At 67.5% G+C, this 54589-nt stretch carries 56 protein-coding genes and 1 pseudogene (1 of these 57 cut by a window edge); 30 read left to right on the forward strand and 27 right to left on the reverse strand.

Annotated features, from left to right (window positions below; translation table 11 throughout):
• Nucleotides 1-153: 153 nt before the first annotated feature.
• Nucleotides 154-324, forward strand: a pseudogene (locus tag BGO20_RS18585) (JAB domain-containing protein); the annotation flags it as partial.
• Nucleotides 325-339: 15 nt separating this feature from the next.
• Nucleotides 340-705, forward strand: a complete 366-nt coding sequence (locus BGO20_RS18590) for a DUF488 domain-containing protein (RefSeq protein ID WP_291660832.1) — start codon at nt 340-342, stop codon at nt 703-705.
• 23 nt (nt 706-728) lie between these two features.
• Here the strand turns inward: BGO20_RS18590 and BGO20_RS18595 are convergent, their stop codons facing one another.
• Nucleotides 729-1166: a VOC family protein gene (locus tag BGO20_RS18595; protein WP_291660830.1), complete on the reverse strand. Its 438-nt coding sequence runs from the start codon at nt 1164-1166 to the stop codon at nt 729-731.
• A gap of 282 nt (nt 1167-1448) precedes the next feature.
• Here BGO20_RS18595 and BGO20_RS18600 point away from each other — a divergent pair, with 282 nt between their 5' ends.
• From BGO20_RS18600 to BGO20_RS18620, 5 genes are all read left to right on the forward strand, one after another.
• Nucleotides 1449-2864 (forward strand): circularly permuted type 2 ATP-grasp protein, encoded by a 1416-nt coding sequence (locus BGO20_RS18600; RefSeq protein WP_291660829.1) that lies wholly within the window; start codon nt 1449-1451, stop codon nt 2862-2864.
• A gap of 70 nt (nt 2865-2934) precedes the next feature.
• A complete protein-coding gene (locus tag BGO20_RS18605; RefSeq protein ID WP_089174808.1) occupies nt 2935-3876 on the forward strand; it encodes an alpha-E domain-containing protein in 942 nt (313 codons plus the stop codon).
• 70 nt (nt 3877-3946) lie between these two features.
• Nucleotides 3947-4771, forward strand: coding sequence for a transglutaminase family protein (locus BGO20_RS18610; protein ID WP_291660827.1), 825 nt, complete (start codon nt 3947-3949; stop codon nt 4769-4771).
• A gap of 45 nt (nt 4772-4816) precedes the next feature.
• Nucleotides 4817-5566, forward strand: coding sequence for a proteasome-type protease (locus BGO20_RS18615; protein WP_291660825.1), 750 nt, complete (start codon nt 4817-4819; stop codon nt 5564-5566).
• 138 nt (nt 5567-5704) lie between these two features.
• Nucleotides 5705-7864 carry a putative bifunctional diguanylate cyclase/phosphodiesterase gene (locus BGO20_RS18620; protein WP_291660823.1) on the forward strand — a complete coding sequence of 720 codons (2160 nt, stop codon included), beginning with the start codon at nt 5705-5707 and terminating at the stop codon, nt 7862-7864.
• A 15-nt stretch (nt 7865-7879) separates the two neighbouring features.
• On the opposite strand, the gene BGO20_RS18625 is transcribed toward BGO20_RS18620, so the two are convergent.
• Both BGO20_RS18625 and BGO20_RS18630 read right to left on the reverse strand, forming a co-directional pair.
• A complete protein-coding gene (locus tag BGO20_RS18625; protein WP_291660821.1) occupies nt 7880-8479 on the reverse strand; it encodes an exopolysaccharide biosynthesis protein in 600 nt (199 codons plus the stop codon).
• 79 nt (nt 8480-8558) lie between these two features.
• Nucleotides 8559-8828 (reverse strand): usg protein, encoded by a 270-nt coding sequence (locus tag BGO20_RS18630; RefSeq protein WP_291660878.1) that lies wholly within the window; start codon nt 8826-8828, stop codon nt 8559-8561.
• A gap of 200 nt (nt 8829-9028) precedes the next feature.
• Here BGO20_RS18630 and bcsS point away from each other — a divergent pair, with 200 nt between their 5' ends.
• Entirely contained in the window at nt 9029-9724 is a 696-nt protein-coding gene (gene bcsS / locus BGO20_RS18635) for a cellulose biosynthesis protein BcsS (protein WP_291660819.1), read from the forward strand.
• Between the two features lie 18 nt (nt 9725-9742).
• On the opposite strand, the gene BGO20_RS18640 is transcribed toward bcsS, so the two are convergent.
• From BGO20_RS18640 to BGO20_RS18685, 10 genes are all read right to left on the reverse strand, one after another.
• Nucleotides 9743-11344: an NTP transferase domain-containing protein gene (locus BGO20_RS18640; protein ID WP_291660817.1), complete on the reverse strand. Its 1602-nt coding sequence runs from the start codon at nt 11342-11344 to the stop codon at nt 9743-9745.
• A gap of 13 nt (nt 11345-11357) precedes the next feature.
• The gene (locus BGO20_RS18645) at nt 11358-12050 is read right to left on the reverse strand and encodes an XdhC family protein (protein ID WP_291660816.1); all 693 of its coding nucleotides are present in this window, start codon (nt 12048-12050) and stop codon (nt 11358-11360) included.
• A 4-nt stretch (nt 12051-12054) separates the two neighbouring features.
• Nucleotides 12055-12684 (reverse strand): LysE family translocator, encoded by a 630-nt coding sequence (locus BGO20_RS18650; RefSeq protein WP_291660815.1) that lies wholly within the window; start codon nt 12682-12684, stop codon nt 12055-12057.
• Nucleotides 12684-13022, reverse strand: coding sequence for an XdhC family protein (locus BGO20_RS18655; RefSeq protein ID WP_291660814.1), 339 nt, complete (start codon nt 13020-13022; stop codon nt 12684-12686). Before BGO20_RS18655 ends, BGO20_RS18650 begins: the two co-directional genes overlap by 1 nt.
• A 47-nt stretch (nt 13023-13069) precedes the next feature.
• The gene (locus BGO20_RS18660; protein ID WP_291660813.1) at nt 13070-14269 is read right to left on the reverse strand and encodes a vWA domain-containing protein; all 1200 of its coding nucleotides are present in this window, start codon (nt 14267-14269) and stop codon (nt 13070-13072) included.
• The gene (locus BGO20_RS18665) at nt 14266-14646 is read right to left on the reverse strand and encodes a nuclear transport factor 2 family protein (protein WP_291660810.1); all 381 of its coding nucleotides are present in this window, start codon (nt 14644-14646) and stop codon (nt 14266-14268) included. Before BGO20_RS18665 ends, BGO20_RS18660 begins: the two co-directional genes overlap by 4 nt.
• Nucleotides 14647-14691: 45 nt before the next feature.
• Complete coding sequence (locus tag BGO20_RS18670) at nt 14692-15606, reverse strand: AAA family ATPase (protein ID WP_291660808.1); 915 nt, start codon at nt 15604-15606, stop codon at nt 14692-14694.
• Between the two features lie 119 nt (nt 15607-15725).
• The gene (locus tag BGO20_RS18675; protein ID WP_291660806.1) at nt 15726-16529 is read right to left on the reverse strand and encodes an FAD binding domain-containing protein; all 804 of its coding nucleotides are present in this window, start codon (nt 16527-16529) and stop codon (nt 15726-15728) included.
• 17 nt (nt 16530-16546) lie between these two features.
• A complete protein-coding gene (locus tag BGO20_RS18680) occupies nt 16547-18910 on the reverse strand; it encodes a xanthine dehydrogenase family protein molybdopterin-binding subunit (RefSeq protein WP_291660805.1) in 2364 nt (787 codons plus the stop codon).
• A gap of 94 nt (nt 18911-19004) precedes the next feature.
• Nucleotides 19005-19505 carry a (2Fe-2S)-binding protein gene (locus BGO20_RS18685; RefSeq protein ID WP_291660804.1) on the reverse strand — a complete coding sequence of 167 codons (501 nt, stop codon included), beginning with the start codon at nt 19503-19505 and terminating at the stop codon, nt 19005-19007.
• Between the two features lie 326 nt (nt 19506-19831).
• Between BGO20_RS18685 and BGO20_RS18690 the strand changes: the two genes are divergently transcribed.
• Complete coding sequence (locus BGO20_RS18690; protein WP_291660803.1) at nt 19832-21175, forward strand: methyl-accepting chemotaxis protein; 1344 nt, start codon at nt 19832-19834, stop codon at nt 21173-21175.
• Nucleotides 21176-21232: 57 nt separating this feature from the next.
• On the opposite strand, the gene BGO20_RS18695 is transcribed toward BGO20_RS18690, so the two are convergent.
• A complete protein-coding gene (locus tag BGO20_RS18695) occupies nt 21233-21685 on the reverse strand; it encodes a CoxG family protein (protein ID WP_291660801.1) in 453 nt (150 codons plus the stop codon).
• A 136-nt stretch (nt 21686-21821) separates the two neighbouring features.
• Here BGO20_RS18695 and BGO20_RS18700 point away from each other — a divergent pair, with 136 nt between their 5' ends.
• Entirely contained in the window at nt 21822-23081 is a 1260-nt protein-coding gene (locus tag BGO20_RS18700) for an aconitase X (protein WP_291660799.1), read from the forward strand.
• Nucleotides 23072-23506 (forward strand): aconitase X swivel domain-containing protein, encoded by a 435-nt coding sequence (locus tag BGO20_RS18705; protein ID WP_291660797.1) that lies wholly within the window; start codon nt 23072-23074, stop codon nt 23504-23506. Before BGO20_RS18700 ends, BGO20_RS18705 begins: the two co-directional genes overlap by 10 nt.
• A gap of 47 nt (nt 23507-23553) precedes the next feature.
• On the opposite strand, the gene BGO20_RS18710 is transcribed toward BGO20_RS18705, so the two are convergent.
• Nucleotides 23554-24072: a flavin reductase gene (locus BGO20_RS18710; RefSeq protein ID WP_291660796.1), complete on the reverse strand. Its 519-nt coding sequence runs from the start codon at nt 24070-24072 to the stop codon at nt 23554-23556.
• Between the two features lie 578 nt (nt 24073-24650).
• On the opposite strand from BGO20_RS18710, the gene BGO20_RS18715 reads away from it, so the two are divergent.
• From BGO20_RS18715 to BGO20_RS18740, 6 genes are all read left to right on the forward strand, one after another.
• On the forward strand, nt 24651-25574 hold the full coding sequence (locus BGO20_RS18715; RefSeq protein ID WP_291660794.1) for an ABC transporter permease subunit: 924 nt from the start codon (nt 24651-24653) through the stop codon (nt 25572-25574).
• Nucleotides 25575-25578: 4 nt separating this feature from the next.
• On the forward strand, nt 25579-26976 hold the full coding sequence (gene livM / locus BGO20_RS18720; RefSeq protein ID WP_291660792.1) for a high-affinity branched-chain amino acid ABC transporter permease LivM: 1398 nt from the start codon (nt 25579-25581) through the stop codon (nt 26974-26976).
• Entirely contained in the window at nt 26976-27830 is an 855-nt protein-coding gene (locus tag BGO20_RS18725) for an ABC transporter ATP-binding protein (protein ID WP_291660791.1), read from the forward strand. The genes livM and BGO20_RS18725 overlap by 1 nt, the downstream gene beginning before the upstream one ends.
• Nucleotides 27831-27832: 2 nt before the next feature.
• Nucleotides 27833-28558: an ABC transporter ATP-binding protein gene (locus BGO20_RS18730; RefSeq protein ID WP_291660790.1), complete on the forward strand. Its 726-nt coding sequence runs from the start codon at nt 27833-27835 to the stop codon at nt 28556-28558.
• A 121-nt stretch (nt 28559-28679) separates the two neighbouring features.
• Entirely contained in the window at nt 28680-29054 is a 375-nt protein-coding gene (locus BGO20_RS18735; RefSeq protein ID WP_291660789.1) for a DUF6867 family protein, read from the forward strand.
• Between the two features lie 129 nt (nt 29055-29183).
• Nucleotides 29184-30299, forward strand: a complete 1116-nt coding sequence (locus BGO20_RS18740; protein ID WP_291660788.1) for a branched-chain amino acid ABC transporter substrate-binding protein — start codon at nt 29184-29186, stop codon at nt 30297-30299.
• Nucleotides 30300-30463: 164 nt separating this feature from the next.
• Here the strand turns inward: BGO20_RS18740 and BGO20_RS18745 are convergent, their stop codons facing one another.
• The 7 genes from BGO20_RS18745 to BGO20_RS18775 form a co-directional block, all read right to left on the reverse strand.
• A complete protein-coding gene (locus BGO20_RS18745) occupies nt 30464-31324 on the reverse strand; it encodes an alpha/beta fold hydrolase (protein ID WP_291660787.1) in 861 nt (286 codons plus the stop codon).
• Nucleotides 31325-31410: 86 nt separating this feature from the next.
• Nucleotides 31411-31992: an RBBP9/YdeN family alpha/beta hydrolase gene (locus BGO20_RS18750; RefSeq protein WP_291660785.1), complete on the reverse strand. Its 582-nt coding sequence runs from the start codon at nt 31990-31992 to the stop codon at nt 31411-31413.
• Between the two features lie 7 nt (nt 31993-31999).
• Complete coding sequence (locus tag BGO20_RS18755; protein ID WP_291660783.1) at nt 32000-32746, reverse strand: metallophosphoesterase family protein; 747 nt, start codon at nt 32744-32746, stop codon at nt 32000-32002.
• 6 nt (nt 32747-32752) lie between these two features.
• On the reverse strand, nt 32753-34060 hold the full coding sequence (gene purB, locus BGO20_RS18760; RefSeq protein WP_291660781.1) for an adenylosuccinate lyase: 1308 nt from the start codon (nt 34058-34060) through the stop codon (nt 32753-32755).
• Nucleotides 34061-34143: 83 nt separating this feature from the next.
• Nucleotides 34144-34827: a ribulose-phosphate 3-epimerase gene (rpe, locus tag BGO20_RS18765; RefSeq protein ID WP_291660780.1), complete on the reverse strand. Its 684-nt coding sequence runs from the start codon at nt 34825-34827 to the stop codon at nt 34144-34146.
• A gap of 36 nt (nt 34828-34863) precedes the next feature.
• Nucleotides 34864-35547, reverse strand: a complete 684-nt coding sequence (locus tag BGO20_RS18770; protein ID WP_291660778.1) for a glutathione S-transferase family protein — start codon at nt 35545-35547, stop codon at nt 34864-34866.
• Nucleotides 35548-35591: 44 nt separating this feature from the next.
• A complete protein-coding gene (locus BGO20_RS18775) occupies nt 35592-36563 on the reverse strand; it encodes a hypothetical protein (protein ID WP_291660777.1) in 972 nt (323 codons plus the stop codon).
• A gap of 278 nt (nt 36564-36841) precedes the next feature.
• Between BGO20_RS18775 and BGO20_RS18780 the strand changes: the two genes are divergently transcribed.
• Complete coding sequence (locus BGO20_RS18780) at nt 36842-38089, forward strand: NAD(P)/FAD-dependent oxidoreductase (RefSeq protein ID WP_291660776.1); 1248 nt, start codon at nt 36842-36844, stop codon at nt 38087-38089.
• A gap of 110 nt (nt 38090-38199) precedes the next feature.
• Complete coding sequence (locus BGO20_RS18785; protein ID WP_291660775.1) at nt 38200-39339, forward strand: dipeptidase; 1140 nt, start codon at nt 38200-38202, stop codon at nt 39337-39339.
• A gap of 7 nt (nt 39340-39346) precedes the next feature.
• Here the strand turns inward: BGO20_RS18785 and BGO20_RS18790 are convergent, their stop codons facing one another.
• Nucleotides 39347-39499 carry a hypothetical protein gene (locus tag BGO20_RS18790; protein ID WP_291660774.1) on the reverse strand — a complete coding sequence of 51 codons (153 nt, stop codon included), beginning with the start codon at nt 39497-39499 and terminating at the stop codon, nt 39347-39349.
• Between the two features lie 113 nt (nt 39500-39612).
• Here BGO20_RS18790 and BGO20_RS18795 point away from each other — a divergent pair, with 113 nt between their 5' ends.
• Entirely contained in the window at nt 39613-40440 is an 828-nt protein-coding gene (locus BGO20_RS18795) for an RNA methyltransferase (RefSeq protein WP_291660772.1), read from the forward strand.
• A 57-nt stretch (nt 40441-40497) separates the two neighbouring features.
• Here BGO20_RS18795 and BGO20_RS18800 read toward each other — a convergent pair whose 3' ends face one another.
• A complete protein-coding gene (locus BGO20_RS18800; protein WP_291660771.1) occupies nt 40498-42750 on the reverse strand; it encodes a TonB-dependent hemoglobin/transferrin/lactoferrin family receptor in 2253 nt (750 codons plus the stop codon).
• 333 nt (nt 42751-43083) lie between these two features.
• Between BGO20_RS18800 and BGO20_RS18805 the strand changes: the two genes are divergently transcribed.
• Nucleotides 43084-44418, forward strand: a complete 1335-nt coding sequence (locus BGO20_RS18805; RefSeq protein ID WP_291660770.1) for a flavin monoamine oxidase family protein — start codon at nt 43084-43086, stop codon at nt 44416-44418.
• Between the two features lie 3 nt (nt 44419-44421).
• Here BGO20_RS18805 and BGO20_RS18810 read toward each other — a convergent pair whose 3' ends face one another.
• Nucleotides 44422-45348: a bifunctional helix-turn-helix transcriptional regulator/GNAT family N-acetyltransferase gene (locus tag BGO20_RS18810; RefSeq protein ID WP_291660768.1), complete on the reverse strand. Its 927-nt coding sequence runs from the start codon at nt 45346-45348 to the stop codon at nt 44422-44424.
• Nucleotides 45349-45484: 136 nt separating this feature from the next.
• On the opposite strand from BGO20_RS18810, the gene murI reads away from it, so the two are divergent.
• From murI to BGO20_RS18825, 3 genes are all read left to right on the forward strand, one after another.
• Nucleotides 45485-46351, forward strand: a complete 867-nt coding sequence (gene murI / locus BGO20_RS18815) for a glutamate racemase (RefSeq protein ID WP_291660767.1) — start codon at nt 45485-45487, stop codon at nt 46349-46351.
• A 302-nt stretch (nt 46352-46653) separates the two neighbouring features.
• Nucleotides 46654-47271, forward strand: a complete 618-nt coding sequence (gene rpsD / locus BGO20_RS18820) for a 30S ribosomal protein S4 (protein WP_291660766.1) — start codon at nt 46654-46656, stop codon at nt 47269-47271.
• Between the two features lie 214 nt (nt 47272-47485).
• On the forward strand, nt 47486-47737 hold the full coding sequence (locus tag BGO20_RS18825) for a hypothetical protein (protein ID WP_291660764.1): 252 nt from the start codon (nt 47486-47488) through the stop codon (nt 47735-47737).
• Nucleotides 47738-47820: 83 nt separating this feature from the next.
• Here BGO20_RS18825 and BGO20_RS18830 read toward each other — a convergent pair whose 3' ends face one another.
• On the reverse strand, nt 47821-47973 hold the full coding sequence (locus BGO20_RS18830; protein WP_291660763.1) for a hypothetical protein: 153 nt from the start codon (nt 47971-47973) through the stop codon (nt 47821-47823).
• Between the two features lie 210 nt (nt 47974-48183).
• Between BGO20_RS18830 and BGO20_RS18835 the strand changes: the two genes are divergently transcribed.
• Nucleotides 48184-48426: a PsiF family protein gene (locus BGO20_RS18835; protein ID WP_291660761.1), complete on the forward strand. Its 243-nt coding sequence runs from the start codon at nt 48184-48186 to the stop codon at nt 48424-48426.
• Between the two features lie 97 nt (nt 48427-48523).
• Here BGO20_RS18835 and BGO20_RS18840 read toward each other — a convergent pair whose 3' ends face one another.
• Complete coding sequence (locus BGO20_RS18840) at nt 48524-49147, reverse strand: Spy/CpxP family protein refolding chaperone (protein WP_291660760.1); 624 nt, start codon at nt 49145-49147, stop codon at nt 48524-48526.
• A 165-nt stretch (nt 49148-49312) separates the two neighbouring features.
• Here BGO20_RS18840 and BGO20_RS18845 point away from each other — a divergent pair, with 165 nt between their 5' ends.
• The 5 genes from BGO20_RS18845 to BGO20_RS18865 all read left to right on the forward strand — a co-directional run.
• Nucleotides 49313-50311 (forward strand): P1 family peptidase, encoded by a 999-nt coding sequence (locus BGO20_RS18845; protein WP_291660759.1) that lies wholly within the window; start codon nt 49313-49315, stop codon nt 50309-50311.
• Nucleotides 50312-50415: 104 nt separating this feature from the next.
• On the forward strand, nt 50416-50727 hold the full coding sequence (locus BGO20_RS18850) for a hypothetical protein (protein WP_291660757.1): 312 nt from the start codon (nt 50416-50418) through the stop codon (nt 50725-50727).
• The gene (locus BGO20_RS18855; protein ID WP_291660755.1) at nt 50727-52175 is read left to right on the forward strand and encodes a methyl-accepting chemotaxis protein; all 1449 of its coding nucleotides are present in this window, start codon (nt 50727-50729) and stop codon (nt 52173-52175) included. The genes BGO20_RS18850 and BGO20_RS18855 overlap by 1 nt, the downstream gene beginning before the upstream one ends.
• A 131-nt stretch (nt 52176-52306) precedes the next feature.
• Nucleotides 52307-53095 carry an ATP12 family chaperone protein gene (locus BGO20_RS18860; protein WP_291660754.1) on the forward strand — a complete coding sequence of 263 codons (789 nt, stop codon included), beginning with the start codon at nt 52307-52309 and terminating at the stop codon, nt 53093-53095.
• An 89-nt stretch (nt 53096-53184) separates the two neighbouring features.
• Nucleotides 53185-54589, forward strand: the 5' portion of a protein-coding gene (locus tag BGO20_RS18865; protein WP_291660752.1) for an acyl-CoA carboxylase subunit beta. It continues 125 nt past the right edge of the window; the window shows 1405 of its 1530 coding nt (coding positions 1-1405); its start codon is at nt 53185-53187; its stop codon lies off the right edge, out of view.

The raw sequence follows: 54589 nt of genomic DNA on the forward strand, positions 1-54589 counted from the left end.
TGCCGTGCTTCGCATAAACTCATTGAGACAGAGGCTGAACGAAAGTGAATGTCACGCAACTTCACGATCTACCGACCCCAAACTCATACCCCCGCCCCCTCGGGCATTACCAGAAACCATCATTAATTCAATAGGTTACCGCATGCGACGCGGTTGATCCACAATCACCCGTCCGGCGATCCGACTCCGTCAGGCGCCGACATGCGGATGACGCGCGAGCTCGTCGATATCGCGAAGCCGCTCGGCATCGCGATCCACGACCACATCATCGTCGGCCGCGACGGCCACGCCAGCTTCCGCAGCCTCGGCCTGTTCGACGAGTGAAGGGACGGGCGCGGCATGGCGCAGATCGCGATCAAGCGGGTTTACGAGCCGGCCGTTCCACAGGACGGCACCCGCATCCTGGTGGATCGGCTCTGGCCGCGGGGCGTCGCCAAGGACCGGATCGACCTCTGGCTCCGCGATCTCGCGCCGAGCGATGCGCTGCGTCGCGAATTCCACGGCCATCCGGAGCAGTGGGAGACCTTCCGCGCCGCCTATGCGGTCGAGCTCGGCAGCGCCCCGGCCCAGGCCACCCTCGCCATCTTGAGGGACACGATCGCCGCCGGCCCGGTGACGCTGCTCTATGCGGCGAAGGAGGAGGTCCGCAACAACGCCGAGGCCCTGCGACTTTGGCTTGCCGGCCACGGCTTTCCCAAGCCCTGACCGCAAGATTGCTTTCGCGCAGCTCAGCCGAGTTCCTGGGCGAGCCCGATGAGAAGCCCTTCGGGTCCGCGGATGTAGCAGAGCCGATAGGCGCCCTTGTACTCGACGATTTCCCCTACGAGCTTCGCCCCGTGCGGACGGAGCCTTTCAAGCGTTTCGTCGAGGTCGTCCACCGCGAACATGACGCGCAGGTACCCCAGAGCGTTGACGGGCGCGCGTCTATGATCTGCGACGACGGGCGGCCTGATGAAACGGGAGAGCTCAAGCCGGCTGTGGCCGTCCGGCGTGCGCATCATGGCGATCTCGACGTGCTGATCGCCCAGTCTGGTGACGCGCCCGGCCCATTCTCCCTCGACCGTGGCCCGCCCTTCGAGCTCGAGCCCGAGGTCACGAAAGAAATCGATCGTCCCGCCGAGATCTTCGACGACGATTCCGACGTTATCCATTCGCTTGAGCGCCATACTCCAACCTCCAACATGCCGCCTGGTCCAACAACAGAGGCATGAGCTGCCCCGATCTCGGCGGCCATCCAGGCACGATTCCCCCCCGTTCGCATCAGAAGCTTGAGTGATGGGTCATCTCAAACCCTCTCGGCGCTCAGTTGAACCTTGGACCATCCGCCAAGCCTGCAAGCCCTAGGCTGCACAACGAATAGGCAGCCTTGCCCGTTCGGCTGCCCCTTCCCCCTCTTCCCGAACGCCAGCGAATGCGCATAGGCTGACGGAAAGGGAGAAGACAGCCGCATGGTTGCGTTCGATGAGATGACCGGCTCGGGGCATGAGTTGAGGCCGGCCTATGACGCGCTCGACCGCTGGCTGAAGGAAGCCCCACCCGAGATGCTGGCCCTGCGGCGCTCCCAGGCGGAACTGTTCTTCCGGCGCATCGGCATCACCTTCGCGGTCTATGGCGACGAGGAATCCACCGAGCGCCTGATCCCCTTCGACATCATCCCGCGCGTGCTCACCAAGCCGGAATGGACCAAGCTGGAAAAGGGCCTGCGCCAGCGCGTCACTGCGCTCAACATGTTCCTGGCCGACGTCTACGGCCCGAAGGAATGCCTGAAGGCCGGCATCATCCCGCCCGATCTGGTCTACCGCAACGCCTGCTACCAGCTCGAAATGGTCGATTTCAAGGTGCCGCACGGCGTCTATTGCCACATCGCCGGCATCGACGTGGTCCGGGTCGACGCCGACACCTTCTACGTGCTCGAGGACAATGCCCGCACGCCCTCCGGGGTCTCCTACATGATGGAGAACCGCGAGGTGATGCTCAGGCTCTTCCCCGAGCTCTTCGCCATGCACCGCGTGGCGCCGGTCGACAACTATCCCGACCAGCTGCTGGCGACCCTGCGCTCGGTCGCGCCGCGCAGCGCCCCTTCCGACCCCACGATCTGCCTGCTGACGCCCGGCCAGTATAATTCGGCCTTCTACGAGCACTCCTTCCTGGCCGACAAGCTCGGCGTCGAACTGGTCGAGGGTTCCGACCTGCTGGTCAGGGATGACGTCGTCTACATGCGGACCACGCAGGGGCCGAAGCGCGTCGACGTGATCTACCGGCGCATCGATGACGACTACATCGACCCGCTCGTCTTCCGCAGCGATTCCGTGCTCGGCGTCCCCGGCATCATCGGCGCCTACAAGGCCGGCAACGTCACGCTGGCCAACGCGGTCGGCACCGGCGTTGCCGACGACAAGGCGGTCTACAGCTACATGCCGGAGATCGTGAAGTTCTACACCGGCGAGGAGCCGATCCTGAAGAACGTCCCGACCTTCCGCTGCCGCGAGCCCGAGGCCAATGCCTATGTGCTCGACAATCTCGAGAAGCTGGTGGTCAAGGAGGTCAACGGCTCCGGCGGCTACGGCATGCTGGTCGGTCCGCACGCCAACAAGGCGCAGATCGAGACCTTCCGGCGCAAGCTCAAGGCGAGCCCCGAGGGCTTTATCGCGCAGCCGACGCTGGCGCTCTCGACCTGCCCCACCTTCGTCGCCTCCGGCGTCGCGCCACGCCATGTCGACCTGCGCCCCTATGTGCTCTCCGGCGCCAACGGCATCTCCTGCGTGCCGGGCGGGCTGACCCGCGTCGCGCTCAAGGAAGGCTCGCTCGTCGTCAATTCCAGCCAGGGCGGCGGCACCAAGGACACCTGGGTGCTCGACGCATGACGGACACCGGCTGCCGACCCGCCCAGTCCCGCACATCGCCTGCCACGCTGCGGAAAGGCCTTCGCTAACCATGCTCTCGCGCACCGCAGACAGCCTCTACTGGGTCTCCCGCTATGTCGAGCGGGCCGAATACCTCGCCCGGATCCTCGACGCCACGACCCGCCTCACCAACCTGCCCTCGACCTATGGCGGCGCCGGCACCGAATGGCAGAGTGCAGTGTCGACCGCCGGCTGCGAGGATGAATTCGCCGCCGCCTATGGCGAGGCCAACGAGCGCAATGTCTGCGACTTCCTGACCTTTCACCCCGACAACCCGTCCTCGATCCGCAACTGCCTCGCCCAGGCGCGCTCCAACGCCCGTGCCGTGCGCACCGCGCTGACCTCGGAGATGTGGGACGCGCTCAACGGAGCCTGGCTGGAGCTCCAGCGCTTCGAGAAGAAGCGCATGGATCGCGAGGAATTCGCCCGCTTCCTCGACTGGGTGAAGAACGTCTCGCTGGTCTTCGACGGCTCGGCCTACCGGACGATGCTGCGCGACGACGGCTACTGGTTCTCGCGGCTCGGCGTCTATATCGAGCGCGCCGACAACACCGCCCGCATCCTCGACGTGAAGTATCATGTGCTGCTGCCGGCCAACGAGCAGGTCGGCGGCTCGCTCGACTATTTCCAGTGGACCACGGTGCTGCGCGAGGTCTCGGCGCTGACGGCCTATCACTGGGTCTATCGCGAGGCGGTGAAGCCGATCCTGATCGCGGACCTGCTCATCCTGAACCGCCGCATGCCACGTTCGCTGGCCGCCTGCTACGAGAGCATCTCGCGCTTCCTCGACTCCCTCGGTGACGCCTACGGCCGTCAGGGCCCGGCCCAGCGCCAGGCCCGCAAGACGCTGGCGAATCTCAACAACACCCGCATCGAAGGCGTCTTCCAGCACGGGCTGCACGAGTTCATCGAGGATTTCATCACCGAGAACAACGGCCTCAGCAACACCATCTTCGAGCAATATCTGCAGTGACCCGCCCGCCTCGCCCGACGCGGGCAGGCCGACAGAACAACAGCGCCGCGCGCGAAATGGCCGACGACCCATGCGGATCAGGATCTCCCACGCGATCAGCTACGAATATGCCGAGCCGGCGCGCCACATCACGCAGATCCTGCGCCTGACGCCGCGCGACCATGACGGCCAGCATGTCATGTCCTGGCGGATCGAGCCCGGCATCGACGGCCGGCTGCGGGCCGGCCAGGACGCGCATGGCAATATCGTCCACACATTCTATGCCGACGGGCCGATCTCGGCGCTGGCGATCCGGATCGATGGCTTGATCGAGACGACGGACCTTGCCGGCGTCGTCCGCGGCGGGCTGGAGCGCGTGCCGTGCGACGTCTACCGGCGCGACACGCTGCTCACCGCACAGGACGATGCGCTGCGTGCCTTCGCCGAGGAGGCCGCAGCCGGCGCCGGTACGCCGCTCTCGCAGATGCATGCGCTGATGGCGGCGCTCGGCGAGCGCATGACCTGCCTCGACGCCAGCGGGCGCACCGGCGTCGGAGCACCGGCGGCTTTCGCGGCGGGAGATGCGATCGCACAGGACATCGCCCATGTCTTCATGGCCTGCGCCCGCCATCTCGGCCAGCCGGCCCGCTATGTCTCCGGCTACGTCGCGCAGCAGGACGGGCTGACGAGCGGCAGCGGCGCGCACGCCTGGGCCGAGGTCCATCTCGACGACTACGGCTGGATCGGCTTCGACTGCGTCAACGGGCTGTGCCCCATCGACACCCATGTCCGTGTCGCGGTAGGTCTGGACTTTGCCGATGCGGCTCCCGTCAGGGGCTCGCGCCAGGGCGGTGGCGGCGAGAGCCTCAATGTCGTCGTCACGGCACGGGAAGCCGGCCGGCAGGCCAGCCAGTAGCCGAGCCCGCCGGCGCCTCGGCCAGGCGATTGAAGGATCGAGACCTTGACCTATTGCGCCGGAATCCTCGTGCAGGACGGGCTGGTGATGATCGCCGACACCCGGACCAATGCCGGGCTCGACGACATCTCGACCTTCCGCAAGCTCCATGTCTTCTCCTGGCCCGGCGACCGCAGCTTCGGGCTCACCACGGCCGGCAATCTCTCGATCACGCAATCGGTCGTCAGCTTCCTCCACGAGGGCCTCGCGAACCCGGAAACCGGCGAGGTCGAGACGCTGCAGAACGCGACCAGCATGTTCCGGGCCGCGCAGCTCGTCGGCCGCTGCGTCCGCCACGTCCGCGACGTCGACGGGCCGGCGCTCGAGGAAGCCGGCCTGAAATTCGAGATGTCCATGCTGTTCGGCGGGCAGATCAAGGGCCAGCCGATGCGGCTCTTCATGATCTACAGCGCCGGCAACTTCATCGAATGCGGCATCGACGCGCCCTTCCTGCAGATCGGCGAGCACAAATACGGCAAGCCGATCCTCGACCGCGCCGTCACCTTCAAGACCCATCTCTACGATGCGCTCAAGGTCGGCCTGATCTCGATGGATTCGACCATGCGCTCCAATCTCGGCGTCGGCCTGCCGATCGACCTCATCGTCATGCGCCGCGACGCCGACGACTTCGAGCTCAACCATCGCATCGAGGCAGGAGAGCCCTATTTCCACGACCTCCGCGAGCGCTGGTCAGCTGCGCTCAGGGCCGCCCACATGGCCATCCCGCGCCCGCCCTACGGGCAGGGCCCGACATGACATCGCGGGCAAATCGGCGGGCCGAGGCAACGGGATGTCAATCTTTCGGCAGTTAGGTCGCAGGGAAGGACCGAAGCCGGACATCGAATGTCTCAGACTGCCAGCGCGAAGATGACGAATGCGGGTTCATCCGCTCGCATGTTCGCGAGCACCGTGGCGACGCTCGGCTGCGCCTTCCTGCTGCTCATGGCTGCGGGCGCGGCCGTGGTGATCGCGATCACCCGCGAGGCCAACCAGCTCGAGGCCCAGCGCCAGCGCGAGCGCATCGAGGCGGCTTTCAACACCCAGACCCGCTCGAGCGAGCTGCGGCTGGAAAGGCTGGTGATCGCCGGCGATTTCCAGGAGACCCTGCGCGGCCCGGCGCCGCGTGCGGGCCTCCAGCTCGCCTTCGCGCGCCTCCATGCCCAGTTCGCCGAGTTCGACGGAGCCTATGTGGTTTCGCGCCCCGGAACCGTCCTGGCCGGGCTGGAGGGGAACGCGCCCGCCGGCCAGGCAGGCTATGACGGGCTGCGCCACTTCAGCGAGTTCATTCCCGGCGGCGACAGCCAGGCCGCCCTGCTCGATCCGGCGCCGAACCGGAACTCGACCTGGTCCACCATTGCCAGCAACGGCAGCGATACCATCCTGCTCATGGTGATCGATCTCTCGCGGATCGCCACCCCGGTCGTATCCCCGGATCTCGGGCCACTCTCCTTCGTCGCCTATCGGCGCCTGTCCGGCACGATGCTGGCCGAGCTCGCGGACGGCTATCGCGTCGCGGGCATGCGGCTGGTGGAGAAGCCGCCGGCCGACCCGCTGTCGAGCCTGCCCATCCCGGCACCCGACGCGTCGGTCAGCACCTGGCTGACCTGGACGCCGGGCCGGCCCGGCGACATCATGCTGGAGCGGTTTCTCTGGGCGCTGATCGCGGTCGGGTTGCTGTTCTCGGGCATCATTGTCTTCGCCGTGCAGCGCCTGCGCTCGGCAGCAGTGCAGATCACGCTGCGCGAGCAGGAGATCCAGCGTCTGGCGGGACAGGACGAGCTTTCCCGGCTGCCGAACCGCCGCAGCTTCGACCTCACCTTCGACCAGGCCCTGGCGGGGCTTGATCGCGAGCATGGCGGCCTTGCCGTCATCCTGATCGACCTCGACCGCTTCAAGGCCGTCAACGACACCTATGGCCATACGGCGGGCGACGACCTCATCCGTCAGGTCGCCAACAGGCTGCTCGGCGTGGTCCGGGCGAGCGATACCGTGGCCCGCCTCGGCGGCGACGAATTCGGCATCCTCCAGGCGGACGCCTCGCCGGCCGACAGCGCCGCGCTGGGCGAGCGCATCCTGGCGACCCTCACCGCGCCCTTCGCCGTCATGGGCGTCGAAGTGACGATCGGCTGCTCCGTCGGCATCGCCGTGGCGCCGCGCGACGGCACGGACCGCGAGACCCTGCTGCGCCTCGCCGATACCGCCCTCTACGAGGCGAAGAACAGCGGCCGGAACCGCTTCTCCTTCTTCGAGCCGCAGATGAACCGCTCGCTGCAGGTCAAGCGCATGGTCGAGGACGACCTGCGCAACGCCATCGAGCGCGACGAGCTGACGCTGCACTACCAGCCCCAGGTCTCGATCGACGGCGCCACCATTATCGGCGTCGAGGCGCTGGTGCGCTGGCCGCATCCGGTGCACGGCATGATCCCGCCATCGGAGTTCATCACCATCGCCGAGGAGCGCGGCCTCATCGTGCCGCTCAGCGAATGGGTGCTGCGACGGGCCTGCCGCGAGGCGAAGCGCTGGAAGGGCATCCGCCTGGCGGTCAACGTCTCGCCGATCCAGTTCCGGCACAAGGATTTCGTCGCCAACGTCATCCGGATCATCGAGGAGACGAACTTCGATCCGGCCCAGCTCGAGCTCGAGCTGACGGAAGGCGTGCTGATCGAGGACGCCGACGCCGCCGAGACGGCGATGATGGACATCCGTGCCCATGGCGTCGGCCTGGCGCTCGACGATTTCGGCACCGGCTATTCCAGCCTGATCTATCTGCGCCGCTTCGCCTTCGACAAGATCAAGATCGACCGCACCTTCCTGGAATACATGGAGGAGGCCGGCGAATCCGCGATCCTCGTCCACTCCATGGCACATCTGGGCCGCGCGCTCGGCCTGCGCGTCTGCGCCGAAGGTGTCGAGACGGCCGAGCAGCACCGCTTCCTGCAGGCCATCGGCTGCCATGAGTTGCAGGGCTTCCTGTTCTCGAAGGCGGTGCCGGCCGAGGAAATCGACCGCCTGCTGACCGTGAACAACCCTTTTGCTGAGGCTCTGGCTGCCTGACCGCGCCGGCGCGGCTCAGAAGAGCAATTCGTGAATGCCGCTGAAGATGGCATAGGCGAAGCCGGCGCTGAGCAGCAGCCCGATCGCCCCCAGCACCGCCCCGGCGATGATCAGCACCCCGTCACGCTCGACGAGGCCGAGCCCGACGAGGCAGACCGCCAGGCCCAGCGGGATCTGGCCGATGAACGGCGCCGCGACGATCAGCCCGAGCGCCAGGATCAGGATGACGAGGCCGAGCACCGGGACCGCATAGGCGCCGCCGAGCATCGTCAACCGCGGGCGCGAGAAGCGCTCCAGCCAGACCAGCGGCGGCAGGGCGCGCCCGACGGCGCGGCTCAGCTCCGGCTTGCCGATGCTGCGGTTGAGCAGGGCCCGCGGCAGCCAGGGCGTCTTGCGGCCGAGCAGCATCTGCAGCGCGACGAAGGCGAGCACCAGCCCGCAGACCAGCGGGATCGGCGGCGGCATCGGCAGGCAGTTCGGCAGGCCGAGCAGGACCACGAGCAGCGCATAGGCGCGGTCCTGCAGCGCCGCGATGATCGTCTCGACGGCAACGCGCTCGCCGGGCAGGCCAGCCAACGCCTTCAGAAGTCCGGATGTGCGTAAGGGAGATGACAAGAGAGCCAGGCCGTGCCGGTTTGAGCCGCCCGCCTAGCACGCCCGGGCGACCAGCAACAAGCACGCGCCACGCAGCCGTTCAATGCAGCGTCAGCACACCGTTGACCGTGCGGATCTCCGCCGGGCGGATCAGGCGGGCATGCGCGACGGTGACGGAATGCACCGGCCCTTCGAGCTCGCGGCGCCAGAAGTCGAGGAAATCCTTGAGGACGGGAAAGCGCGGCGCGACGTCGTATTGCTGCCAGATAAAGGTCTGCAGCACGCTGCGATGATCCGGCATGCGGTACAGGATCGTCGCGGTCGTCAGCCCGTAGCCTTCCAGCTGCCTGATGAAATCCGCTGAAACCATCGTCACCTCCCCTCCTGCCTCGGAATGAAAGTTAGCCGGCCCCTCCAAGGCTGCGCCCGCTTGGTTAACGAAAGGTTGCAAGTCTCCTGCCAAACTGCTGCTATTGCCGGGCCTGCCGCCAGAGCGGAACCGCCGGAGCGGCAGGGCCGGGGGCGGGCGTGGCGTGTGGCTGGCTTCAGCTGGGGCGGACCGGGGCGGCGTTGCTCGTCGCCGCCCTCCCCCTGTCCGCCGCCCGCGCCGACGAGGAGGAGACGGAGACCGAGCGTTCTCCGGTCTCGATGGTCATCTTCGGATCGATGGAGGCCGGCCCGGGCAAGACCTTCCTGTCTGTCGGCATGAAGCGCGCGCTCGGCGGCGGCCTGGCGCAGAGCGGCTTCCGCCTCTTCGTGAAGGCCGGCGGCTCCCAGGAGGAGACGCGCCGCCGCGTGCCGCACGGCACCACCTACAAGGCCGAGAGCCAGGCCCTGATCGGCTATGAATGGCGCATCGGCGACAGCTTCCTCGCACTCTATGCCGGCTCGGACACCGAGAGCGAGCAGCGCATGGAGCCCTTCGGCCTGGCCTTCGTCGAAACGCGGTACGGCGTCCGGCTGCAGGGCGACCTCTGGTCGACGCCGCTGCCCGGCATGATGCTCCAGGCCAGCGCCTATGTCTCGACGCTGAACGGGCGGCTCTGGGGCCGCATAGCGCCCGGTTGGCGGCTGCCGCTCGGCTTCTACGCCGGACCGGAGCTGGAAGCTTATCGCGAGCGCGGCTACCGGAAGCTGCGCCTTGGCCTGCATCTGACGAGCCTGCGCCTGCTCGGCCTCGAATGGCGGCTCTCCGGCGGCTGGCAACAGACCAGCGACCGCGCAGCCGCCTTCTATACGACGCTCGGCCTGCATTGGCTGCGATAGCGCAGGGCGCGCCCCGCCTCAGCCCTGCAGGGCCTTGAGCGCCTCCGGCGTATCGACGTCGATGGCGATCGCGGGATCCTCGAATGGCACCTCGACCACGCGATTGCCGGCCTCGTCGAGCAGCCGGCGTGCGCCGCGATCCCCGCTCAGCAGCGAGACCGCGGGAAAGATCGCCCGCGCCAGCAGAACCGGGTTGCCGCGGTGGCCGAACAGCGTCGGCACGACGGCGAGCGCGTCCGGTTGCCGGAGATGGCTCTCGGCCAATCGCTCGATCACCTGCGGCGTCACGTTCGGCATGTCGCCGAGCGAGACCACCGCTGCCTCGGCGTCGGGCGGCAGCGCCGCCACGCCGGCCCGCAGCGAACCGGCGAGCCCGGAGGCATAGTCGGGGTTGTGGACGAAGCGAACCGGCAGATCGGCGAGGACAGCCTCGACCTCCTCGCGCTGATGGCCCGTGACCACCAGCACCGGGGCGAGCCTGGCCTCGAGCTGCGCCTCGACCGCGTGCCGTAGGATCGGGCGGCCGCGCAGCTCCTGCAGCAGCTTGTTGTCCGCACCCATCCGGGTGGAACGCCCCGCCGCCAGCACGATTCCCGCCACCGTCCCTGGGCCGTTCTGCCCGGGCGCGCGAGGCTGCGGCCGCGACACGATCTCCATCAGCAGGCCGCCGACGCCCATGCGCTGCACGTCGGCACGGCCCACCGGAATGCCGGCCAGATGGCGCTGCAGAACCCAGTCGAAGCTGTTCTCCTTGGGCGAGCGCGCGCAGCCCGGCGCGCCGATCACCGGCTTGCCGCCGATCTCGCCCAGCATCAGCAGGTTGCCGGGATCGACCGGCATGCCGAGATGCTCGACCCGGCCGCCGGCCTCGACCAGCGCCTGCGGGATCACGTCGCGCCGGTCGGTGATGGCCGAGGCTCCGAAGATGACGACGATGTCGCTCTCGCCCCGGGCCAGTGCCGAGATGCACGCCGCCAGCGGTGCTGCGTCATGCGGCACCCGCTCGTCGGCGGAGAGCACCGCCGCCGACGGCTCGAGACGGTCCCTCATCACGCGCATCGTCTTGTCGATAACGCTCGGCTTGAGGCCCGGCAGCGTAGTCGAGATCACGCCGACCTTCGAGGGCCGATAGGCCGCGACCGCGACGGCAGGCCGCGCCCCGAGCGCGGCGAGCGCCTGCTCCACCCGAGCGTGCGAGACGGCATAGGGAATGATCTTGACCGTGGCGACGAGCTCTCCCGCGACGACGGCCTTCAGCGCCGGCAGCGTCGCCACGGTGATCGCCTCGTCCACCGCATTGAAGCCGTCGATCGACGCGACATCGACCTGCAACACGCCCGCCACGGCGGCGAACAGGTTGACGCGCCCGGTGAACGGGGCCTCGGCGGTGATGTTGCCGCCGGTCAGGCGCGCCGCCAGCCGGGACGCAGCCTCGTTCTCGGCGACGTCACCATCCTCCAGCCGCACCGCGACGATCTCGCGGATGCCCTCCGCCGCGAGCTTCGCGGCAATCTCGTCCGTGATGGAAGCGCCCTTCTTCACCGTCGCGCCGCCGGCCCGGATGGTATGGGCGGCGATGCAGCCGACGGAATCGGCGATGGCGACGGGACCGAACTTCATGGCGGGCTGCCCTTCACGCCGGCTTCCGGCGCGGGCCGCGCAGGCTGCTGACGATCTCGGCCAGGATGGCGAGCGCGATTTCGGCCGGGGAGACGGCGCCGATGTCGAGCCCGATCGGGGCATGGATGCGCCCCGTCGCGGTCGCGTCGAAGCCCGCCGCAGCAAGCCGCTCCAGCCGCTTGCCATGCGTCTTTCGGCTGCCGAGCGCACCGATATAGAAGCAATCCGAGCGCAGCGCCGCGATGAGGCCGGGATCGTCGATCTTCGGATCATGCGTCAGCGCGACGAAGGCGGTGTAGCCGTCGAGCCCGATCCGGGGAAGCGCCTCCTCCGGCCATTCCGGCAGCAGCGTCACGCCCGGGAAGCGCTCCGGGGTGGCGAAGGCGGTACGGGGGTCGATCACGACGAGGTCGAGGTCGAGCGCCTTCGCCATCGGCGCCATGGCCTGCGAGATATGCACCGCGCCCGTTACCACGATGCGCGGGTGCGGCGCCTGGACGGTGAGGAAATAGGAGACGCCTTCCGCCTCCACCGTGCCGCTCTTGCCGGTGCGCAGCTGCTTCTCGATCAGCTCCGCGAGCGGATCGGCCGCAATCTCGCCTTGCCGGACCAGCCGTTGCGCGCCGCTGGCGGATTCGGTGACGAGCACGGCCGCACGTCGCGCCGCGCGTTCGGCATTGAGCGCCGAGAGAATGGCGAGATCCACGCCGTCAGCCCCTGTCGGTCGCGAGCTTGAGGCCGAGCCCGATCATCAGCGAGCCGCCGATCCAGCGCCCGAGGGCGAAGCCGGCCCTGGTCTTCTTCATTGCCCCGACAACGAAAGAGGCGCCGAAGACGGTGACCAGGTCGGCCGACGAAAAGGCGAAATTCACGATGACGCCGAGGATCAGCAACTGTGCCCAGACCGGCAGCGACCCCGCCGGATCGACGAACTGGGGAAGCAGGGCGATGAAGAACAAGGCGACCTTCGGGTTCAGCACCTCGACGATGAAGGAATCGAGCAGCGCCCGTTTCACGGTCTTCGCCGGCGCCAGCGGCTGGTCGGCGGCGCCGAGGCGCGAGCGGATCATGCCGATGCCGATCCAGACCAGATAGAGCGCACCGGCGATCTTCACCGCCATGTAGAGCTCCGGCACGTGCCGGAACACGGCGGAGAGCCCGAATGCCGCGGCGAAGACATGCAGATAGCAGCCGAGATGGATGCCGAGCATGGCCATCAGTCCGGCCTTGCGGCCATGGCTGATCGTCTGCGCGGCCGTATAGAGCAGCGCCGGTCCCGGAAAATAGGCGACGAGGATGGTGACCGTCGCGAAGGCGACGAGGGTTTCCCAGGAAGCCATCAGCGCGCCGCCTCCCCGCGGACCGGCTCGACATAGACCTTGATGCGCCCACCGCAGGAGAGCCCGACCTTCCAGGCCGTCTCGTCGGCGACGCCGAACTCGAGCACCCGCGGCTTGCCGTCGGCGATGACGTCGGCGGCCTCGGCCACCACCGCCCCTTCGACGCAGCCGCCCGAGACGGAGCCGAGGAAATTCCCCTCCCCGTCGATCACGAGATGCGAGCCGACGGGGCGCGGCGCCGAGCCCCAGGTCTCGACCACGGTCGCAATGGCGACGCCGCGGCCGGCAGCGGCCCATTCCTCGGCGGCGCGCAGGATATCGGTTTCGGTGCTGATCATGCTGACTGTTCCCTCGGGATGAGGCTTAGCCTTCAACAGATCATGCCTCAACCGGCCTTCTTCAACCACTGGCGCGGATCGCTCTCCCGCCCTGCATCCAGCGACAGCGCGGCGCAGAGATCGGCCATCGCCGCGAGGTTGTGGATCGGCCGGAAGGAATCGACATGCGGCAGCATCGCCCGGATGCCGCTCGCCCGCGCCGCAAAAGCATCGTAGCGCAGGAGCGGGTTGAGCCAGACAAGTTGCCGGCAGGAGCGGTGCAGCCGGTCCATCTCGAAGGCGAGACTGTCGTCGAGATGCCGCTCCAGCCCATCGGTGAAGAGCAGCACGATCGCCCCGCCCGCCAGCACGCGCCGCGACCAGACCCGGTTGAACTCGTGCAGCGCCGCCGAGATCCGCGTGCCGCCCTCCCAGTCGGGCGCAGCCTTACCGGCGAGCGCCAGCGCCTCGTCCGGATCGCGTGCCTTCAGCATCCGGGTGACGTTTGTCAGCCGCGTGCCGAAGACGAAGGAATGCACCCGCCGGCGCTTCTCGGTCAGCGCGTGCAGGAAATGCAGGAAGATGCGGGAGTACTCGGCCATCGAGCCGGAGATATCGACGAGCGCGACCACCGGCGGGTGCATCTCGCGCCGCTCCCGGAAGGCGAGGTCGATCGAGCCGCCGCCTCCCCTGAGCGATTGCCGCAAGGTCCGGCGCAGGTCGATGGTCCGCCCATGCGCCAGGGGCCGAAACCGCCGCGTGGGCACGCTGTCGTCCGGCAGCCTGAGCTCGGCGATGAGCTGCTTGGCGCGGGCGATCTCGGCCGCGCTCATCTGGGCGAAATCGCGCGACTTCAGCATCTCGCGGTCCGACACCGTGAGCCGCGCCGTCAGCTCCGTCAGTTCCACCGGAGGCTCGTCTTCCCGCGGTGGCGGCGAGAAGGCCTCCGCCACGCGCAGCGCGCCGGCCTCCGCCTTTTCGGGCTGCCGATCGGCACCGGGCGAGACCGGCGACATCTGCGCCATGATCTTCTCGATCAGGTTTCGCCGTCGCCAGAACAGGCGAAACGCCTGGTCGTAGAGCGGACTGTCCTCATGCTTCTTCACGAAGATCGCATGCAGCGCCCAATAGACGTCGTCGCGGCCGCCGAGCGCACCGCTGCCCAAAGCCTCGATCGCCTCGACCAGCGCACCCGGCCCGACAGGCAGGCCCGCCGCCCGCAGGGCACGGGCGAAATAGGCGACGTTCTCGGGAAGCTTGCCGGTCACGCCCCGGCGGTCTCCGTCATGAAGACCTTCTGGACGATCTGCCAGCGGCTCTCGATCTTCAGCAGCGAGAGCAGGTCGGTGAAATAGCGCGGCGGCATCTGGCACTTCACCTTCACCATCGCCAGTGTCGGGCCGACCAGGTCGATCGTCAGGATATGATCGTCGCGCTGCAGGCCGGCCTTCTGCGGCGAGGGCCGGTTGCGGACGGCCTCCAGCCATTGCTCGCGCGGCAGGATCTGGATCGTGCCGTCCTCGCGCGCCGTAGTCAGCGCGCTGGTCGGATGGAAAACATGGGCGAGCTTCTCCGCATCGCCTTCATAGAGGCCGTCAAGATAGGTCCGCACCGTCGCTTCGACGGCCTTGATGTCCGCATTCATGGCACCGCCTCCCGCCTGTCAGGCCGGCCTGTCGCCGCTGAGGAGCTAGCGCCCGGCCTCGGCCTTGGCCTGGTCCAGCAGCTCCTTCACCTTCGAGCCCTGCATCGCCTGGATATCGTCCTGATACTTCAGCAGCGCGCCCAGCGTATCCGAAACCACCGTCGGGTCGAGAGCGACGGCATCGAGCTCGACCAGTGCCGTCGCCCAGTCGAGCGACTCGGCCACGCCGGGTGCCTTGAACAGCTCTTCCTTGCGGATCGCCTGCACGAAGGAGACGACCTGCTTGGAGAGCTTTGCCGGCGCATCCGGCACCTTCGCCTTCAGGATGGCGAGCTCGCGGGTGGCATCGGGATAGCCGACCCAGTGATAGAGGCAGCGCCGCTTCAGCGCGTCGTGGATCTCGCGGGTGCGGTTCGAGGTCAGGATCACGATCGGCGGCTCGGCCGCCTTGACCGTGCCGAACTCCGGGATCGTCACCTGCGCATCGGCCAGCACCTCGAGCAGGAAGGCCTCGAAGGCCTCGTCGGTGCGGTCGAGCTCGTCGATCAGCAGGATCGGCGCCCCACCCTCCTGCGGCTCCAGCGCCTGCAACAGCGGCCGCTTGACCAGATATTTCTCGGAGAAGATGTCGCCTTCCAGCCGGTCGCGATCCTCCGCGACGCCGCTGGCCTCCGCCAGCCGGATCGCCATCATCTGCCCGGCATAGTTCCATTCGTAGACGGCGGAAGCGAGGTCGAGCCCCTCATAGCATTGCAGCCGGATCAGCCGGCGCCCGAGCCCGGCCGAGAGCACCTTGGCGATCTCGGTCTTGCCGGTGCCGGCCTCGCCTTCCAGCAGCAGCGGCCGCTTCATCCGGAGCGCGAGGAAGAGCACGGTGGCCAGTGAGCGATCGGCGACATAGCCCTGCCCCTGAAGCAGTGCGAGCGCGGCGTCGATGGAGGAAGGCAGAGGAGAAGACATGACAACTCGCGTCATGCCCGGGCATGTCCCGGACATTTTCTGATCGAAGGCAAGTAAGGTCCCAAACGAGATGGCCGGGTCAAGCCCGGCCAGAACGCGTGCGCAGACAAGGCGCCTGCTTACTTCCCGGTCGCCTGCGCCACGGCCTGCTTCGCCATGACGCCGATCAGATGGGCGCGGTATTCCGGGTCGGCATGTATGTCGCCGTTGATGCCGTTCGCCGTATGCTTCAGCCCGTCGAGCGATTTCGACGCGAAGCGCGTCTTCAGCGCAGCTTCCGCTTCCGGCCAGCGGAAGACGCCGCCCTCGCCCGCCCCCGTCACCGCGACGCGGATCTCACCGCCGCGCTTGGCGACGAAGACGCCGACCATGGCATAGCGCGAGGCCGGATTGCGGAACTTGGCGTAGCCGGCCTTGGAGGCGACCGGAAACGAGACTTTGGTGACGATTTCGCCCTCGTCGAGCGCCGTCTCGTAGAGCCCGGTGAAGAACTCCTCGGCCGTCAGCTTGCGCTTGTTGGTGACGATGGTGGCGCCCAGCGCCAGCAGCGCGGCGGGATAATCGGCCGCCGGGTCGTTATTGGCGACCGAGCCGCCGATCGTGCCGCGATGGCGCACATGCGGGTCGCCGATATGCCCGGCGAGATAGGCCAGCGCCGGAATCGCGGTCTGCACCTCGGGCGAGGCCGCGACCTCGGCATGGGTCGTCATCGCGCCGATGACGATGTTGCGGCCCTTGACCGTGATGCCCTTGAGATCGGCGCAGGCGCCGAGATCGACCAGCGCCGAGGGCGAGGCCAGCCGCTGCTTCATCGTCGGCAGCAGGGTGTGGCCGCCGGCGATCAGCTTGGCGTCCTCCTTCTTGGCGAGCAGCGTCGCCGCCTGCCGGGCGCTGGTGGGCTTGTGGTAGGTGAAAGCGTACATCGTCCTGTCCTTTCAGCTCACTCGGCCGCCTGGCGGCTGATCGACTTCTGCGCCGCACGCCAAACCGCCTGCGGCGTGGCCGGCATCGCGATGTCCTCATGGCCGAGCGCATCGGTGATGGCGTTGATCACGGCGGGCGGCGAGGCGATGGCGCCGGCCTCCCCGCAACCCTTGATGCCGAGCGGGTTCGACGGGCACGGCGTCACGGTCATGCCGACCTCGAAGGACGGCAGATCGTCGGCGCGCGGCATGCAGTAATCCATGAAGCTCGCCGTGACGAGCTGGCCGTCGGCATTGTAGCGTGCGCCTTCCAGCAACGCCTGGCCGACGCCCTGGGCGATGCCGCCATGGACCTGCCCCTCGACGATCATCGGATTGATGACGTTGCCGAAATCGTCGACCGCCGCCCAGCGCTCGATCGTCGTCACGCCCGTCGCGGGGTCGATCTCGACCTCGCAGATATGGACCCCGGCCGGGAAGGTGAAGTTGGTCGGGTCGTAGAACGCCCCTTCCTTCAGCCCCGGCTCCAGCTCCTGCCCGTTGAACTTGTGCGCGACATAGGCCTGCAGGGCGCAGGAGCCGAAATCGAGCTTGCGGTCGGTGCCCTTCACCGCGAAATGCCCGTCGGCGAAATCGATATCGGCCTCGTCCGCCTCCAGCACATGGGCGGCGACCTTCTTGCCCTTGGCGATCACCTTGTCGAGCGCCTTGAAGATCGCCGACATGCCGACCGCGCCGGAGCGCGAGCCATAGGTGCCCATGCCCATCTGCACCTTGTCGGTGTCGCCATGAACGATCGAGACATTGTCGATCGGAATGCCGAGACGATCCGAGACGAGCTGGGCGAAGGTCGTCTCGTGACCCTGGCCGTGGCTGTGCGAGCCGGTGAGAACCTCGACCGTGCCGACCGGATTGACCCGGACCTCGGCCGATTCCCACAGGCCGACACCCGCACCGAGCGAACCCACCGCTGCCGAGGGGGCGATGCCGCAGGCCTCGATATAGGAGGAGAAGCCGATGCCGCGCAGCTTGCCGGCGCGGCCTGAGTCGCGCTTGCGCTTGCCCAGCCCCTTGTAGTCGATCATCTCCAGCGCCTTCTTCATCGAGGCGCCGTAATTGCCGGTGTCGTACATCATGATCACCGGCGTCTGATGCGGGAACTTCTTGATGTAGTTCTGCATCCGGAACTTGGCCGGGTCCTTGCCGAGCTGGCGCGCGGTGACCTCGACCAGCCGTTCGACCACGAAGGTCGCCTCCGGCCGCCCGGCGCCGCGATAGGCGTCGACCGGGGCGGTGTTGGTATAGACCGCGTCGACCTCGCAGTAGATCGCCGGGATGTCGTACTGGCCCGAGAGCAGCGGCGCGTAGAGATAGGTCGGCACCGAGGAGGAGAAGGTCGAGAGATAGGCGCCGAGATTGGCGGTGGTGTGCACGCGCATGCCGAGGATCTTGCCCTCGGCGTCGGTGGCGAGCTCCGCATGGGTGACATGGTCGCGGCCATGCGCGTCGGAGAGGAAGGCCTCGGTGCGGTCCGCGGTCCACTTCACCGGTCGCCCGACCTTCTTGGCCGCCCAGACGCAGACCGTCTCCTCGGCATAGATGAAGATCTTGGAGCCGAAGCCGCCGCCGACATCCGGCGCGATCACCCGGAGCTTGTTCTCCGGCGCGATGCCGATGAAGGCCGAGAGCACGAGCCGCGCCACATGCGGGTTCTGGCTGGTGGTGTAGAGCGTGAAGATGCCCTCGCCCGCGTCGTAGTCTCCGACGGCCGCGCGCGGCTCCATCGCGTTCGGGACAAGGCGGTTGTTGACGAGGTCGAGCCTGGTGACGTGCTTTGCCGCCTTGAACGCCTTCTCGGTCGCATCCTTGTCGCCGAGATGCCAGTTGAACACCGTGTTGTCCGGCGCTTCGTCATGGATCACGGTCTTGGCGCCGGCCGCCTTGGCCGTGTCGGCCACGACGGGCAGTTCCTCATAGTCGACCGCGATCGCCTCGGCGGCGTCCTTGGCCTGCGCCAGCGTCTCCGCCACGACCACGGCGACATGGTCGCCGACATAGCGCACCTTGCCCTGGGCCAGCGCCGGATGCGGGCCGGCGCGCATCGGCGAGCCGTCCTTGTTGTGGATCATCCAGCCGCAGATCAGCCCGCCGATCTTGTCGGTGGCGAGGTCGTCCCCGGTGAAGATGCCGATGACGCCAGGCATGCCGGCAGCCGCCTTGGTGTCGATCGACTTGATCTTCGCATGCGCATGCGGCGAGCGCAGGAAATAGGCATGGGCCTGGCCCGGCCGGTTGACGTCGTCGGTATAGCGGCCCTGGCCGGTGATGAAGCGGTGGTCTTCCTTGCGGCGGACTGCGGCGCCGATTCCGGTGGCGGACATGGTGTTCCCTCCTCGCACGGCGCCTCTCACGGACGCCTCACTGCATGGAACGCATCACGGATTGAAGAACCTGCGCCGTCGGGGCGCGGGCGCCTTACTCGGCAGCCTGGCGAGCCGGCGCGCCGCCCCGGCCCATCGCCTCCGCCCCGGCGGCGATCGCCTTGACGATGTTGTGATAGCCGGTGCAGCGGCAGATGTTGCCGTCGAGATCCTCGCGGATCGTCTTCTCGTCGAGAAGGTTGCCGCGGCGGTTCACCATGTCGACGGCGGCCATGATCATGCCCGGCGTGCAGAAGCCGCATTGCAGGCCGTGATGCTCGCGGAAGGCTTCCTGCATCGGATGCAGCGCATCGCCCGCAGCCAGCCCCTCGATCGTGGTCACGCTGGAACCGTCGACGGCGACGGCGAGCGTGGTGCAGGACTTCACGGCCTTGCCGTCGAGATGCACGACGCAGGCGCCGCACTGGCTGGTATCGCAGCCGACATGGGTGCCGGTCAGCCGCAGGTTTTCACGCAGGAACTGCACGAGCAGGGTGCGCGGGTCGACATTGGCGGTGACGGGTTTGCCGTTCACCGTCAGCGAAACAGTGGTCATGAGCACATCTCCTGTGACCCTCCCCCGGCGCACCTGCGAGCGACCTCTTCGGTAGAGCCGGCTCCCCTCCCGGAAGCGCTTGCCCCCTCGGGCAGCTTTTCCTTGGAATGGATCAAAATGGAATGTGGACCCGCGCTTTTCGTCGGTCAAGCGAAACACGCTCAGTCGAAAGGCGGGCTTTCGGCACGTTTTCGCGCCAATCCCGCTCCTCAACGGCGATCCCGGCTCCCGACAGTGCGCCATGCGCCATTGGCAAATTCTTAATGCGCCTCACGCAGGATCGGCTGTCGTGGCCCGGGCGACCGGCCCCTCGAGCGAGTAGCGCCGTGCCATTGATCATGGACCAGATTCAGCGGCGGCTGGACGCGATCGGCTTTGGCGACAAGCATCGCCGGCGCCTGGAGCTCTACCGGCCCCTCGTCGATCACGCGATCGCGGGCATCGTCGCGGCTGATTTCGAGCGCGCCTTCCTGATCCATCCGCCGCTGCGCGAAAGCGTCGCTCCGGTTTCGGAGGCGATCCACATGGCGGAAGCGGAGCATTTCCGCCGTCTCTTCACCGGCATCTTCGACGATGCCTACGTCGCCTCGATGGATCGCCTCTGCCAGCTCGAACGGCAGGCGAACGTGCGGACAAGGGCACGCGTCTCGATCGCCTTCGCGCTGCTCCGGGCGATCGGCCTGGCAAGCCGCCGCAGGGCCCTGCTCTCCCCCCGCCAGTTTGCCGACGATCTCTTCATCATCGAACGAATCCTGACCTTCGACGTCAACACGGCGATGACCATCAGCCAGGAGATCGAGGCAAGGGACGCGAAGCGCCGCGACATCGCGCTCGACGAAGCCGCCGCAACCCTCAAGATCCGAATCGGCGGCCTCGACGATACGATCAGTACCGCCGTGGAGCAGTTCGTCTCGACCGCTGCGGAGACCGGCCGCGCCACCGCCTTCATCAAGGACACGGTGGGCAAGGTCGCGAAGGCCTCGGTCGTCGTCCGCGAGAAGTCGCTCCAGACGGCCGCGGCGACGGAGGAAATGTCGGCCAACCTCGCCGATATCGGCCAGCGCGCCATGCAGAGCCTCACCGTCACCCATCAGGCCGTCAGCGACACCGCGCAGATGAACGGCGCGATCCTGCGGCTGCGCGAGGCGACGGACAGCATCGGCAAGGTCGTCGGCATGATTGCCGACATCGCCGCCCAGACCAATTTGCTGGCGCTCAACGCCACGATCGAGGCAGCGCGCGCCGGCGAATCCGGGCGCGGATTCGCCGTCGTCGCCGCCGAGGTCAAGTCGCTGGCGACACAGACCGCCAGCGCCACGCAGGACATCGCCGGCCAGATCGCCGAGCTGGCGGCGAGCGCGGAAGCCTGCACCAAGCACGCAGCCGCCATCGCGGCGACGGTCGACGCCATACGGCTGGATTCCGAGGCGATCTCGGAGGCGGTCTCCCTGCAGAGCGCCGTCACCGCCAGCATCGCCCGGGACGCCTCACTGGTGGCACAGAGCTCCGACGAGGCGATCGACAGCGCCAACGCCGTCAATGACAGCCTCGCCGCGACCCATCTGACGCTCGAGCGCGCCAACGCCGCCGCGGCGGATGTCGCGCTCCAGGTGGGATCGGCGGAGGCCGCGGTCTCGAAGGCCCTGCAGGCCTTGCGCAAGGCGTCCTGAGCAGCCGCCGGCCGCTATGCCCGAGGCGCGCCCGGCGCGGCGGAGTTCGGAAAGGCCTCAGCCCTCGCTGACAGCCTTGGCGAAATTCGCGAAGAACTCGTCGGCCAGCTTCTTCGAGACCGAATCGATCAGGCGCGAGCCGAGCTGCATCAGCTTGCCACCGACCTGGGCCTCGACCTCGTAACGCAGCAGCGTCTGGCCGCCATCCGCGTCGCTGAGGGCGACGCGCGCTCCGCCCTTGGCGAAGCCGGCGATCCCGCCCTCGCCCTCGCCGGCGATGCGATAGCCGTTCGGCGGATCGAGCTCGCTGAGCTCGACCTTGCCCTTGAAGGTCGCCTTGACCGGACCGAGCTTGACCTTCACCACGGCCGAGAAATGGGTGTCATCATCCTTGTTCAGCTGTTCGCAGCCGGGGATGCAGGCCTTCAGGACCTCGGCGTCGTTGAGCTTCGCCCAGACGACATCCTTGCCAGCAGGCAGGGTGGCCTCGCCATTCATCGTCATCGCCATGGCGCATCTCCATACTGTCCCGGCCGGACGCGGCGGTTGCCGCAGCCCCGGTTCGCGCGGTATCCAATCCTTCTATCCATGGTCGAAAACCCCTCGCCTGCACAAGAGGCGCGGGGCTGCTCGCTGATCGGGTCGAATGGTCGAGCTCTCAGCCGATGAACGCGCGATCGCAGCGGGCGAACGGGGCGCAGGCGCCGCGATGGCGCTGCGCATCGTCGCCGAAGCCGCGCGGCTGATGGCTGCGCCTCGCCTCATCCCGATCGCATCCGCCCATATCGACGGCGCGCTCTACCACGGCGATTCCGGCACGCTCTTCGCCGAAAGGCTGGTCCAGGATGGCGCGCGGGTCGCGGTCCGCGCCAGCCTGAATGTCGGCGCGCTCGCGCCGGCGGGCTGCGCTGCCGTTCGCCTGCCCCCGCATGAGCGCGACATGGCGCGGCGGATGATGCGCGCCTATGAGGCCATGGGCTGCGAACCGAGCTGGACCTGCGCGCCCTATCAGGCCGGGCACCGCCCCGCCGCCGGCAGCGACGTCGCCTGGGGCGAATCCAATGCCGTCGTCTTCTGCAATTCCGTTCTCGGCGCCCGCACCAACCGCTACGGCGACTTCCTCGACATTGCCTGCGCCGTCAGCGGGCGGGCGCCCGATTACGGCCTGCATCGCCCCGCCAACCGGCTGGCGACGCTGCTGATCGACGTGACCGGGCTCTCGCAGGAGTTGCGCCGCTCGGACGTGTTCTACCCGGTGCTCGGCACGATTCTGGGCCGCCGCGCCGGCAGCGCCGTGGCCGTTATCGACGGCCTGCAGGGCTGTACGAACGAGGATCGCTTGAAGGCGCTGGGCGCCGCCGCGGCTTCGGCCGGCGGTGTGGGGCTGTTCCATGTCGCAGGCGTCACGCCGGAGGCGCCCGACCTCGCCGGCGCCCTGGGCCATGTCCCGCCACGCGAGCGGATCGCGCTGACGGCGCAGGACGTCGCCGCCGCGCTCGCCGGCCTGTCCACCGCCGGCGGCAGCGAGCGGATCGATGCGGTCGCCATCGGATCGCCGCATCTGTCGCTGGCCGAGATCGATGCGCTCGAGCGGCTGATCGCCGGCCGCCGGCTGGCGATCCCGCTCTATGCCAACACCGGCCGCCATGTGCTCGCGCCGCTCGAAAGGGCGGGCCGCCGCAAGGCCCTGGAAACGGCGGGCGTCGTCTTCGTCGCCGACACCTGCGTGGTGGTGACGCCGATCCTGCCGCAGATCGCGGGCGCCGTGCTGATGACCAATTCGGGCAAGTTCGCCCATTACGCCCCGGGCAACACCGGCTACGCGGTGACCTACGGCTCTCTGCGCGAATGCGTCGAGAGCGCGGTTGCAGGCAGGCTGGTCAGGGAGCCCAGACAATGGAGTTGACGGCCGAACCGCTGATCCCTGGCGCGGCGGCCTGCGGACCGTGCCTCGCCCTCTCGGCGCCGATCAGCTTCTGGGGCGGCGTCGACCCGCGCAGCGGCACGATCATCGACGCGCGTCATCCCGAACGCGGCCTTTGCATCGCCGGCACGGTGCTGGCGCTGCCGGGCACGATCGGCTCCTCCTCGGCATCCGCGGTGCTGCTGGAACTCGTCCACGCCGGAAAGGCACCCGCCGCGCTGCTCCTCGACGCGCCCGACGCCATCCTGCTCCTCGGCCTCGTCGTGGCTCGCGAGATGGGCTGGCCGACGCCGCCGGCCTTCCGCCTGCCGGCAGCGGCGCAGCCGGCCCTTGCCGGGCGCCGGATCGTCCTGTCCACCGCAGGCCGGATCAGTTGCGAGGACCGCCTTCCACCGCCGCCCGGCTGAAGGCGCGCCGGCTCGCCCCGCAGGCGATCCGCCCACGGCGCTTGATCTCAGACAGCCTCGAAATGCCTGCGGCGATAGATCAGGCTGCCGCCCCGCCCGGCGCCGCCGAGCCCGGCGACCTCTCCGATCAGCACCCGGTGGCTGGCGACGTCATGAGCCGCGACGAGCCGGCAGTCGAAGGCGGCGATGGCGTCGAGCAGGACCGGCGCACCGGTCACCAGTTCGTCCCAGCGGCCGGCAAGGAAGCGGTCCTCGCCCTGCAGCCCGCGCCGGTTGGCGAAGATCTCGGCCGTCTCCACCAGCTGCGCCGGCAAGGTGTTGATGCAGAAGACGCCGCTCGCCTCGATCGCGGCCAGGGTACGGCTGGAACGCTCGATGCAGACGAGAACCGTCGGCGGAGCGTCCGAGACCGAGGCAACCGCCGTCGCCGTCAGGCCGAACCGCCCGTGCGCGCCGCGGGTCGTGACGACATGGACGGCGCTGGCGACCTGCGCCATGGCATCGCGGAAGGCCTGCCCCGGGGGCGGTTCCGCGACCGGCGGGAAGGGTTGGACGATTCGTGTCATCGGCTCCGTGGCTCGCGCCGCGGCAGAAAAATCGCAGCTCCCGCCCATGTAGCGGCTCGTGGCCGCGATTGCCAGACGAGGCCGCCCTGACCCCGCACCCCTGGCGCCGCCCGCCGTCCTCGTTCGAGTCGGTCGCTCGCCCGCATCGACGCCCGCGCGGCGCATGCGGTGGACATCCCCCTTGCGCATGGCCGGCATCATACCTTCGGCGAACGGATTGCCGCTTGCCGGCCGCACTCCCGGCCCTGCGCGGAGTCCTGCGGGCCCTGCCCCGATCCCGATGTCCGGATACCACGGAGCGGTCACCGACCGGGCAAAAACCGGGATCGCCCTGCATTTCGCGCAGGGCGGCAGGCGCTCGCCGCACAATCATCATGCGCGAAATGCGCGCGGCTCCGCACAGAATTCTGCCTATTCGCGAGGCAATTCGCGCGAGATTGCTTTTGACAGAAATATGGCCCGGAGTGATTGTCGCTGTCGCAAGCCATTGGTAGCTCTGCATGGCAATCGCATCCCGCATGCGCCAGCGACATGCTGACGACAAGAACGGGAGCTGGTTCGAGGGGTCGGCGTCTTCAATGGAAGTCTTTCTGCAGCAGCTCATCAACGGGCTGACACTGGGATCGATCTACGGTCTCATCGCCATCGGCTACACGATGGTGTTCGGCATCATCGGCATGGTGAACTTCGCCCACGGCGACATCTTCATGCTCTCGGCCTTCATCGCGCTGATCTTCTTCATGCTCGTCACCGCGATCCTCGGCACCAGCGCCGGCATGGTGATGCTGGCGCTGATCATCGTGCTTGGCCTGGCGATGTTCTTCACCTCGCTGTGGAACTGGACGATCGAGCGCGTCGCCTACAGGCCGCTGCGCGGCTCGTTCCGCCTCGCGCCGCTGATCTCGGCGATCGGCATGTCGATCTTCCTCTCCAACTTCGTGCAGGTGGCGCAGGGCCCGCGCAACAAGTCGATCCCCCCGATCCTGAACAAGTCGATCACGCTGATCGAGAGCACGGTCTACTCGGTCCAGATCTCCTACAAGCAGATCGTCATCATCGTGACCACGGCGGTGCTGCTGCTCGCCTTCTGGTACATCGTCCAGAAGACGCCTCTCGGCCGCGCCCAGCGCGCCTGCGAGCAGGACCGCAAGATGGCCGGCCTGCTCGGCATCGACGTCGACCGCACCATCTCGATCACCTTCGTGATGGGAGCGGCGCTCGCGGCCGTGGCCGGGGTGATGTACCTCGTGCTCTACGGCGTCGTGAACTTCGCCGACGGCTTCACCCCCGGGGTCAAGGCCTTCACGGCGGCGGTGCTCGGCGGCATCGGCTCCCTGCCCGGCGCCGTCCTCGGCGGCCTGCTGATCGGCCTGATCGAGGTGATGTGGTCGGCCTATTTCACCATCGACTACAAGGACGTCGCGGCCTTCGCGATCCTCGCCATCGTGCTGGTCTTCATGCCGTCCGGCATCCTCGGCCGGCCGGAAGTCGAGAAGGTCTGACGCCATGGCGACGATCCAGACGACCTCCGCCGCCGCGGCCGCCCCCGCCCGCCCCCTCGACTTCAAGGCGGCCCTCAAGGAAGCCGGCTTCGCCGCCCTCGTCACCTTCGGCCTGTGCATCCCGATCATCGCCTGGGGCACGCGCCAGAACATGGACAACGTGCTGGTGCTCGATCCGCGCTGGGACGCGGTGGCCTGGGCGGTCGGCATCGTCTTCGTCGGCCGCTTCCTCGTCGCCCTGCGCCAGCAGACCCGCACGCCGGGCAAGACGGCGGTGCGCCTCCTCCCCCCCGGCACCCTCGCATTCTTCCAGCGCTATTCCCGGCTGTTCTCGCTCTTCGGCCTCGGCTTTCTCGTCGCCTTCCCGGCGATCGCGATCGGCCTCGCCGGCTGGGGCGGCTCGCTGAAGTGGATCGACAATTTCGGCGTCCAGATCCTGATCTACGTCATGCTCGGCTGGGGCCTGAACATCGTCGTCGGCCTCGCCGGCCTGCTCGACCTCGGATACGTCGCCTTCTACGCCGTGGGCGCCTATTCCTACGCGCTGCTCGCCAAGAATTTCGGCCTGTCCTTCTGGATCCTGCTGCCGCTCGCCGGCATTCTCTCTGCCTTTTGGGGCATGCTGCTGGGCTTCCCGGTGCTGCGCCTGCGCGGCGACTACCTCGCCATCGTGACCCTGGCCTTCGGCGAGATCATCCGTCTCGTGCTGGTGAACTGGACCGATTTCTCCAACGGCTACGCCGGCATCTCCGGCATCCCGCGGCCCACCTTCTTCGGCATCCCGTTCACGGCGGCGGACGAAGGCTTCGCCGCGCGGTTCGGGCTCGAATTCTCGCCGCTCTACCGGACGATCTTCCTTTACTATCTGATCCTCTGCCTGGCGCTCCTGACGGCCTTCGTCACCTTGCGCCTGCGCCGGCTGCCGGTCGGCCGCGCCTGGGAGGCGCTGCGCGAGGACGAGATCGCCTGCCGCTCGCTCGGTATCAACACCACCAACACCAAGCTGACCGCCTTCTCGATCGGGGCCATGTTCGGCGGCTTCGCGGGCTCCTTCTTCGCCGCCCGCCAGGGCTTCATCAGCCCTGAATCCTTCACCTTCATGGAATCGGCGGTGATCCTCGCCATCGTCGTGCTCGGCGGCATGGGCTCGCTCTGGGGCGTCGCCATCGCGGCCATAGCGATGATCGGCGGCACGGAGCTCCTGCGCGAGCTCGAGTGGATGAAGGCGATCTTCGGCGCCGATTTCGACCCGACCAAATACCGCATGCTGATCTTCGGCTTCGCCATGGTCGTGATCATGATCTGGAAGCCGCGTGGCCTGATATCGGTGCGCGAGCCCACCGCCTTCCTGAAGGAGAAGAAGCAGATCTCCTCCGACCTCGTGCAGGAGGGCCACGGCTGATGAGCGCTCCCGCCGCACACGGCCGGCCTCTGCTCGAGGTCGAGCACATCACCATGCGCTTCGGCGGCCTCACAGCCGTCAACGACCTCTCCTTCGCGGCAAGCAAGGGCGAGATCACGGCGCTGATCGGCCCCAACGGCGCCGGCAAGACCACCGTGTTCAACTGCATCACCGGCTTCTACAAGCCGACGCAGGGCATGATCACGCTGACCCAGGACGACGGCGCGAGCTATCTCCTCGAGCGGATGCCGGACTTCCGCATCGCCTGGCGCGCCAAGGTCGCCCGCACCTTCCAGAACATCCGCCTCTTCGGCGGCATGACGGTTCTGGAGAACCTGCTCGTCGCCCAGCACAACCCTTTGATGCTGGCTTCGGGCTTCACCTTCCTCGGCGTGCTCGGCATCGGCCGCTACAAGGCGAGCGAGCGCCAGGCGATCGAGAAGGCCAAGTTCTGGCTGGACAAGATCAACCTGACCCACCGTGCCGACGACCCTGCCGCCGACCTGCCCTATGGCGACCAGCGCCGGCTCGAGATCGCCCGCGCGATGTGCACCGATCCGGTCCTGCTCTGCCTCGACGAGCCCGCCGCCGGCCTCAACCCGCGCGAGAGCCTGGACCTCAACACGCTGCTGCTCTCGATCCGCCAGGATCTTGGCACGGCCCTGCTGCTGATCGAGCACGACATGTCGGTCGTCATGGAAATCTCGGACCATGTCGTGGTGCTCGACTACGGCACCAAGATCGCCGACGGCACCCCGGCCGAGGTGCAGGCCGACCCGAAGGTCATCGCCGCCTATCTCGGCGTCGACGACGAGGAGGTCGACGAGGTCGAAGCGGAGGTCGGGATCGCGTGACCATGACCCAGCCTCTTCTCTCCGCCCGGGGCGTCAAGACCTACTACGGCAAGATCATCGCGCTGAAGGGCATCGACATCGACGTCCATGCCGGTGAGATCGTGACGATGATCGGGGCCAACGGCGCCGGCAAATCGACGCTGATGATGACGATCTTCGGCAACCCGCAGGCCCGCGAAGGCACTATCACCTATGAGGGCCGCGACATCACCCGGATGCCGAGCCACGAGATCGCGCGCATGGGCATCGCCCAGTCCCCGGAAGGCCGGCGCATCTTCCCGCGCATGACGGTGTTCGAGAACCTGCAGATGGGCGCCGCCGTGCGCAATTTCGAGCATTTCGACGAGGATCTCGACAGGATCTGCACGCTCTTCCCGCGCGTCAAGGAACGCCTGCAGCAACGCGGCGGCACCCTTTCGGGCGGCGAGCAGCAGATGGTCGCGATCGCCCGCGCGCTGATGGCGCGTCCGAAGCTGCTGCTGCTGGACGAGCCCTCGCTCGGCCTCGCCCCGCTGATCGTCAAGCAGATCTTCGAGGCGATCCGCGAGCTCAACCGAACGCAGGGGCTGACCGTCTTCCTGGTCGAGCAGAACGCCTTCCATGCGCTGAAGCTCGCCCATCGCGGCTATGTGATGGTGAACGGCGTCATCACCATGAGCGGCAGCGGCAAGGACCTGCTCGCCGACCCGCAGGTCCGCGCCGCCTATCTGGAAGGCGGCCGGCATTGAGACCGCACGGCGGGGTCGCCGATCCCGCTGCAACTTTTTGATGAGAGACGGCTTCCGCCGGTCATGCCATCGCTTGGGGCGATGTCGGCGGCCCGGAGCCCGGTGAAGCCTGGAGCAGCAGATGCAAGGCATCCTCTACGAAGAACCCACGATCTGGCTCTTCCTGCTGGTCACGGTGGTGATGGGCGGCTGGCTGGCCTGGATGGCCGGCCGCGCCATCGCGCTGACCTGGCGGCCCGGCTGGCAGCTCGTCGTCTACATGCTGATCCTGGGCCTCTTCGTGCGCTTCATCCATTTCGCGCTGTTCCAGGCGACGCTGCTGACGCTGCACTATTATATCGTCGACGCCATCGTGCTGCTGGCCTTCGGTTTCGCCGGCTGGCGCTACACCCGCGCCAAGCAGATGACGCGGCAGTATCACTGGCTCTTCGAGCAGGCCGGCCCCTTCGGCTGGAAGCCTCGGCCGGGTGCCGTGATCAAGCCGGAGCTGAGCTGAAAGATTGACGAGCTTGTCGCGTGACAGCCTGCTTGAAACACGCAAGACTGCGGTTTGGGCGGCAAAGCGCGCCGAGACGGGCCGAGGAGATAGCCCGTTGAACGGATCCTTAGAGGGGAGTTGCATCTCATGAAGAAACTGCTGTTGGGCAGCATCGCGCTCGGTGCCGTCCTCGCCTTTTCGGGCGTGGCCAATGCCCAGATCAAGCTCGGCGTCGCGGGTCCGATCACCGGGCCGAACGCGGCGTTCGGCGCCCAGCTCAAGAACGGCGCCGAGCAGGCGGCGGAGGACATCAATGCCGCCGGCGGCGTCCTCGGCCAGAAGATCGAGGTCAGCGTCGGCGACGACGTCTCCGATCCCAAGCAGGGCGTCTCGGTCGCCAACAAATTCGTCGGCGACGGCGTCAAATGGGTCGTCGGCCCGTTCAACTCCGGCGTCGCGATGCCGGCCTCCGAGGTCTATGCCGAGAACGGCGTCCTGATGATCTCGCCTTCGGCGACCAACCCGAAGATCACCGAGCGCGGGCTGTGGAACACCTTCCGCACCTGCGGCCGTGACGACCAGCAGGGCGCCGTCGCCTCCGCCTATCTGCTGAAGAACTTCAAGGACAAAAAGATCGCCATCGTCCACGACAAGACGACCTATGGCCAGGGCCTCGCCGACGAGACCAAGAAGGGCCTCAATGCCGGCGGCGTCAAGGAAGTGCTCTACGAAGGCGTGAACGCCGGCGAGAAGGACTTCTCGGCCCTCGTCTCGAAGATCAAGGCCTCGGGTGCCGAGTATCTCTACTGGGGCGGCCTGCACACGGAAGGCGGCCTGATCGTGCGCCAGATGCGCGACCAGGGCCTGAAGACCGTGCTCGTCTCGGGCGACGGCATCACCACCGACGAGTTCGCCACCATCGGCGGCCCCGGCGTCGAAGGCACGCTGATGACCTTCCCGCCGGACCCGCAGAAGCGTCCCGAGGCGGCCGCCGTCATCAAGAAGTTCGAGGCCAAGAAGTTCAAGCCGGAAGCCTACACGCTCTACAGCTACGCCGCGGTCCAGATCATGGCCGAGGGCGCCAAGCGCGCGAACTCGACCGATCCGAAGAAGATCGCCGACGCGCTGCACAAGGGCGAGCCGGTCAAGACCGTGATCGGCGACATCGGCTTCGACAAGAAGGGCGACATCACCCGTCCGGACTATGTCGTCTACACCTGGAAGAAGCAGCCCGACGGCAAGATCACCTACGTCGAGAACTGATCTCGGCGGCTGATTGCCTCAACGCGTGAGACAGGACCGCCCCTGTGGAAGCCGGGGCGGTTTTGTTTTCGACATACGCGATGAGGGAGAGTTGTAAAAGATGTCAGCAACGGGCCGGAAGCAGGGACCCAATTGCTCATCTGTCGTAAGAACGTCCGGCCCCATCAGAGAGCCACTGACAGAATAAAACGGCGCAGCGCGGCCATAGCCTCTTCCGGTCTATCTCCGACAACGCCGTGACCGCATTCCGAGAATTTTAGGTAGTTATCAGCATCAAGTTGGAGAGCTGCAGCAATTTCATCGCTAAACTCTGGCGGTGTGATCGGGTCTTGGTTCCCGACTAGAACGAGTGCCGGGCAGTTGATCTTTCCTAGGTCCGGCCGGAAATCCATGCGGCCGTGTTCATTGTGCGGCCCATTGAACCAAAGCGCAGTTTCGTTCTTCCAGACAATGCGCTCCAGCCAGTCTGCCGAGGCTGATTTGTTTCTTGAGTAGAGCGGCACGCAGCGCTCCCGATATAGAGTGCGCCCCTCCGGAGTAGGAGTGTTCCAATAGGCGGCAGCAATATCGCGTATCTCACTCCCTCCGAGCCGCTCAAAGGCACTGTAGACACATTGAAAATCTACTTTGGCCGCTGCGCTGATGAGGACGAGACCGGCTGCGTGACCGGGATGGCGAGTCGCGTATGAAAGCGTGACGAAGCTCCCGAACGAGGTCCCAATGACGATGGGCTGTTCGACTCCAAGTGCATCGCACAGGCCCTTCAGATCGTCGCCCCATTGAGCGAGGTTCCAGCTTGTTTCATCGCAGAGATCGCTCCGGCCGTTGCCCCGGTGATCGTAGTAGATGACCTGCGCTATATCGCTGAGTTGCGAGAAGTAGGGCTTTGAGATGGAATGATCAGCCCCAGGGCCGCCATGAACCATGATGACGGTTGGCTTCTGCCGCATAGTCTTCCCGTCGGGAATCAAGCCTTGGCCGTCGACGTCGAAAAATATGCGCGCTCCGTTGACCACTACATACATCGTTGCACTCCGCACGGTGTCCCTGAGGTGGCCCGTCAAAGAAGCTTTGGGAAAAGGGCCGAAGGCCGAAACCCGCCTTCTCGCGTTCAGACTTGAATCACCGTCTCCGGAACAGCGCCCAATCCCTTGAGGAATGTAGCGAAACGCAGCAGACCGTCCGGCCAGGGGCCGTGCCCGGACTCGCTGTTGAGATGGCCGCTGTCGCCGGCATCGACGAACTCCGAGCCCCAGGCCTGCGCCAGTTCCCTCGCCTCATCATGCGTGCAGTAAGGGTCGGTCGCGCTGGCGATCAGCACCGACGGGAAAGGCAGCCTTTCGCGCCGGTGCGGAATGAAATCCTCGGCCATGCCGGGAACCGCGCGCTTGGCCCGTTCGGAGGCGGGCGACACCAGAAAGGCGCCGGCGACCTCGCCGGGTTTCAGATGCTCCGCCGCATGGGCGACCGCGCTGCATCCGGCCGAATGCGCCACCAGCACGACCGGCCGTGCCGCACCGCGCACGGCCGCGACGATCCGGTTCGCCCAGCCATCGCGCGTCGGCTTGTACCAGTCCTCCTGCTCGACGCGCCTCGCCGTCGGCAGCCGGGCTTCCCAGCGGCTCTGCCAATGATCGGCGCCGGAGCCCGACCAGCCGGGGATGATGAGGATGTCGGCATCGGAGGATTTCATGATGCGATCAGTCGGGCTGGAGCGCGAAGCCGGTTGACAGGGCATGCGCCCAGTCGGCCCGGCCGCGCGCAGCGGCAAGCGCTGCTGCGGCCTGCCAGTCGTAACGTAGTGCACGAAAGGAAAAGTGCCAGCCCGCCCGGAAGCGCTCGGCAACGCCATAGCGCGCATGCGGGCTTTCGGCCTGCATCACATGCGGCGAGGGCAGCACGTCGTCATAGGCCGGCTGGCCGACACTGCCGGGATTGAACACGCAGCGCCCGTCGGGCAGTTCCACGACGCGCGCAAGATGCGAATGACCGCACAGGATCAGGCTGGCGTCGATGCCTGCGGTCTCGGCCTGCACCTGCCCGACCGGCCTTGCGACGCTGCGTCCGCCGACGATGTGCTCGGTCAGGTAGCGATTGTCGTCAGTCGGCGTCGCGTGGAACATCGCGACCTCGCCATCGGCGCGCGCCTGCATCGGCAGCGCGCCCAGCCAGTCGCGGTGGCACTGATCGAGCTCGGCCGCCGCGGCCCGGTCCGACGCCCCCATCTCATCGATCGGCATCTCGACGATGTAGCGATCGTGATTGCCGCGAACCGTCGGCCAGTCGCGTGTCATCAGGAACTCGGCGGTCTCGCGCGCCTTCAGCGGCCCGGACAGGCAGTCCCCGAGATTGACGACAATATCCGGGCGAAGCGACTCCAGATCCTCGACGACGGCCATGAGCGCGTCGAAATTGCCATGGATGTCGGCGAGGACGGCGATACGCATAACCGCTCAGGCTTCTCCGAAGACGCGCCGGAAGATCGTGTCGACATGCTTGAAGTGATAGCCCTCGTCGAACATCGACTGCAGTTCCGAGGCTGACAGCTTCTCGGCCACGTCCTTGTCCGCGAGCAGGTTGGTGAGGAAGTCCTCGCCATGCTCCCAGGTCCGCATCGCGTTGCGCTGGACCATGGCATAGGCATCCTCGCGGCTCGCTCCCGCCTGTGTCAGCGCCAGCAGCACGCGCTGCGAATTGTGCAGCCCGCCGAGCCGGTCGAGGTTCTTGCGCATGTTCTGCGGATAGATCAGCAGCTTGTCGACGACGCCGGTCAGCCGCGCCAGCGCGAAATCGAGCGTCACCGTGGCATCGGGGCCGATCATGCGCTCGACCGAGGAGTGCGAGATGTCGCGCTCATGCCAGAGCGCCACGTTCTCCAGCGCCGGTGTGACCATGCCGCGCACCAGGCGGGCGAGGCCGGTCAGGTTCTCGGTCAGCACAGGATTGCGCTTGTGCGGCATCGCCGAGGAGCCCTTCTGGCCCGGCGAGAAATACTCCTCCGCCTCGTAGACCTCTGTGCGCTGCAGGTGGCGGATCTCGATCGCCAGCCGCTCGATGCAGGAGGCGACGACGCCGAGCGTGGCGAAATACATCGCGTGGCGATCGCGCGGGATCACCTGCGTCGAGACCGGCTCGACGGTCAGGCCCATCTTCTGCGCGACATATTCCTCCACCTGAGGATCGATATTGGCGAAGGTCCCGACGGCGCCCGAGATCGCGCAGGTCGCGATCTCCTTGCGGGCCGCCACCAGCCGCTCGCGGCAGCGGTCGAACTCGGCATAGGCCTGTGCGAGCTTCAGCCCGAAGGTCACCGGCTCGGCATGGATGCCGTGCGAGCGGCCGATCGTCGGGGTCAGCTTGTGCTCGAAGGCGCGGCGCCTGATCGCGGCGAGCAGCGCATCGACATCGGCGATCAGGAGATCGGTGGCGCGGGCGAGCTGGACCGAGAGCGTCGTGTCGAGAATATCCGAGGAGGTCATGCCCTGGTGGACGAAGCGCGCCTCCGGCCCGACGATCTCGGCCAGATGCGTCAGGAAGGCGATAACGTCGTGCTTGGTGACGCGCTCGATCTCGTCGATGCGGGCCACGTCGAACTCGACGTCCCTGGCCTTGGCCCAGATCGTCGCGGTGGCCTCCTTCGGCACGACGCCGAGCTCGGCGAGCTTGTCGGTCGCATGCGCCTCGATCTCGAACCAGATGCGGAACCGGGTCTGCGGCTCCCAGATGGCGACCATCTCGGGGCGGGAATAGCGCGGGATCATCGTCTCGTCCTTGTCACCCAGCGAGCCCTCATCCTGAGGAGCGCTCCGAAGGCGCGTTCCTCAGGATGAGGGCTGCGGTCTCGTCAAACCCAGTCGCCGCGGGCGGCTTCCGCCGCCTTGCGGATCGCGTCGATATTGCCGGCATAGGCCGAAGGCCCGCCCTTGAACACGGCCGAGCCCGCGACCAGCGTATCGGCGCCGGCCTTGACCACCAGCGGCGCGGTCTGTGGCGTCACGCCGCCATCGATCTCGAGCGTGATCGGCCGGTCGCCGATCAGCGCCTTCACCTGCGCTACCTTGTCGACCACCGAATGGATGAAGCTCTGCCCGCCGAAGCCGGGATTGACCGTCATCAGCAGGACGAGATCGACATCCGCGATCAGCGCCTCGGCCGCGCTCGCCGGCGTACCCGGATTGAGCACGATGCCGGCCTGCTTCCCTTGCGACTTGATCGCCTGGATCGTCCGGTGCGGATGCGGGCCCGCCTCGACATGGAAGGAGATCAGATCGGCGCCGGCCTTGGCGAAGGCCTCGACATAGGGGTCGACGGGCGCGATCATCAGATGCACGTCGAAGAACTTCTGGGTGTGCGGACGGATCGCCTTCAGCACGTCGGGTCCGAAGGTGATGTTGGGCACGAAATGCCCGTCCATCACGTCGCAATGGATCCAGTCGGCGCCGGCCTGATCGACGGCGCGCACCTCCTCGCCCAGCTTCGCGAAATCGGCCGAGAGGATCGAGGGGGCGATGCGGACGGGGCGGGTCATGGCTGGCGATGTAGCGCCATGACCTCGTTATCGCAATCAGGCGCTGCGCGATTTCACCGGAAAGGAGAGGCGCCGGTCGGCTTCCGCGATCTCGGCCGCCGCCTGCACGAAGGCCGGGCGCTGCCTCAGGCGGGCGAACCAGGCGGACAACGCCGGATGGGCACCCAGCGGCGGCCCGCCCAGCCGAAGCGAGAACAGCACGCTCATGAACAGCGCGATATCGGCCGTCGAAAGCCGCCCTCCGAAGAAGTCGCGCCCCGCCAGCTTCTGCTCCAGCACCTCGTAATGCCGCGCCAGCGCCTCCTCGGCGATCAGTGCATCGGCCTCCTGCGCGATGCGGCGGTCGCGGTCCGGCGATGGCGGGCCGGTGCGATGCATCAGGGGGCGCAGTGCCTGCAGCATGATCTCGTCGGCATAGAGCTCGTCGAGCCGGCAGCGCGCCCGCTCGACCGGCGTCTCCGGCATCAGCCGCGGCTCGGGATAGGCCTCGTCGAGATATTCGAGGATGACGGTGGAGTCGTAGAGCACGAGCCCGCAATCGCTCAGCACCGGCACCTGTCCCTTCGGATTGAGTGCCAGCACCTCGGGATGCTTCGGATCGTAGCCCGTCGTCTGGTTGAACGGCACCATGATCCGTTCGAAGGCCAGTCCCTTCTCTCGCAGCGCGATCTCGACCTTGCGCGCGAACAGGCTCAGCGGCCCGGAATACAATGTGATCATGGCGCGAACTCCTGCGATGGCCGAAAGCCTCGCAAGCCCATGCGTCAAGCCCCGTCAGCAGCTTCCCGGCGCCGGATCCGGCCGGCGATACCGCGCAGCAGCCAGGGCAGCAGGTAGATCGGGAACTGCGCCAGCGCGAAGAAGAGGAAGGTGGTCTGCGAGACGCCGGCCCCGAGCGCCGCGACGAGCAGGCCCATGTTCCGCTGCCCGGTGCCGTAGCCGATCATGAAGCGCTCCGAACCCGGCAGCAGCCGCAGCACCAGCCATGATCCGAGGAGCCCGGCCGCCGAGACGGCGAAGACGCATCCCAGCAGGGTCAGGACGAGCCGGGGATTGGCAATCGCGGCGTGGGTCACCCCGTCCATCGCCGCGATGGCGAAGATGAAGTACATCAGCACGCCGAAACCATCGAGATTGGCCTTCATCGCCTTGATGCGGGCGAAGCCGAGCCACCAGCGCAGCAGCGAGGCGACGGCCATGCCGCCGCCGATGAAGATCAGGAGACGCAGCGTCAGCAGCCAGCGGTCGAGCGGAACGGCGGAGCCCGCCAGAAGCTCGACGAGATAGGGCGCTACGACCGGGCTCGCGATCGTCGTCGCGATCACGCTCGCGATGATCAGGGACGGCTCGAACCCGTAGAGGATCGCGACCGCGGGCGACGACATGATCGGCGGCGCAGCCCCCATGATGGCGAGCCCCAGCACGATGCCGGGATCGAGGTTGCCGCGCCCGAAGACGAGCAGCGCCGCGCCGATGATCAGCACCGGCCCGGCGACCAGCCACAGGCAGGCGGCCAGGAACTTTGCCGGCCGCCGCAGCAGTGCGGCGGTGACGGCGAGGTCGAGGCGCAGGAACACCACCGTGGTGAAGCAGAAGATCGTGACCGGCAGCGCCGGCCGCGCCGCGGCGGAGAATTGCGGCAGCGCCAGCCCGAGGAAGATCGAGAGCGCGAACCCTTGCGTGCCGTGGCGCCCCAGCCAGGCGAGCCCGGCGGCGAGGAGGGTTGCTGGATTCATCGGCACCGTGCTGGAATCATTCGCAAAACGAGGCTGCACACTGGCTGAACGGCGCCCGCGCGTCACCCGCGATCTCTGCAGACGCCCCCTGCGTTGGCATGAAATTGCGGGTGCAGGCGCCAAATGCTGGCCGTGAAGACCAGCGGCTGCAATCTGGCGCAGAAATTGCGAAAGATTAGCCGGTGCGCCGCAAAAATCCATCGCGACGCTGACAACCCCGCGCAAAGCGGTATTTTGCTCGGCAAGGCACTGCGGACAGGGGTTGGCGGAAGCAGGTCATGCGCGTGGATACGATCGTTCTCGGGGCCGGCATCGTCGGCATCTCGGTAGCCCTTCACCTGCAGAAGGCGGGCCGATCCACCCTTCTCGTCGACCGGCGTGGCCCCGGCGAGGAGACCAGCTACGGCAATGCCGGGCTGATCCAGCGCGAGGGCGTCTACCCCTACGGCTTCCCGCATGATTTCGGTGCGCTCATCCGCTACGCGATGAACAACACCATCGACGCGCACTACCACTGGAACGCGATCCCCAAGCTCGCCCCCTTCCTGTTCTCTTACTGGATGCATTCGCGCGCCTCGCATCACGAGGCCATTGCCCGCAAATACGCGACGCTGATCGAGCACTGCGTCACCGAGCACGACGCGCTTGCGCAGGAGGCCGGCGCCACGGGCCTGCTGCGCCGCAAGGGCTGGATGAAGGTCTTCCGCACCGAGAAGGAGCGCGACGAGCGCCTGGCCGAGGCCGCTCGCTGGAAACGCGACTTCGGCGTGAACTACCGCCCGCTCGACATGGCGACCCTCAAGACCGAGGAGCCCCATCTCGACCACGCCAGCCTGATCGGTGGCCTGCACTGGACCGATCCCGTCACGGTGGTGGACCCGCTCGGCCTGTCGAAATCCTACGTCGCGCTGTTCGAGAAGCTCGGTGGCAAGCTCGCACTCGGCGATGCCGGTACGCTGAAGCAGAACGGCAGCGAATGGAGCGTCACGCTCTCGGACGGCACCACGGCCATGGCCAAGGATGTCGTCGTCGCGCTCGGCCCCTGGGCCGACGTGCTGACCAACAGGCTCGGCTACCGCCTGCCGCTGGCGGTCAAGCGCGGCTACCACATGCACTACAAGCCGCTCGGCAACGCCGTGATGAACCACCCGGTGCTCGATACCGAGCGCGGCTATTTCCTGGCGCCGATGCTGCAGGGCATCCGCCTGACCACCGGCGCGGAATTCGCCGACCGCGACGCGCCGAAGACGCCAGTCCAGCTCGCCCGCGCCGAGCCGATCGCCAAGCAGCTCTTCCCGCTGGGCGAGCGGGTCGATGCCGAGCCCTGGCTCGGCCGCCGGCCCTGCACGCCGGACATGATGCCGATCATCGGCCCGGCCCCGAAGCACAAGGGCCTGTGGTTCTCCTTCGGCCACGCCCATCACGGCCTGACGCTCGCCGCCGTCACCGGCCGAATGATCGCGGAGATGGTCACGGGTCAGAAGGTTTTCGTCGACCCCTCCCCCTTCGCGCCGTCGCGCTTCTAGGAGCGCGCACCTCGCCGCGTGCGGGATGACCGCCCTGCGCCCGGCGCCCTCGCGTGCAGGGACGGCGCCTGCCAGGATGGCGCTTCCCGATTCCTGCCCGAGACCCTGCCATGGCCCTCGCCAAACCGCCCGTCCAGGACAATGCCTACGCGGCAGCGCTCGCCTTGCTGGACCGCGTGCCGCTGATCGACGGCCATAACGACCTGCCCTATGTCATCCGCAAGGATCGCAACGCGAAGGGCGACGTCGCCGCCTACGGTCTCGACCAGCTCCATGCCGAGGTCGACACCGACATCCCCCGCATGCAGGCCGGCAAGCTCGCCGGCCAGTTCTTCGCGGCCTATGTCCCGCCCAACCAGCCGAACCCCGCCGGCTTCGCGCTCGCCCAGATCGCGCTGATGCGCGACATTCTCAAGCGCCATGCGGATGTCTTCCGGCCCGGCCTGTCGGCTGACGATGTCGAAGCGGCGAAGGCGGAAGGACGCATCGCGCTGTTCATGACCATCGAGAACGGCGCGGCGGTCGATGGCGAACTCGATGCGCTCAACGCCTATTACGATCTCGGCGTGCGCCTGATGACGCTCTGCCATAACGACACCACCGACTGGTGCGACTCCGCCACCGACGCTCCCCGCCATAATGGCCTCACCGGCTTCGGCAAGGACGTGCTGCGCCGGATGAACAAGCTCGGCATGGTGATCGACCTCGCCCATGTCGCGCCGAAGGTGATGCACGACGCGCTCGACGTCTCCAGCGCCCCGCTGGTCTGGTCACATTCCAACGCCTTCACGCTCTGCGACCATCCGCGGAACGTGCCCGACGACGTGCTCGACCGCGTCGCCGGCAATGGCGGCATCGTGATGGCGACCTTCGTACCGGACTTCATCAGCCAGGCCTCCCGCGACTGGCACCGCCCGGCCAAGGACCAGTACGGAAAGACGCCCGAGGGTACGGACTACGCCAAGGTCGAGTCCGAGATCGCCGCCAAGTCCGGCCCGCGCCCGAAGGCGACGCTCCCCGAATATTGCGACCATGTCGACTATCTCGCCAAACGCATCGGCCACGACCATGTCGGCATCGGCTCGGACTTCTTCGGCTGGGTCAATCCGGACGGGCTCGAGGACACCACGACCTTCCCGTCGGTGATCGCGGAACTGATCCGCCGCGGCTGGTCGGAGGAAAATCTCGCCAAGCTTGCCGGCGGCAACACCTTGCGCGTCCTGCGTGCCGTCGAGGCGGCGGCCGGCTGAGCCTGTCTCAATCGCGCTCCGTCGTCTCCGGCTCGCGCTCGAGCGTTCGCGCGCGGGCCTCTCCCGGCGGGCGGGCGCGCGCCCACAGCGAGATCAGCAGCAGGCCGATCGGCACCGCAGCCAGCACGATCCAGATCACGAAATTGCCGTCGCCAGCCATGCGGCCCCCCTTGGCGGTCACCTTGCGCCGGGGGCTTGACGCCAGGCCCGCAGCGGCAGACAGGAACGCCGCCGCAGGATAGCGGCATCGTTCCAAACCAAACAGCAGAGATCATGACCGGTTCCGGCACCGACCGCACCCGCCCCGCAGTCCAGGCGGCCGCGCCCGTCGTCATCCTGGTCGAGCCGCAGTTGGCCGAGAACATCGGCATGTGCGCGCGCGCCATGGCGAATTTCGGCCTCTCCGAGATGCGCCTCGTCGCCCCGCGCGACGGCTGGCCGAGCGGCGGCGGCCTCAAGAAGGGCGCCACCGCCGCCGCCTCCGGCGCGACCCACATTCTTGAGAATGCCCGGCTCTATGACAGCGCCGCCGAGGCGATCGCCGATCTCAACCACGTGCTGGCGACGACGGCCCGCGAGCGCGGCCAGATGAAGCGCGTGCTGACCCCGGCCGAGGCCATGCCCGAAATCGCCGGGCGGATCGGCGGGGGCGAGCGCGTCGGCATCCTGTTCGGCCGCGAGCGCATCGGCCTGACCAACGAGGAGATCAGCTTCGCCGACGCCATCCTGACCTTCCCGGTCAACCCGGCCTTCGCCTCGCTGAACCTTGCCCAGGCCGTGCTGCTCAACGGCTATGAATGGTTCAAGACGACCAATGGCGAGCCACCCTTCCGCGAGAACAACCCCTCCCCGCCGGCCCAGCGCGAGATGATCCTGTCGATGTTCGACTATCTCGAGGGCGAGCTCGACCTCTGCGGCTTCTTCCCGCCCGGCAAGAAGCCGATCATGACGGCGAACCTGCGCGACATCCTGCACCGTCTCGACATGACCGAGCAGGAAGCCCGCACCCTGCGCGGCGTCTTCAAGTCTCTGGTCGAGGGGCCGAGGAAGGCGCGGCTCATCGCGCGCCAGGCCGGTGCCCAGGAGCAAGGCTCGGAATGAAAAAAGCCGGCCCCGAAGGGCCGGCTCGTCTGATCGGGGGGTCTCGAAACATCCCGGTCAGAATTGATACTTCAGCGTCGCCTTCACCGTGCGGCCCGGCTCCGAATAGTAGTCGCGGGCCTGCGCCAGCGTGCCCGTCGGCACGTTGACCGCGTCCCAATATCTGCGATCGAAGATATTGTAGACGCCGACCTGCAGTTCGAGGTCGGCGATCTCCGGCATCGGCCGCCACCAGGCCGAGGCGTTGAAGATCGCATAGCCCGGCGCCCGGAAGCCGGCATCGGTCCCGGTCGTCGCCGCGACGTCGTTGCGCGCCGCCGCGAGCTTGGCGGACACCTCGGCGCCCCAGCGCTCCGTGCCGTAGGCCACCGCGACGATGCCCTGCATCGGCGGGATCGAGTTCAGGAAGGTGTCGTCGTCCTTGTTGCGGCCGCGGGTATAGGCGAACGAGCCGCGGACCAGCCAGTTCGGCGCGAAGGCGTATTGGCCGTTGATCTCGACCCCCTGGATTTCCGCGCGATTGATGTTCTGGAAGCTGAAGACGCCACCCTGCGGATACAGGCCACCGGGCGGCGCGACCTGCACCTGCTCGATGAAGTTCCGGTAGTTGGTGTGGAAGTAGGTGATCGAGCCGCCGAGCTGCTTGTCGCCGAAGCGCAGGCCGACGTCGATGCCGTTGCCGATCTCCGGCCGCAGGGTGGGATCGCCGGTACGCAGATAGGTTCCAGGTCCGCCGAAGCGGCCGTAGAGCTCGTTTGCGGTGGGCGCGCGGAAGGTCTTGGCCCATTGTGCGAAGACGGTCACGTCCTTCGCCCAGGGCGCGTTCTTCAGGATATCGTATTCGAGCCGGATGCGCGGCGACCAGGCCGAATCGCTGGACGACGGCGGCAGGCCGTTCGGCTGCGAACCACCGGCCGAATAGGCCGGCGTATTCTGCGGCTTCTCCTCGTACCAGTCGAAGCGGACGCCCGGCGTCACCCGCAACCGGTTGTCGAGCAGGCCGATCTCGTCATGCGCGTACAGTCCCACGAGCCTGCCGTCGACCTTGGGCTGGTCCGCCTGATTGGTATGCAGGTTGTTGCAGGTCGTGTACGGCGCGGAGAACATGCCGGAGGCCGGGCGTGCCGGGCAGTTGTCGATGCCGGACGAGTATTGCTCGAGCGACGACATGCGCAGCTCGGTACCGAGCATCAGCCGGTGCGAAATCGCTCCCGTCTGGAAATTCTTGATGAGGTGGCCGTTGAAGCCGTAGGCGTTCTCCTCGCTCTGGTTGTCGCGACCATAGGGGCCGACGATGCTGGTGTAGCGCCACGCATTCACGAGGTCGTTGCGCTTCAGCCTCTGCCAGTAGGCGACAGCATGGGCCTCGTCGAAGAACGAGCCCGGGAGCTTGTAATCGTAGCTCAGCGAGACGCGATTGCGTTCGACGTCTTCACCGGTCTGGTGTGAGCCGGGGCGGAAATTGCCGGTCGGCGAAACCGTGCTCGTCCGGGTCTGGGTGCGGTCGGAGCGCTTGAAGAACTCGCCGGTCACGCCGAAGCGGTGCTCTCCGACCTGCTGATAGATCTTGGCGAGGAAGTTGTACTGATTGAAGTCGCCCGGATTGGGCGCGGTCCGCGTCGCGCCGATCGTCTTGACGTCGCCGCGGTTGTCGGTCTCGTGGCCGTTGCGGAAACCGCCCTGCAGCAGCACGGAGGTGTTGTCCATCCTGGCCGCCGCCGCCGCGCTGCCGAACCAGGCCCTATCGGTGCTGTCGTAGCCGGTCTTGGCGAGCGCGCCGTAGGAACGGCCGTTGCGCAGCAGGTCCTCCGGATCGAGCGTGCGTACCGCGAGCGCGCCGCCGAGCGCACCGCTGCCGAGCGTGCTCGCGCCGCTGCCGCCGCGCAGCAGGTCGAGCGTGGAAAGCGAATCGAAGTCGAAGGCGTTCTGGGCGCCGCGGTTGATCCGCGTGTCGACCAGGAAGGGCTGGCGGATGCCGTCGATCGTCGTCAGCACCCGGGCGCCGTCGAGGCCGCGGATGTTCAGCGAATTGGTCTGCCGGTTGAAGGTGATGCCGGCCTCGACCCGGTTCGACAGATCCGTCAGGCTCTGCACCTGCTCGCGGTCGAGTTCCTGGCGCGTCACCCGCGTCGTCGTCGGCCCGCTCACCAGCGCGCCGCCCGCCTCGCTCTCGCCCTGCACGTTGATCTGGTCGAGCACGACGGCGTCGCTCGTCGAGACCGGCGGAGTCGAGGCCCCTTGCCGGCCGGCTTGCTGCGCTTCGGCCGATGACGCCATCGCCAGCAACATCGCCATGGTTCCCAAGGCCACGCCTCCGCGAAGCCTGCAAAAATCGACACTCATCGCCCAACCCCATTCTGCCGATGCCGGTTCGCAGCGGAACTTGCAGTTTAAAATGAATAAAAACAGAGTCTTATGATTCATAAGACTTGAGTTGCGTTATTATTTACGAAACATCATGTCAATTGGAGTCGAAGGTTAAAGCATAACAATAGAAATCGTCTAACAAATAACTATTCCAATGTAGAACAACATCGAACCTTGCAGAGGCCGTCTACCGGCTCCCGATCTCGTGATCGCGCAGAGAGGTTCCGGCGTCCGGCAGGTCATTGCCTCGTACGAAAAGCAGCGCATCTTCCCGTCATGAACGCAGGCTACGTCTCCATCGATCGACGCAAGCTCTTGACCCGAGGCAGCGCCATGGCCGCCGCGCTCTCGCTCGCCCGTGTTCCCGCGCGCGCGGCCGACATCGATGTGGTGGTTGTCGGCGCAGGCGCCGCGGGCATCGCCGCGGCACAGGCCCTGAAGGCGGCGGGCCGCGGCGTTGTCGTGCTGGAGGCCCGCAGCCGGACGGGCGGGCGCGCCTTCACCGACGCGTCTCTCGGCCCGGCCTACGACGCCGGTGCGATGTACATCCACTGGGCCGAGCGCAATCCCTGGGTCGCCATCGCCCGGGAGCTGGGCATCGAGACCGCGCCCGAAGCCGGCGGCGGAGGCTTCCGCGCCTTCGCGGACGGCAGGCCGATGGCGGCGGCCGACCGCGCGCGCCGCCGCGACGCCTTCCGCCAGATCGACCGCCGGCTGGAGACGCTCGACATCGGCGCGCGGGACATGTCGATCGCCGAATTGCTGGGCGACCTCGGGCCGGAGATGGCACCTATCGCCACCTCCGGCCTGCTGCTGTCGATCGGCGAGGAATCGAGCCGCATTTCGGCCCGCGACTACCAGCGGCTCTGGTCGGGCGACGACCTCGTCGTGCCGTCGGGCTATGGCAATCTGGTCGCCCGCTCCGGCGCCGGCCTCGACCTGCGCCTGAACGAACCGGTCGACGCGATCGACTGGGGCAGCTCCGCGGTGGCCGTGACCACCCGCTCGGGCACGTTGCGGGCCAAGGCCTGCATCGTCACGGTGCCGGTCGGGGTGCTGAAGGCGGAGGCGATCCGCTTCTCGCCTGCCCTGCCCGCCGCCACGCGTGACGCCCTGGACGGGCTCCACATGGGTGCGCTCACCAAGATCGCGCTGAAGGTCGAGGGCGATCGTTTCGGCATCTCGCCCGGCGCCAGCCTTCTCGAATCGGGCAAGCCGGAGGGGCTGATCAACTTCGACATGTATCCGGACGGCAAGGATATCGTCATCGGTTATTGTGGCGGCGATTTCGCCCGCCAGCTTTCGCAGGCCGGGCCGGACGAGGCGCGGGCCCACGCGACCGAACTGCTGGCGAAGATGATCGGCGGCGATTTCCGCAAGACCGTGAAGGCGGCGGCGTTTCCGGCCTGGTGGACGGACCCCTTCGCGCGCGGCTCCTATTCGGTCTGCGCGCCCGGCCATGACGCGGCACGGGAGGCGCTTGCCCTGCCGATCGGCGGCCGCCTCCTCATCGCGGGCGAGGCGACGGCGGGCGGCGGCGCCATGACCGTTGGCGGCGCGACGCTGGCAGGCCGCGCGGCGGCGGCCGCACTGATGCGGCTCAAGGCCTGACGCTCAGAGCACGAGCTCCCAGTTCTGGCCCACCAGGTCCCGGCCGAAGGAATGATGCCTCTCCTCGGCGACGAGCCGGAAGCCCTCGGCCTCGTAGATCGCCCGTGCCGCATGCAGGATGTCGTTCGTCCACAGCACCATGCGCCGGTAGCCCGCGGCACGCGCGAAGCCGACGGCCTCGCGGACCAGCGCCTTGCCGAGCCCCAACCCCTGCGCTCGTTTCTCCACGAGGACGAGCCTCAGCTTGGCGGTGTGGGCATCGTGCTCGACGACGAAGCTCGATCCGGCCGGCTCGCCCTCGAGCTCGGCGATGAAGCAGCGCTCGCGCCCCGGCTTGAAGCCGCGCAGGAAATTGGCGGCGATCTCGGCGACCAGCGCCTCGAAGCTCAGGTCCCAGCCGTATTCCTCGGCGTAGAGCCGGCCATGCGCCGAGATCACCCAGCCGATATCGCCCGCGCGGTGCTCGCGGATCGAAGGTCGCGGCCGCGCCGCGCTCCGGCCCGCGAAGAGAGCCTCCGTGTCGCGCAGCGCCCCGACGAGCCTGCCGCGCTCCGCCGGAGAGAGCCTCGCCAGGAGCGCCTCGGCCTGCTGACGCGAAGCCTGGTCGAGCGGCCGGAAGGCGGCCAGCCCCGCCGCCGTCAGGCGCAGGCGGAAGGCACGGCCATCGAGATCCGAGCGCTGCCGCTCGAGCCAACCCTGTGCTTCGAAGCGCTTGAGGATGCGCGAGAGATAGGCCGGGTCGAGATCGAGATCCCGCGAGAGCTCCACCGCCAGGCAGCCGCCCCGCTCCGCCAGTTCATAGAGCACGCGCGCCTCGGTCAGCGCGAAGCCCGCTCCGTGCAGGTTGCCGCCGAGCGCGCCGATCCAGCTTGTATGGAACCGGTTGAACCGGCGGATGGCCGCGACGGCCTCTGTCTCGCACTCTGCCATGGTCCCTCCTGCTGAAGAGCAGACTTCCATTTAGTAGACAGAGTCAACTAAAATTGACACAAGCGGTTCGGCAAGCGTTGACGCTCGCTTAACGGCTCTCTGGCGGTATCGGGCTTTGACATTTCGCGGCGCTGTCATGCAGGTCGATCTCCTCGCCGGAACGGGCCATCGTCCCCTCGCGATCCCCCGCCCCCAACCCACCATCCTCGTCTTCGATTCCGGCCTCGGCGGCCTGACCGTGCTCGGGCGCGCCACGCGCGCCTGCCCCGGGTCCAACATCGTCTATGCCGCCGACGATGCCGGCTTTCCCTATGGGCGGCTGAGCGAGGACGAGCTCGTCGCCCGGGTGCTGGCCGTGATGGAGCGCCTCGTCGCGCGCTTCCACCCCGACCTCGTCGTCATCGCGTGCAACACCGCCTCGACGCTGGTTCTGCCGGCGCTGCGGGCGCGCTTCGCCATCCCCTTCGTCGGCACGGTCCCTGCAATCAAGCCGGCTGCGGCCGCGACCCGCAGCGGGTTGATCTCGGTGCTGGCGACGCCCGGCACGGTCGCCCGCGACTACACCCGCGGCCTGATCGAGGCCTATGCCGCGAACCATCAGGTCACGCTGGTGGGGGCGACGCGGCTCGCCGGCCTCGCCGAGCAGGCCCTGAAGGGCGCGCCCGTGGACGATGCGGTGCTCGCAGCGGAAATCGCGCCCTGCTTCGTCGAGGCGGCGGGCCGGCGTACCGATGTCGTCACGCTATCCTGCACGCATTATCCGCTGCTGCTGGACCGGATGAAACGGCTCGCCCCCTGGCCTGTCGAGTGGATCGACCCGGCCCCGGCCATCGCCCGCCGCATCGCCGAACTGCTGCCGGCCGCTCGGGAGGCCGGGCTCGCCGGCCACGACGCCGCCGCGGTCTTCACGGGCGGCGACAGCCTGACCGGGCCGCTGCGCATCGCCCTCGCGGGCTATGGCCTGGCGCAGATCCTGCTGGAGCCGATGCCGCTCGGCAACTGAGCGATCGTCCGGGAGACTTTCGCAGTCCCTGTTTGACAAATCGCCCGGCGCGTGGTTCTAGAGCGCCGTCGCGCGGCTCCTCACGGGGCCGCGTGGTTTTTTCCGCACCCGTGATCCGCTCTTCTTCGGAAGCTGGATCTGTCGCCCCGGTGCATCGGATCGAAAAGCGGCTTCCGCCTTTCGGATATGTCCGGTGCAGAGAAAATGGCAGCTTCGCCAAAGCGGCATCCGTCGGATGCCGGCAAGCAGCCAGGGACAGGAGGGCGCGGTCCTCAACTCGCGAACCTGAGAGGACACGCGACATGTCGAAGCGCCATGAGGCGAAATACAAGATTGACCGCCGCCTCGGTCAGAACATCTGGGGCCGTCCGAAGTCCCCGGTCAACCGCCGTGAGTACGGCCCCGGCCAGCACGGCCAGCGCCGCAAGGGCAAGCCCTCCGACTTCGGCACGCAGCTGCGCGCCAAGCAGAAGCTGAAGGGCTATTACGGCTCGATCTCCGAGAAGCAGTTCCGCCGCTATTACGCCGAGGCGATCCGCCTCAAGGGCGACTCCGGCGAGAACCTCGTCGGCCTGCTCGAGCGCCGTCTCGACGCCGTGATCTACCGCGCCAAGTTCGTGCCGACCGTGTTCGCCGCCCGCCAGTTCGTCAACCACGGCCACATCACCGTGAACGGCAAGCGCGTCAACATCGCCTCCTATCAGGTGAAGCCGGGCGACGTGATCGCGGTCAAGGACTCGTCGAAGCAGCTCGCCATCGTCATCGAGTCGGCCGCCCTGGCCGAGCGCGACGTGCCTGATTACATCGACGCCGACCATACCAAGTTCTCTGCCACCTTCACCCGCACCCCGACGCTGACGGACGTGCCCTATGCGGTGCAGATGGAGCCGAACCTCGTCATCGAGTTCTACTCGCGCTGATGCAGTCGCGGTGGCTCGCCGCCGCCAGTCACGATATGCAGGGGGATGGCGTGTCGCCGTCCCCTTTTTCTTGTCTCGGGCCGCTCGCCCGTCCTCCGTCCAGGCCGCAAACGGCCAAATCTTGAACCGGCGCGCCAGCGAACCTATCCTCGCCGCATGCGCATGCCCGTTTTGCCCGCCCACCTGCCGCAGCGCGCACAGCGCCTCGAAGCCGATGATCGTTAAGCTGGCTCGACTCGCCATCGCGGCTGGGCTTGTGCTGATGGCGGGCACGACGCAGGCCGAGGTGCGCTTGCGCCGCAATGTCCGCGTCGGCGGCCACGACTTCTCGAACCAGACCTTCAACCGCAACCGCCGCGCCGTCATTCATCTCTACGACCGCCAGCCACGCCACTCCGGCTGTGTCTGGCGCGCCGACGGACGGGGCGGAAAGGTCAAGATCTGCCATCTGCGCCGCATCCGTTGATCCGACCATCGCACGCAATGAAAAGGGGCGCCCGGTCCGGCGCCCCTTTTCATTGCCCTTCGCCGGGCAGATCGCGCCAGCGCTTACAGATGCGAACCGACCTCGTCGCGGAAATAGTAGCAGCCGAGGCCGAGGCAGCCGATCAGGATCGACAGCGCATAAGGTCCGAACAGACAGATGACGAAAACGGAACCGATGAAGCTCCGCATTCCCCATGTCAGCCACATGCTCTTCATGGCTCACCCCTCGCATTGCATTGACTGACAAAGGGTAAACGGGAAGCCATGAATCCAACTTGAACAGATATGGTGAATATCGAAATTCGCTGTCAGTTCCGTGTGTTAGAAAGTTTGGCGGAATTGCGGCCGGCATCGCCGCTTCCGTTCTCAATCAAGCCGCAATGCCGTAGCGTCATGGATAGGTCCCACGCTCGGAGAGTGATTCGCATGACCAGAACATTGTTGATCGCCCTGGTGCTGGCCGGCAGCGCGAGCTTTGCCCATGCGCAGAGCTGCTCGGTCCAGGCCGGTGACAAGAAGCTCGCCGGCGCCGCCAAGACGAGCTTCATGACCAGATGCGAGAAGGATGCGACCGCGACCTGCGACAAGCAGGCGGCCGACAAGAAGCTGGCCGGCGCCGCCAAGGCCAGCTTCACCAAGAAATGCGTCTCCGACGCCGTCGGCGGTTGATCGCGCCGAACGCTACGGAAGCCAGGCCTGGATAAGACTGGATAAGAAAAGAGGCCGGCCCAAAGGGCCGGCCTCTTCCCGTCAGCGCGGGAAATCGTCACTCGTAGTCGTCGTAACCGCCGCGATCCGGCCCATCGCCGTTCCCGCGGTGCCAGCCCCAGCCATGGCCGCCGCCATGGTGGCGGCCACGCCATTCGCGCATCTCGCGGAAGCGTTCGCGGCCATCGGCCATGGCCTGCCGCACCGAGCGGCGCATCACCGTCTTCTGCTCGTCGCTCAAGGTCGCCCAGAGCGGCCTCACCGTGTCGGCCAGTTCCTTCGCTGCCGAGGCCCTCTCGCCCAGGCGCTTCGCGCGCGCGTCGATCCGCTCCATCATGTCGGCGCTGCGCAGATTCTCGCGCTCCTCGCGCAGGGCGGCCCAGTGCTCGCGGCGCTGCTCCGAGCGTTGCTTGACCAGCACCTCGACCTTGTCGAAGAGCGGAACCTGCTCGGGCTTCAGCTTCAGATCCTCACGAACCTTGGCGAAGCGCTGCTCCATCCGGGCCTTGGCTTGCTCGGCGCGGCGCTGGCGCCATTCCTCGCGCCGCTGCTCGCGCGTCTGGGAGGTCTGCTCCTGCTTCTTGTCGCCGCCCGCCGAAGGGACGGTCTGCGGCTGGGCCAGGGCGAAGGTGCTGGCGAGTGCCGCGATGGACGATGCGGCTATCAGGACGATGGGTTTCATGGAGGTCTCCTCGGGGGACAGCCTGTAACGTGTCGCTCAGCGGGTCTCGAAGCCGATTGGCGATGGCATCACGGTCGCTTCCAGCGCGTGAACCGGCGATGGCTCGCGCATGAAAAGATCGTAATGTGACGCCAACGCGTCCGGCGCGATTCGGTTCGGATCTCCATGCGCAACCTCATCACCGATGTCCGTGGCGTCCTCATCGGCCAGGCTCACGATGCAACCGCCGCCACCGGTGTCACGGCGGCGGTGTTCGAGCGCCCGGCGGTCGCCTCCGCCGCCGTGCTCGGCGGCGGGCCGGGCACCCGCGACACCGACCTGCTGCAGCCGGAAATGACCGTCGAGCATATCGACGCGGTGGTGCTTGCCGGCGGCTCGGCCTGGGGGCTGGGCGCCGCCGATGGCGTCATGGGCTGGCTCGCGAGCCAGGGCCGCGGCTTCCCGGTCGGCAGTTTTCGCGTGCCGATCGTGCCGCAGGCGATCCTGTTCGATCTGATGAACGGTGGCGACAAGCCCTGGGCACGCGGTAACGGCGAGACGCCCTATCGCCGGCTCGGCACCGAGGCCGCGCAGGCGGCCGGGCCGGACTTCGCGCTCGGCACTGCCGGCGCCGGCTATGGCGCAACGACGGTGAACCTGAAGGGCGGTGTCGGCTCGGCCAGCGCCCGCGCCGCAACCGGCCAGATCGTCGGCGCGCTGGTTGCCGTCAACGCCGTCGGCAGCGCCACGATCGGCGACGGGCCGCATTTCTGGGCGGCGCCCTATGAGCACAGCGCCGAGTTCGGCGGTCTCGGCTGGCCGGCGGCGATCACCCCTGCCGAGACCGCGCTGCGCTTCAAGGGAGGCACCGGGCGGAACACCACGATCGCCCTGGTCGCGACCGATGCCGTACTCACCAAGGCGCAGGCGAAGCGGCTCGCGCTCGCCGCCCATGACGGCCTCGCCCGGGCATTGCGCCCGGCCCACGCCCCGCTCGACGGCGACATCGTCTTCGCCGCCGCGACGGGCTACAGCGGCGCGCCCTCGGATGCCTTCGCTCTGACCGAGCTCTGCGCCACCGCGGCCGACGTCCTGGCGCGTGCGATAGGGCGCGGCGTCCATGCCGCGACGGCGCTGCCCTTCCCGGGCGCGCTGCCGGCCTGGCGCGACCGCTTCGGCGGCTGAACGAGGCCGCTCGCGGGCCCCCGAACTTAACCGGCCGGCAACCAATTCGGCGCAACCTGGGCGAGTACTATCGAGCAGCGTCGGCAAGCCGGGGGGGGCTTCGCATGCGTGAGATAGCCTTCGGCCTGCTTCTGGCAGCGGCGATCGTCGTGACCGCCTTCCTGGCGGCGATGTGGCCGGAGCCGGGCCGGCCGCTGGTCGCTTTCTTTCCCGCCGGAAGCTCCGCGCGGGCGATGTCGGAAGCGGTGGCGCGCGCCGGCGGCAGCCTTCTGGACATCGACACGGGCTCGGCAACGATCACGACCATTGCCGACGACGCCGGCTTTCCGACCGCCCTCTACCGCTCCGGGGCCTGGCTGGTTCTGGACGGCTCCGTCGCGCAGCTTTGCGCCCGCTTCCGCCGCTGGAGGACCTGATGAGCAGCGTCGAACGCTTTCGCCGTCGCTTCGCGCCGCTGCTCATGGCCGTGCTCTGGGCCAATTTCGCTCTTCTCGGCCTGATTGCCGCCCGTGGCGATGGGATGATCCCGATCGCGGGCGCAGTCTTCGCGGCCATGGCCACGCTCGCCTGGATGATCGACCGTACCGGCTGGGTCACCCGGCAGACCAGCAGCGTCGCCGTGCTCGGCCAGGTGATGCTGCTCGTCTACGCCTTCCGGCAGCATCCCTACCAGGCCGACATGCATATGTATTTCTTCGCCATGCTGGCCGTGCTCGCCGGCTGGCTCGACTGGCGGATCTTCGTCCCGGCGACGGCGGTGATCGGACTGCACCACCTGCTGCTCAGCCTGTTCTACGCCGCCGGCGTCTTCCCGAACGGCAGCGACGTCAACCGCGTCCTGCTGCACGCGGCCATCGTGGTCGTCCAGGCGGCCGCGCTGAGCTGGATCGTGCATGCGCTGAACCGCTCGATGCAGACCACCGAGCAGGAGCGCCACGAAGCCGACATCGCCCGCAAGGCCGCCGACGAGGCGCGGCGCGACGTCGCCGAGACGACCACCCGCGCCGCCGGCGAGCGACGGCAAATTCTGCATCGGATCGCCAACGAATTCGAGCAGAGGATCACCGGCATCACCCGCGACCTGGTGCAATCGGTCCAGTCGCTGCATCTCGCCTCGCAGGAGATGCGCAGCGGTGCGGGCGAGGTTTCCAAGCGCTCCACCGTCGCCTCGCGGTCGTCCCGCGAAATGTCGGCGAATGTGCAGGCGGTCGGGCAGGTCACGACCGAGCTCGCCGATTCCTTCGCCGAGGTCGACCGTCAGGTCGGGGAAACCACGCGCGTCGTCGGCGACACCACGCGGCAGGCCGGGGCCGTGCTCGAGTCGGTCGCCGATCTCTCGCGCAAGGCCGACGAGATCAGCACGATCGTCGTCACCATCTCCACGATCGCACAGCACACCAACCTGCTCGCGCTGAATGCCTCGATCGAGGCTGCCCGGCTCGGCCATTCCCGAGGCGGGTTCAGCGTGGTTGCCCAGGAGATCAAGATGCTCGCCGAGCAGACCTCGCAGGCGACCGAGGCGATCCAGTCACAGATCGACGCGATCCACACCTCCAGCAAGACCGCCATCTCCGCCATCGATGCGATGAACGACACGATCGGCTCGCTCAACCGCATTTCCGGACATGTCGCCGCGGTGGTCGAGCAGCAGACGGCCGCAGCCGTGGGGCTCGCCGCCAATATCGGCCGCGTCGCGAACGAGACCGTCGTCGCCGGGGAGCATATCGAGTTCGCAAGCCGCATGGCGACAGAGACCGATGTCGCCGCCGGCCAGATCGCGGATTCGGCCGATCGGCTTTCGCAGCAATCGACCCACCTCGACCAGGAAGTCGCGCAGTTCCTCGGCCACATCCGCGCGGCCTGAGGGAATTGTTCCGGAAACGCGAAATCGGCTATAGCATCGGCCGGTCGGTGAAATCTCCTTTCCGGAACGATCCGGCACACTGAAAACGTGATCGACCGCGCCCATCTGCGCACGCGATCCCAGGCAGCACCATGTCCACAGACGATTTCCTCGCCCGTTTCGGCTCGCCCGGCGCGAGCCAGCCCGACCCCGTCGCCGCAGCCCAGCAGGCGATGCGCAACCCCTTGCCGGCGCGCTTCTACAAGCTGGCGGGCACATTGGAGCAGGACGGGCTGTTCCATGTCGCGCTCGACGGCAGGACGGCCCGTACCCCCGCCCGCAAACCCCTCGCCGTCGGCTCGCGCCCGGTGGCGGAAGCCCTTGCAACCGAGTGGGAAGCCCAAAGCGAACGCATCGATCCGGCCCGGATGCCTCTGACCCGCCTCGTCAATTCGGCGCTGGACGGCGTGGCGGACCAGCAGGAGGCCGTACGCGCCGAAATCGTCCGCTACGCCGCATCCGATGCGCTCTGCTATCGGGCCGGAGAACCGGCAGAGCTGGTCGCGCTGCAGGATGCCGTCTGGCAGCCTGTTCTGCGCGAGGTCGAGGCCCTGATCGGAGGCCGCTTCGTGCTGAGCCAGGGCGTGGTCTTTGCCGAGCAGCCCGTGGAGACGCTGGCGGCCTTCGCCCGAAAGGTCGATGCCATCCCCGCCCCGCTCGCGCTTGCAGGCGCCCACAACGTCATGACCCTGACCGGCTCCGCGATCCTGACGCTGGCGCTCGCGCACCGGCTGGTCGGCCCGGATGCGACCTGGGAAGCGGCTCATCTCGACGAGGATTACCAGATCTCGGTCTGGGGCCAGGACGAGGAGGCGGCCGAGCGGCGCGCCATCCGGCGGCGCGAATTCGACGCCGCCGTGCTGTTGTTGGAACATGGCTAGCCGAAAGCCGAACAGGCCGGGCGTAGACTCGCGCCGTCAGGCCCCTTAATCCGGATGCCGACCATTTCGTCGGCTCCGGGGTTCCCGCCATGAAGGACGTTCTCGAACAGCTCGAATCCCGCCGCGAGGGCGCACGGCTCGGCGGCGGCGAACGTCGCATCGAGGCGCAGCACAAGCGCGGCAAGCTGACGGCGCGCGAGCGCATCGAGCTCCTGCTCGACAAGGACTCCTTCGAGGAGTTCGACATGTTCGTGCAGCAGCGCTGCGTCGATTTCGGCATGGACAAGGCCGAGAAGATCCCCGGCGACGGCGTCGTCACCGGCTGGGGCACGGTCAACGGCCGCACCGTTTTCGTCTTCTCGAAGGACTTCACCGTCTTCGGCGGCTCGCTCTCCGAGACCCACGCCCAGAAGATCATCAAGATTCAGGACATGGCGCTGAAGATGCGCGCGCCGATCGTCGGCCTGTTCGATGCCGGCGGCGCCCGCATCCAGGAGGGCGTCGCGGCGCTCGGTGGCTATGGCGAGGTCTTCAAGCGCAATGTGCAGGCGTCGGGTGTCATCCCCCAGATCTCGGTGATCATGGGCCCCTGCGCCGGTGGCGACGTCTATTCCCCGGCGATGACCGATTTCATCTTCATGGTCCGCGACACCTCCTACATGTTCGTGACCGGTCCCGAGGTGGTGAAGACCGTCACCAACGAGACCGTCACCTCCGAGGAACTCGGCGGCGCCAAGGTCCATACCTCGAAATCCTCCGTCGCGGATGGCTCCTTCGAGAACGACGTCGAGGCGCTGCTGCAGGTGCGCCGGCTGATCGACTTCCTGCCGGCCAACAACACCGTCGGCGTCCCGGAATGGCCGAGCTTCGACGTGCCCGACCGCGTCGACATGAGCTTGGACACGCTGGTCCCGGACAATCCGAACAAGCCCTACGACATCAAGGAACTGATCCTGAAGACGGTCGACGAGGGCGACTTCTTCGAGATTCAGGAAGCCTACGCGAAGAACATCGTCACCGGCTTCGCCCGCATCGAGGGCCGCACCGTCGGCATCGTCGCGAACCAGCCGATGGTTCTGGCCGGCGTCCTCGATTCCGACGCCTCGCGCAAGGCCGCCCGCTTCGTGCGCTATTGCGACGCCTTCGAAGTCCCGATCGTCACCTTCGTCGACGTTCCCGGCTTCCTGCCGGGCACCGCCCAGGAATATGGCGGCCTGATCAAGCACGGCGCCAAGCTGCTCTTCGCCTATAGCGAATGCACCGTACCGCTGGTCACGATCATCACGCGCAAGGCTTTCGGCGGCGCCTATGACGTGATGGCCTCCAAGCATATCGGCGCCGACGTCAACTACGCCTGGCCGTCCGCGCAGATCGCGGTGATGGGCGCCAAGGGTGCGGTCGAGATCATCTTCCGCGGCATGGACGCGGATGGCATCGCGGCCAAGACCAAGGAATACGAGGACCGCTTCATGTCCCCCTTCGTCGCGGCCGAGC

The organism is Allobosea sp. 67-29 (assembly GCF_001898115.1).
Taxonomy (GTDB): Bacteria; Pseudomonadota; Alphaproteobacteria; order Rhizobiales; family Beijerinckiaceae; genus Allobosea.

What these genes read in the sequence shown, in the direction of transcription:
- BGO20_RS18770 (WP_291660778.1), bottom strand. Translation starts at nt 35,547, where the DNA reads ATGATCACATTGTATTCCGGGCCGCTGAGCCTGTTCGCGCGCAAGGTC.
- murI (WP_291660767.1), top strand. Translation starts at nt 45,485, where the DNA reads ATGCAGGTCGATCTCCTCGCCGGAACGGGCCATCGTCCCCTCGCGATC.
- BGO20_RS18855 (WP_291660755.1), top strand. Translation starts at nt 50,727, where the DNA reads ATGAGCAGCGTCGAACGCTTTCGCCGTCGCTTCGCGCCGCTGCTCATG.
- BGO20_RS18640 (WP_291660817.1), bottom strand. Translation starts at nt 11,344, where the DNA reads ATGAAGTTCGGTCCCGTCGCCATCGCCGATTCCGTCGGCTGCATCGCC.
- BGO20_RS18655 (WP_291660814.1), bottom strand. Translation starts at nt 13,022, where the DNA reads ATGATCAGCACCGAAACCGATATCCTGCGCGCCGCCGAGGAATGGGCC.
- BGO20_RS18725 (WP_291660791.1), top strand. Translation starts at nt 26,976, where the DNA reads ATGAGCGCTCCCGCCGCACACGGCCGGCCTCTGCTCGAGGTCGAGCAC.
- BGO20_RS18590 (WP_291660832.1), top strand. Translation starts at nt 340, where the DNA reads ATGGCGCAGATCGCGATCAAGCGGGTTTACGAGCCGGCCGTTCCACAG.
- BGO20_RS18620 (WP_291660823.1), top strand. Translation starts at nt 5,705, where the DNA reads ATGTTCGCGAGCACCGTGGCGACGCTCGGCTGCGCCTTCCTGCTGCTC.
- BGO20_RS18600 (WP_291660829.1), top strand. Translation starts at nt 1,449, where the DNA reads ATGGTTGCGTTCGATGAGATGACCGGCTCGGGGCATGAGTTGAGGCCG.
- BGO20_RS18850 (WP_291660757.1), top strand. Translation starts at nt 50,416, where the DNA reads ATGCGTGAGATAGCCTTCGGCCTGCTTCTGGCAGCGGCGATCGTCGTG.
- BGO20_RS18860 (WP_291660754.1), top strand. Translation starts at nt 52,307, where the DNA reads ATGTCCACAGACGATTTCCTCGCCCGTTTCGGCTCGCCCGGCGCGAGC.
- BGO20_RS18795 (WP_291660772.1), top strand. Translation starts at nt 39,613, where the DNA reads ATGACCGGTTCCGGCACCGACCGCACCCGCCCCGCAGTCCAGGCGGCC.
- BGO20_RS18610 (WP_291660827.1), top strand. Translation starts at nt 3,947, where the DNA reads ATGCGGATCAGGATCTCCCACGCGATCAGCTACGAATATGCCGAGCCG.
- BGO20_RS18830 (WP_291660763.1), bottom strand. Translation starts at nt 47,973, where the DNA reads ATGAAGAGCATGTGGCTGACATGGGGAATGCGGAGCTTCATCGGTTCC.
- BGO20_RS18675 (WP_291660806.1), bottom strand. Translation starts at nt 16,529, where the DNA reads ATGTACGCTTTCACCTACCACAAGCCCACCAGCGCCCGGCAGGCGGCG.
- BGO20_RS18715 (WP_291660794.1), top strand. Translation starts at nt 24,651, where the DNA reads ATGGAAGTCTTTCTGCAGCAGCTCATCAACGGGCTGACACTGGGATCG.
- BGO20_RS18805 (WP_291660770.1), top strand. Translation starts at nt 43,084, where the DNA reads ATGAACGCAGGCTACGTCTCCATCGATCGACGCAAGCTCTTGACCCGA.
- BGO20_RS18755 (WP_291660783.1), bottom strand. Translation starts at nt 32,746, where the DNA reads ATGCGTATCGCCGTCCTCGCCGACATCCATGGCAATTTCGACGCGCTC.
- BGO20_RS18650 (WP_291660815.1), bottom strand. Translation starts at nt 12,684, where the DNA reads ATGGCTTCCTGGGAAACCCTCGTCGCCTTCGCGACGGTCACCATCCTC.
- BGO20_RS18700 (WP_291660799.1), top strand. Translation starts at nt 21,822, where the DNA reads ATGGTCGAGCTCTCAGCCGATGAACGCGCGATCGCAGCGGGCGAACGG.
- BGO20_RS18835 (WP_291660761.1), top strand. Translation starts at nt 48,184, where the DNA reads ATGACCAGAACATTGTTGATCGCCCTGGTGCTGGCCGGCAGCGCGAGC.
- BGO20_RS18685 (WP_291660804.1), bottom strand. Translation starts at nt 19,505, where the DNA reads ATGACCACTGTTTCGCTGACGGTGAACGGCAAACCCGTCACCGCCAAT.
- BGO20_RS18745 (WP_291660787.1), bottom strand. Translation starts at nt 31,324, where the DNA reads ATGTATGTAGTGGTCAACGGAGCGCGCATATTTTTCGACGTCGACGGC.
- BGO20_RS18735 (WP_291660789.1), top strand. Translation starts at nt 28,680, where the DNA reads ATGCAAGGCATCCTCTACGAAGAACCCACGATCTGGCTCTTCCTGCTG.
- BGO20_RS18670 (WP_291660808.1), bottom strand. Translation starts at nt 15,606, where the DNA reads ATGTCTTCTCCTCTGCCTTCCTCCATCGACGCCGCGCTCGCACTGCTT.
- BGO20_RS18780 (WP_291660776.1), top strand. Translation starts at nt 36,842, where the DNA reads ATGCGCGTGGATACGATCGTTCTCGGGGCCGGCATCGTCGGCATCTCG.
- BGO20_RS18775 (WP_291660777.1), bottom strand. Translation starts at nt 36,563, where the DNA reads ATGAATCCAGCAACCCTCCTCGCCGCCGGGCTCGCCTGGCTGGGGCGC.
- BGO20_RS18695 (WP_291660801.1), bottom strand. Translation starts at nt 21,685, where the DNA reads ATGGCGATGACGATGAATGGCGAGGCCACCCTGCCTGCTGGCAAGGAT.
- BGO20_RS18785 (WP_291660775.1), top strand. Translation starts at nt 38,200, where the DNA reads ATGGCCCTCGCCAAACCGCCCGTCCAGGACAATGCCTACGCGGCAGCG.
- BGO20_RS18730 (WP_291660790.1), top strand. Translation starts at nt 27,833, where the DNA reads ATGACCCAGCCTCTTCTCTCCGCCCGGGGCGTCAAGACCTACTACGGC.
- BGO20_RS18605 (WP_089174808.1), top strand. Translation starts at nt 2,935, where the DNA reads ATGCTCTCGCGCACCGCAGACAGCCTCTACTGGGTCTCCCGCTATGTC.
- BGO20_RS18810 (WP_291660768.1), bottom strand. Translation starts at nt 45,348, where the DNA reads ATGGCAGAGTGCGAGACAGAGGCCGTCGCGGCCATCCGCCGGTTCAAC.
- BGO20_RS18710 (WP_291660796.1), bottom strand. Translation starts at nt 24,072, where the DNA reads ATGACACGAATCGTCCAACCCTTCCCGCCGGTCGCGGAACCGCCCCCG.
- purB (WP_291660781.1), bottom strand. Translation starts at nt 34,060, where the DNA reads ATGATCCCGCGCTATTCCCGCCCCGAGATGGTCGCCATCTGGGAGCCG.
- BGO20_RS18740 (WP_291660788.1), top strand. Translation starts at nt 29,184, where the DNA reads ATGAAGAAACTGCTGTTGGGCAGCATCGCGCTCGGTGCCGTCCTCGCC.
- livM (WP_291660792.1), top strand. Translation starts at nt 25,579, where the DNA reads ATGGCGACGATCCAGACGACCTCCGCCGCCGCGGCCGCCCCCGCCCGC.
- BGO20_RS18845 (WP_291660759.1), top strand. Translation starts at nt 49,313, where the DNA reads ATGCGCAACCTCATCACCGATGTCCGTGGCGTCCTCATCGGCCAGGCT.
- BGO20_RS18630 (WP_291660878.1), bottom strand. Translation starts at nt 8,828, where the DNA reads ATGGTTTCAGCGGATTTCATCAGGCAGCTGGAAGGCTACGGGCTGACG.
- BGO20_RS18790 (WP_291660774.1), bottom strand. Translation starts at nt 39,499, where the DNA reads ATGGCTGGCGACGGCAATTTCGTGATCTGGATCGTGCTGGCTGCGGTG.
- BGO20_RS18705 (WP_291660797.1), top strand. Translation starts at nt 23,072, where the DNA reads ATGGAGTTGACGGCCGAACCGCTGATCCCTGGCGCGGCGGCCTGCGGA.
- BGO20_RS18750 (WP_291660785.1), bottom strand. Translation starts at nt 31,992, where the DNA reads ATGAAATCCTCCGATGCCGACATCCTCATCATCCCCGGCTGGTCGGGC.
- BGO20_RS18665 (WP_291660810.1), bottom strand. Translation starts at nt 14,646, where the DNA reads ATGAATGCGGACATCAAGGCCGTCGAAGCGACGGTGCGGACCTATCTT.
- BGO20_RS18840 (WP_291660760.1), bottom strand. Translation starts at nt 49,147, where the DNA reads ATGAAACCCATCGTCCTGATAGCCGCATCGTCCATCGCGGCACTCGCC.
- rpe (WP_291660780.1), bottom strand. Translation starts at nt 34,827, where the DNA reads ATGACCCGCCCCGTCCGCATCGCCCCCTCGATCCTCTCGGCCGATTTC.
- BGO20_RS18595 (WP_291660830.1), bottom strand. Translation starts at nt 1,166, where the DNA reads ATGGCGCTCAAGCGAATGGATAACGTCGGAATCGTCGTCGAAGATCTC.
- BGO20_RS18825 (WP_291660764.1), top strand. Translation starts at nt 47,486, where the DNA reads ATGATCGTTAAGCTGGCTCGACTCGCCATCGCGGCTGGGCTTGTGCTG.
- BGO20_RS18680 (WP_291660805.1), bottom strand. Translation starts at nt 18,910, where the DNA reads ATGTCCGCCACCGGAATCGGCGCCGCAGTCCGCCGCAAGGAAGACCAC.
- rpsD (WP_291660766.1), top strand. Translation starts at nt 46,654, where the DNA reads ATGTCGAAGCGCCATGAGGCGAAATACAAGATTGACCGCCGCCTCGGT.